Genomic DNA, 55,466 nt, shown 5'->3' on the forward strand with positions numbered 1-55,466 from the left:
TCTAAGCAACCCGACCCTACCGGAAATCACCGATGGCTATGAAATCCAGCTACACCACTCCATGGGACACGATCGCAAGAAGACGCCGCGCTTGGTCGGCATCGCGTGTCTGCCGAGCCAGAAGCCGCAAACTGGTCCCATCAAAATCCGACCGCAATGAAATCGCTGAACCCATCGCAAACCTCCTGTTTACGTCATCGATTCAGATTCGTCGGCCTTTGGGAATCCCAAGAGTCAGGATTAGCGACGATTGGTATTAGATGGGTTTCCGGCATCAGCGGTTTGAACGGCGCGGTTGTTGAGCAGTATCACTTCACGAAGATCGCTGCGAATGGCCATAAATTAGTCGATTTGATTCCGGCTCGCCGGTAAGTCTGAAGCTGGTAGGAAAGAAGCCCCTTCAGAAGCGGACCACGACCGACAAGGCGCCGACCTACGGCACCGTGATCGCGCAGTTAAAAGCCGAAGGCAAGTGCCCGAAGGACCTTGTGTACCGGCAGGTCAAACATCTGAACGACGTGGTCGAAGCGGACAATGCGAAATCGAAGCAGCTGATTAATCCAGTCCGCGGGTTCAAGGCCTTTTAAAACGGCCTATGCGACGATCAAGGGTTTTGAAGTGATGCGGGCTATGCGCAAAGGGCAAGCTGCGAATCTGACTGGCGACGTCTGCGGCGAAGCGCGCATCGTTGACCGTGCCTCTCGGATCGGACCAGCGCACCCACCGAGGCTGCGGAAGTACTTGTAAAGAATCTCGAAGCAAAAGCTGCGTGACCGAGGCGGAGGAAGGCCTATTTGCCGCCATCAGAATTCTTGCAACAGGGCCCTCAAGGCTCTGTCCGTAGGATATAAGGAAAAAATAGTCAAAATAGTGCAATTCCAGGCGGAATTCACTGTTGTTTTACATATAGCCTCTCAAAATTGCGTAAACTAATAAATGATGAATTTTGGAGGTGCCAATGGAAAATAGCTCGATTACGATGCGGCCATCGAAAATCATTCCGATCATCGTTACTGGCTGCTTCATCCTGCTATCAATCATCGTGTTTACGTCAAGCCCTATTTTTGGGTCTATATTGTTGGCGTACGGACTTTTGCACCTCCTATTTATGCTTCCGAACGAAGTCGTTGTCTCTAAATCCGATGATCGCTTGATATTCGAATTACCATGCGGCCGAGAAATAATCTTTGCAGAATCAATAGAGTGGATATTTTGCGATGCTCAATTGATAATTTTACGATTGAAAAATCCGCCTGCGAACAGATTGCCCTATGGTTTTATTACCGTGACCCGTCACGAGGTAGTTATACGACACGGATACGTAAAAAGATCGGGAGAAATATTGGAGTTATTTAATAATCTCCCTATTCAATATAAAAAATTCCTAATGACGCGGTTTCTATATCGGATATCTCCGGTTTGGGGACTATAGAGGCTTGAAGCGTGCCGCACTGAATTTCCTGACTCGCTTCCGAGTCCATATCTTTGTTGAGCTTTTTCTAAAAGCCTCTGATGAAAGCTTGCATATCTCTCCTCAGACTTTCAACGCCTTCGATATATCCGGAAATGATCACCCGGCGTACCCAATCGACGATCTCCTGACGCTTGGCAAAGGGCAGGCTGCTGAAATCATCCGGAAGATGCAACGACATTCTGCGCCGCTCAGCCGGATTGATATCACCGAGGTCATGACCATAAAGCGAGCGCGCCTGATGCGGCAGCTTATCTTTGAAATATCCCTCCGGAAGGCGATAGCGTCGCTCGATGCGTCGCAGGATTTCAAAACTTGCGATAGATCTTGGCACGCGCTCGCCTTGGATCCACGATAGCAGCGTCTTGTTGTCGAAAGTCTCATTCAGTTGCACAACGGCGCGGTAGAGTTGCCAGTAGGTGTCGCCGAACCGACGCATATGATAGGCCAATGCATCCTGAAAACTTGCCGGATCTTCTTTCACTTCGAACAGTGGTTCTGGGAAGGAGCTGATTGGCTTCGGTGCAGGCCCGCGCGGTGGTGACGAAGAGCGGGCAAAGGTGCCATCGGCCGTCGCACGTTTAGGCTGTCTGGTCGAGGGGGAGGAGGCTGCCTTTCTGGTGGGCGCAACCTTGTCCGGGCGAACTGTTGGCTTTGGTGTCCGCCTCTCTTCGGTTGCTGGTGCAGCGCCGAGCCATCGGATGATTGCGTCCAAGCCCGGCCGGAGCTGCTTCTTCAATTCAGTGGTCAGCTCAGCTTCTATTCCACAGGCCTGTCCGATCATTGACCAGTCGATGCGACCGTTCACGAGCGGGGGTGATTTTCGGTAGATGATCAAACTGACCAAATAGGGCCGGATATTCTCCAGTACCCGTTTGGATGTGTTCGGCGCTATACGCAGCTCGCAGAATTCGGATATCTTTCGCTGAAAATGGCGTGATGAAATGTCTTGTTTTTGCATGCTTATTCCGTTTCTCTCGGCACCAGTGCTGAGGGCGAGCGGGAATATGAGGCGAGCTTTAAGAAAGGATGTATCGTGCGTGCACTTTCAAACCTGCCTGATCCTCAGGTTGATGCCGTGAAACAAATCACTCGGCATTAAAGCTCGGGAGTTCGGCGCCCGCGTCGTTAATTAAGCTCGCTTATCTAAGCTTATCGCTTAATTAAATTGAAGGCGCCTTGTTTAAATAGCGACTGACGTTGATAATGGGTTATGTCTGATTCCGTATCCAAAAATCGCATGGGTCGTTTCGTCGAAACGATCGCCGCTAGTGAAACAGTCCGGGCGTTCGTGCCCCCACCATTGCCGCCCGAGCCGGTGATCGATGTGCTTTCATTGCTGGAACGTCTCAGCCTGGCCGAGCGCGCGCTAGGACGTCTGGACGGTATCACAATGCTGCTGCCGCGACAGGAGCTATTTCTTTATATGTATGTGAGAAAGGAAGCCGTTCTTTCATCGCAGATTGAAGGCACGCAGTCGACGCTTTCCGACCTCTTGCGGTTTGAGACAGAAGCTCAAGCGGGCCAACCGGTTGACGATATCCGTGAGGTATCCAACTATGTTGACGCCATGATGTATGGTTTGGAACGACTGGAAACGCTTCCCATGTCGTTGCGTCTGATCCGTGAAATGCATGCCAAGCTCCTACACAGTGGGCGAGGAGGCACTAAGGATGCTGGAGAATTCCGCCGCTCGCAAAATTGGATTGGCGGAACGCGGCCCGGTAACGCACTTTTTGTGCCGCCACCCATAACTGAAATGTCCGGTTGCCTGGATGCGTTCGAACGTTTCATGCATGACGACCAGTCGCGCTTGCCGGCACTGATCAAAGCTGGACTGCTGCATGTGCAGTTTGAAACGATCCATCCGTTTCTCGACGGTAATGGTCGTATCGGCCGTCTGCTTGTAACCCTGTATCTGTGCATGAACGGCGTTTTGCGAAAGCCGCTGCTCTACCTCAGCCTCTACCTGAAGTCCCATCGGAGAGAGTATTATCGTTTGCTGCAGGAAGTCCGCGAAAATGGAAACTGGGAAGCCTGGTTGGACTTTTTCCTGACCGGTGTGGCCGACACTGCCAATCAAGCGTTTGAAGCTGCGACGCAAATCGTCGATCTCTTCAAGGAAGATCGGGAACGGATCACGATGGAGAGTGATAGAGCAGGCTCGGCCCTTCGTATTCACGAGTTATTCCAGCAGAATCCTTTTCACACCGCCAACCAGATTGTCCAGATAACAGGTCTGTCCGCACCTACGGTCAACGCTGCACTTGCCGATCTGGAGCGATTGGGCATCGTTGATGAGGTGACTGGCCGCAAGCGCGGCCGCGTGTTCAGCTATCGACGATATCTTGCAATTCTAAGCGAGGGCACCGATCCCCTGCCTCTCAGTTCATAAGAAATAGGTGGGCCAAAGGTTCGACCTTCATCAAGACCGAGGCTTCAGTATTGCCAAAACTGGGCAGAATGGATCGCAAAGTTTCGCAGGGTGGCAGCGAAAAGCTATTCCGGTACTTCTCTTTCAGAATCTAGCATGTGCACCTGCCGCACGCCGCTTCGCTGTAAGTCCCCTTCGATTGTAGGTGAGGAGAGGTTGGCGTTTTATACTTCTGTCTGCCGCTGTAACGCGGCGCTGGCGGCGTCCCAGCAAAACCAAAGATCAACCAAATGTCTCCTGCACATGCAGGAGGTCAGTGTACTCCCTCACAGCGGCGATTTTTCCGTCTCGGATCTTGAAGAGAAAGAAATACTCGTTCTCATAGATTTTGCCCGACTTTGTGGTCGCTTGCGATCGAGCTTCGGCGGCGACACTGTCACCTTCGCCGACCATGTTGATGATCGTCATACCCAGACCATTTGTGTAGGCTGAAAACATGTTGCGGAACATGGCTTCGGCCTCTGCCCTGGTCTTCGTTCCTGCGGACGAGAACAGGTGAGGCTTGCCGTTAACCCACCATGTCGCGTCCTCGCACATGGCATCAATCAGTCCGTCCGCGTTCGACGTTCTGAAATGGTCGCAGAATTCTCTTACGATTTTCTTGTTGTCTTTTACGCTCATTGTTGTTCTTCCACTGTTGAAGGGCTAAGGGGAAATCGAGTGCGGGCTTTGCGTGCCACCAGAGGCCGGACCGCCGTTGTCCGGCGTCTGCACCACAATGAGATTCCCTACGCTTGCTGTAGCCGATGTGAGGGTTCATAGACCGAACTGTGTCTTGTCGCCGCGCCATCCAGTCGACTTCAGGAACTGCTCCCACGAGAGCGTCTCCGGATCCAAGCGACGGCTCCATTCCAGGTCGTGTTCCTTATCGAAATAGCCGTACTCGACGGCAAACTCCACCATGCCGATCAACTCGTCGACAAGCAGCTCATTGGCGGCGAAACCAGGGAAGAACTTCAGAAGCTCTTCGCGCTTGAAAGCGCTGCGGTACTCGGCTTTGACGCCGGTGACGCGCTGGAATGTATCGACCATCTCGCGCGGAGAAAGGATGTCGCCGACGATCGGGAGTGTCTTGCCCTTGAAGGTCTGAGGGTTGGAGAGCATGGAAAGCACTGCCGGGCCGGTCGCAGTGACCGGATCGACGAAGGGTGCACGGAAATCCTCCGGCAGGTAGATCGGCATGAGAAGCGTGTCGCCGTCCATCTGCGGTACATAGTATTCCAGCAGGTTGGTATAGAAGAAGGCCAGCGAGACGAACGAATGCGTTATCGGCAGCGTGCGAATGTAGTCGGCGACAAGGGCCTTGTCGGTGAAGTGCGGGGTGAACTTTTTGCCGCCGGAAATCTTGGCGACATTTTCGAGGGTCGAGAAGACGATGTGACCGACGCCGGCCTCGACCGCTGCATCTGCCAGCTGTTTGCCGAGCACGAACTCGGCATTATCCTGCGGCAGGAGCTGCGGCGTCATAAGATACGCGCCGTCGGCACCCTTGAAGGCCGTCACGAGGTCCTTCTCGTGGCCGAGGCCAAGCGGCGCGACAACGACTTCGGCGCCGAGATCCGCCAAGCTGCGGGCCTCGGCAGAGTCACGATTGCGGGTGAGCGCCCGGACCCGATACTGTTTGCTTTTGAGCAGCGTGGTGGCGACGCTGCGACCCTGTTTGCTGGTGGCGCCAACAACCGAGATCAGCGGCTTTTGTTCGGTAGACATTGGAATTGGTTCCCTACTTTTGATGTGCGGCTGGAAACGCGGCGCACCAGGTAGCGCGCCTTCTTTCCATGCAACCCAAGTAAGGATACGATGACTGTTGGTGAAGTACGTACAAAGAGAGCATGTAGTATCATGAATGATAGTACCCCTTTAAAACGCAAGCGCGGGGCGGCTCACCGGACCGGCTGCGCTGTGGAAGCGACAATCTCTGTCATCGGCGGAGTGTGGAAACCGGTGATCCTCTTCCATCTGCTCGATGGCAAATTGCGCTTTAATGCCATTTGTCGCCTTACACCTGCGGCAACGCCAAGAATGATCACGCTTCAACTCAGGGAATTGGAGGCCGATGGCATCATCAGCCGCATCATTTACCCCGAGGTGCCGCCAAAGGTGGAATATGAGCTCACCGAGTTGGGGCGATCACTGGCTCCGGTACTTGTCAGTATGTGCAAATGGGGGGAGAAACTGCAGGAACTCAGCGGGCTCCCGGTCGATACGGGTGCATGTGAAAGCATGCTGAGGCAGCAGGCAGCTCTTCACGAAAAGACCGCGTAACTGCCGTCTAAAGCGTCCTGGGCTTTGTCCTATGAACACAGGAAGACTTTCCGGTTGAGCGCCTTGCTTGGGACTCAGCGCGAACGATGATGGCGATGCGGATAAATGTTTCGTCCCTGCAGTCCGACGATGGCCTCGATTATGACCATTCTTTTTTTGTGCGGTTCGCCGATAAATTGGCAGAAACGGAGGCTCAAGATCGCAGAAGCCTCGCAAGTGTCCGTGTCTTTGTATTTGACAGGGCCGGCTTTGCAGTGACTGGCTCGTTCCAGGTCGCTGGCAGAAATTGAAGCATAAACATCTGACAGTATACGGAGAACTGCAAATTTGCCTTTTGCTCTCGCTGTGAACTCGTCATTCGATCTCCTGATCATCCCCTTTTGATGAGGATACTCTCGAGCCCTTTGTCCCAGTAGGGTTGCGGCCCAAATCGATTGACAAGCCAGTCGATGAATACTCTCACTTTCGGCGCCAACTCGCGAGAGCTCGGATATAGCGCCCAAAGCGTTTGCGTTGAGACAAGCGGATATTCGGGAAGGACTGGCACGAGGGCGCCAGATCGCAGCTCGTCCGATGCGCACCACGTGGCCATTAGAGCGATACCAAGCCCGGCGGAAGCCGCGTCGCGCACCGCAGTGCCGTCATTGATACGAAGGCTCGGTGTGACACGTCGCTCGATCACCTGTGAATCTTTCCCTCGAAACGTCCAGAGATCCAGCGTGCCGACGACGAGGCAGGTATGTTCCGGCAAGTCGTCGGGCGTGGCTGGTCGCCCGCGTTGATCGAGATAATCGGGTGATGCGACCAGCACCCGATTGTCCGGAGCAAGTCGCCGCGCGACGAAGGATGAGTCGCTGAGCTCGGTATAACGAACCGCCACATCGAAGGCACCCTCGACCAGATCAACGATGCTGTCCGATATGCGCAAATCAAGCGCCAAGTCAGGGTATTGCCGGCAGAAGTCGGGCAGAACCGGCACAATATGCATGCGCGCGAACGAGGCGGGGGCCGCTACTCGCAATGTGCCGCGAGGCGCAGCTTGCTCTCGCCCAAGCGCCGCTCGGGCTGCTTCCGCAGCGAACACAACATGTTCCGCGTGCGGCAGAAAAGCGAGACCGTCCTCAGTCAACGTCGCTTGCCGCGTCGTGCGATGGAGAAGTCTGGCGCTGAGCTGTCGCTCGAGAGCGGCCAATTTGGCACTGGCTCCCGCCGGTGTGAGGCCCAGATCGCGGGCTGCCGCACTTATGCTGTGCAACTGGGAGATACGCACAAAGAGCCTTAAATCGTCGACGTCCATGAGGTGACTTTCAAAGATTATTTGAAACTGATCCTAAGTCGGGGCCGCTACCGAAAGCAATCGCGATAAATCAAATAGGGGCCATCAAGACGGCGCCATGGTTGGTGAGCCCGTCAATGCTAATGTTGAAGGGGTATCGCCATGACCATCACTCGATCACCGGCCGTAAGTGGCGGTCCCACCCCTTTTGGCGGCGGCTATGCGTCCATGTTCGCGCCGGAGCAGTTGACAGTCGGCATCTATTTCCCGATCGAGTCCTTCGACGGACCCGAGCCTGCCATGCGCGACCAGATCGAGCTTGCCCAGCAAGCCGAGCGTCTCGGCTTTGCCGCGCTCTGGGCGCGCGATGTCCCGCTGAACGACCCGACTTTCGGCGATCTGGGCCAGATTTACGATCCTTTTGTCTGGCTTGCGACGATCGCGGCGAGCACGTCCACCATCGCGCTCGCCACGGGCGCAGTCATCCTGCCGCTTCATCACCCGATCGATGTCGCAAAGGCGGCGGCGTCGCTCGATCGCCTATCCGGCGGACGTTTCGTGTTTGGCGTGGCTTCGGGCGACCGTCCGGTCGAGTACCCGGCATACGGCCGGGATGCCGACCTGCGTGGCGAACTCTTCCGAGACGCGTTCGACTATGTCGAAGCGTTGCTGACGAAGCGTTTTCCCGTTCACGCGTCGGCGCATTATGGCCGGCTTACGGGCGGCGGCGACCTCGTGCCCAAACCGTTGTCGCCCCGGCTGCCCACTCTCGTCACCGGCCAGAGCCAGCAGTCGCTGGAGTGGATCGCGCAACGTAGTGATGGCTGGCTCACTTATCCGCGGGACATGGTCCAGCAAGCGCAAGTCGCCAGACTCTGGCGCGAAGCACTTGATCACACCGGGGCAGAATTCAAACCGATCGCGCAATCGCTCTATGTCGATCTGGCCGCAAATCCGGATACGCCGCCCAGCGCAATCCATCTCGGATACCGGGTAGGCCGGCGGAGGCTGGCCGACCTAATGGACGCCCTGCGCTCAAATGGGATCAACCACGTCGCGCTGAACCTCAAGTTCAGCAAGAGACCTGTCGCCGATGTTCTCGATGAGATCGGAACCGAACTCATTCCGCATTTCAGGATCGGTCCGACATGAGGCGCGAAGCCGCTGCCAAGGAGTACAGGTGCGGTCCTGGCATCCTCATGCGCACAGTATCCCGACATCGCATCAGGCAGGCAGCTGCCTCTGCGCGCCAATTCAACACACAAACCGGGCGGCGACCGCGCGGTATCGCGTCAAGAAAGGAAAGCATTATGACCGTTACAACTCGAAAGGCCATTGCCGCTGCCATTCTACTGGCCGGTCTGGCAGTCCAGACGGCAATAGCTACGAAAGCGCGTGCACTCGAACCTATTCCGGGCAGCATCACGTTTCACGGACAGCCGACAACGAGGCTGCTGAAGTCTCCCATTGGAAGCACATTTTCTCATCGCTTTTATGCCGGCGGAGCACATTACGAGGAGACCTATAGAATTGGGCAGGACCGGTCGCTGGAGCTCGTAAGCCGCCAGAGATTGAGCAATCGATAAGAGGGCTCGAAGGTGATGAGCCGACTTTCAGCTCTTCGGGATTAACGGGAAACACCTGTGAATTTCGCGAACGAGCGTCAACAGCCACGAAATGCCGTTAGAAAAAAGTGAGGATTTGCAATGCAAGCGATGACACTCAACTCCTTTGGTGGTCCGGAATCCTTTGAGCTTTCCGACGTGCCAAAACCGGTTCCTCAGGTGGGACAGGTTCTGGTGAGGGTCCATGCCACCTCGATCAACCCCCTGGACTACCAGGTTCGGCGAGGCAACTATCGCGACCTGGTGCCGCTGCCGGCGATTACTGGTCATGACGTTTCTGGTGTAGTCGAAGCCGTCGGGCCGGGCGTGACGGCGTTCTCTCCCGGAGACGAGGTCTGGTACACGCCACAAATATTCGACGGGCCGGGAAGTTATGCCGAATACCACGTCGCAAACGAGAATATCATTGGAAGAAAGCCCAGTGCGCTCAGCCATCTGGAAGCCGCCAGCCTCAGCCTGGTCGGCGGAACAGCCTGGGAAGCCCTTGTCTCACGTGCCGCCCTCAGGGTGGGAGAAAGCATCCTGATCCATGGCGGCGCGGGAGGGGTAGGGCATGTGGCTATCCAGGTCGCGAAAGCCGTCGGTGCCAAGGTTTTCACAACCGTGCGCGAAGAAAATTTCGAGTTTGCGCGAAGTGTCGGAGCGGACGTCGTCATTGATTACAGGAAAGAAGATTATGTCGACGTCATCATGCGGGAAACCGGAGGCCTCGGAGTAGACGTCGTGTTCGACACCCTCGGCGGAGACACATTGTCCCACAGCCCGAAGGTGCTCGCGCAACTTGGCCGCGTCGTCTCGATCGTGGACATTACACAGCCGCAGAACCTCATCGAGGCATGGGGCAAGAACGCGAGCTACCACTTCGTTTTCACGAGGCAGAACCAAGGCAAGCTTGACGAACTGAGCACACTGGTGGAACGCGGTCAGCTACGGCCGCACGTAGGCGCCGTCTATTCGCTCGCCGACCTTCCGCTTGCCCATGCGCTTCTCGAGAAACCCAACAACGGTTTGCGGGGTAAGATCGCAATCGCCGTTGACCCGTCGGCCGACACAAAGGTGCAACCATGATTTATGAGATCGCCGCGCTGCCTGTCTACAAGGACAAGATCGGAGAGTTCAGGCAGGCATTCGAGGGCGTTGTTCCTCTGCTCACGCGCGCACAGGGGTACCGCGGCCATGTTCTGGCTCAGGGGGTCGAAACGCCGGAGGTCTTCAACCTGATCGTGCAATGGCGCTCGCATACGGATCATACCCCCGGCTTCGAAGCGAGCGAAGACCATGAGCGGTTCATGAGCGGCATACAGGTATACTTCTCGGAGGAACCGACGGTCTATCATCTCGAGGGCGGCGCATTTGCCGCAAGCGTTCATGAAAATGGGGATGCCGCCGGCTAACACGAGCAACCTCCGTCATGCCCGCAACGAAGCATGTTCCAGAGAAGCGCAAGGAAGGGGCCAGTCGGCTCCTTCCAGTGCTCGCGCGAACGCAGGAAAACAAACGTGACGTCGAAGACGCCGAAATGGAGATACGCATGAAAGCCATCGGATACAAAATTCCTTCGCCGATTTCCGACCGGGATTCGCTCATCGACATCGAACTGGCAAAGCCGCAACCCGAAGGCCGGGATATCCTCGTCCAGGTGAAAGCGATTTCGGTCAATCCCGTCGACTACAAGGTTCGACGTAGCGCCTCACCAGATGATGGTGCCGAATGGAAAGTCATTGGCTGGGACGCGACAGGAATCGTCGCGGAAGTCGGCGACGGAGTCACCAGTTTCAAAGTGGGAGATGAGGTCTGGTATGCGGGGTCTATTACCCGCCCGGGGGCAAACGCCGAATTCCATCTGGTTGACGAGCGTATCGTCGGCAAGAAGCCGTCCAAGCTCAATTGGGCCGAAGCCGCCGCGCTGCCGCTGACATCGTTGACGGCATGGGAGGCCTTCTTTGATCGTCTGGATGTGAAGAAGCCGGTTCCCGGCGCTGCTCCCGCCGTCCTGATCATCGGCGGAGCCGGCGGCGTGGGGTCGATCGCCATTTAGATCGCCCGGCAGTTCACCGACCTGACCGTTATTGCCACGGCCTCGCGTCCGGAAACGAAGGACTTCGTCAAGTCGCTCGGTGCGCATCATGTCGTTGATCACTCCAAGCCGCTCGCCAGCCAGATAGCGGCACTGGGCATCGGCGCTCCGGCGTTCGTTTTCTCCACGACGCAGACCGCGCAGTATGTCGATGACATTGTCGAACTGATTGCGCCGCAGGGCCGATTCTGCCTCATCGATGATCCATCGGGCTTCGACATTATGGCATTCAAGCGCAAGGCCGTATCGATTCACCATGAGCTCATGTTCACGCGCGCTATCTATGGCACACCGGACATGGACGAGCAGGCACGCATCTTGAACGAGATATCGGCCGCCGTTGACGATGGAGGGATCAGAACAACCGCTACGAACAATTTTGGTCAGATCAATTCGGCAAACCTGAAGAAGGCTCACGAGCAACTCGAAAGCGGGTCAACGATCGGGAAGGTCGTGCTTGAAGGCTTCGCCTGAACAGACGTCAAATCCTGATCAGATATTCCGGCGGGCAGAATAGCTGTCCGCCGGAATATCGGGTGTCTCAAAGACGAAGGCGAGGCATAATGACATTATCCGGATTTCAGATTTCTATGGGCGCGGCTTTGACTGTCATCATCACAGTCGGCTGGATTGTCCATCACTGAGCAGGAGCGGTCATTATTGCTGTGAGGCCTGACGCTCTGCTACCTAGCTCAGCCAGAGAGATCACCCAGGTACCGTCCGTCACGATACGCCGGATCTAGGGTTCTTGACGACGCCTTTCGATACGCAGTGCATTGCGCCACCGAATGACGAAGACGCTTCCCTGACCCGGTGATGACTTGAGCTCTATAAAGCCGCCATGCTTTTCAATAATCTCGTTGACCATGCCCAAGCCGAGACCAGCCCCGGATCCATGCGGATTAACGCGATAAAATGGCTCGAAAATGCGTGAATGAAATTCCTTCGCTATACCGATGCCTTGATCGGAGATGAGGATGGCCCCATCGGCTTCCAGCTTCACCGCGATCTCGCCGCGCCTACCTCCGTATTGAATGGCATTGCGCAGGAGATTGGAGAAGGCGCGCTGCAGCGCCTCGTCATCACCTTCCATGGATACTTTGGAAACGTCGGTGTCGAAAGATATCTCATAACCTTCGGAAATCGCGAATGGCGCGAGGTCGGCGACAACCCTTGACAAGAGATGGACCAATTCGATGTTTTGCGAGATCGGCGGATTCTGCCGATATCGCTCGATATCCAGAAGCTGGTTCGTGATGGCCGTCAGCCGTTTGATGCTCCTTTGGATGTGGAGCTTCTCGTCGCTTCGCGGCAACGTGTCCGCGCGAACCTGAACAATAGCGATGGGTGTGCGCAGTTCGTGCGCTGCGTTGACGAAAAAGCGCTCCGTTTTTTCGAAACCGGCGTCGAGACGATTGAGAGCGAGATTGATTTCCCTGACAACCCGCAATAGCTCGCTTGGCAATCCTCGTTCATCCACAACGCCGCCGCGGGCCTCGAAGTCGATCCTGTTCAAGCGCTCGGTCAGTTGCCTGAGGGAGCGAAGCGACCATTTCGTGACCCACGGGACACCCACAAGGGTGACCACGAGAAGTATCAAGGCGGGGACGCCGATCGTTATCTGTCCCACTACAAAAACAAGTTGGTATAGGGACATGGATACGCCACCGGCGAACACCGTTGCTTCTCCCGCGACGGTTGTTAGCGTGTCAATCGTGGCTTGGCGGTCCGGAGCATCGACATAGCCGCGCAATTCAACACTGCGAAAATTGGTGAGGAACGCCGCGTTTTCGGCGATATCTTTCGGAATCTCGCCGTGCCGCAATATGGAGCCGTTAGCGAGGCGAATCTCAAACCAGGACGTCGGCCATTCATCCATCACTGTCTTGAGTGCCGGTGTCGGATCGATCGCTGCTTCGCCATTGTGGTCAACCGTCACCGACTTCGAGATCTCCTGTGGGTACCAGGCAGAGGGTACCGCCCCTCCAGGAGCGCTCAGGGTCGCGATGTATAAAACCAGCCCGAATGAGGCGATGATGGTGACAAGCTGAAGCGTGATGAAGCCGAGTGTGAAACGCCAGCGCAGAGAGTGGTGAGACATGTCATTTCTGCTCAAGGAGGAAGTATCCGACGCCGCGAATGTTGCGGATAACGATATCCGCACCAGCATCCGCCAGTTTGCGCCGGAGGCGCGACATGTTGGCTTCCAGCGAATTGGATTGGATCTCGTCGTCGAAGGAGTACACGCTTTCCTCCAACGAAGACCGCAGCACCGTTCGTCCGAGATTCTTGAGAAGCGACTCGATGATAAGAAGTTCTCGTCGAGCAAGTTCCTGCCGTATGCCGTCGACATACAGGTCTCGTGTCACCCGATCATAACGGACATTGCCGGTCGTGATGACGTCTGCCTTGGCCTCAGGCGTTCGGCGTGCCACCGCATTAAGGCGGGCGACCAGTTCATCGACCTCGAACGGTTTGGGCAGATAGTCATCTGCGCCCTCGTTTAGCCCGGCAATCCTGTCTTTTGTGGATCCCATGGCGGAGATGATTATGGAGCGGGGTGGATTGGTTGTTTGCCGGATCTCGGCGAGCAAAGTGCTGCCGTCACCGTCGGGAAGTTGGCGATCGATGAGAACAACATCATATCGTTCGATGGCGATCGCTTCTCGCGCCGTGGTGAGATCCGCCACCGCCGCCAAGACGAAGTCATGCCTTGAAAGCGCTGTCCGAAGCGCTTCGGCCATTTCGGGATCGTCTTCGACCAGCAGGATTTTCATGTCACTAAATGAAGTATCTTACGAGATAGATGATTTCAAAGGCTTCGTAGACCGCGCCCAAGAGAAGCAGCGGGACGACAAGGGCGTAAAGCGATAGAACATGCGCGGCTGCCGTCTTGTATCTTCGGCCGACAGGCCGCTTTTCGCCCGCCAAAGGCAAAAAAGTGATGCGCCCGGTTAAATAGGCGCCGAAGGCCGCGACAATATAGGCCTGGAATTCGATCAGCGCCGTGATGGAGTGAGGGATCATTGCCGCCGCGTAAGGACCAATCGGAGCCAGCGTAACACCATAAGCCGCCGCAAATACCATCGCGAACACGGTGCCGAAAAAAGGCACAACAAACGATGGAATCGTAATGAGCAGCACTGCGATCCCCAGATTGACGGCCAATGTTGCTGATGCTGCATAGAGGACGTTTCCGCTAAGATAGACCTGTGCGGCAAGGTCGGTGCGTACGATGCCCGATATCGCATCCAAAACGGCTGGCTGGATTTCCGGATTCAGCAGCGTCACCGTCATTGTCATTGCAAACAGGCCAAAAAATGCTGCATTGACGACAATGAACTCAGTTCTGTGGCGCCGGATGAGACGTAGCGCATGGCGCAATGGATTGGACATGAGCCGTGAGTCTCCAAATTTGGGGCTGTGATCGGATGCTGACTAAGGGAATGGGCATCATCGGTAGGAGGCTGGCGCATATACGTCTCAAGGCCGGCTCTCATCAGCAGGCCGCTGGTCAATTAAGTCGAACTTGATCAGCTCAACCTCCCACCGAACCTGAACCTAGTCCCGCTGCCTCTCTCTTCTCATTCGCTCGTGCTGCCGGCGTGCATCTTCCGCCATGATCTGACTTAGCCTTGCCGATTCAAGGGTCCGCAATTGTGCGTCGTCACGACGCTGCTGCTGCTGAAGCATACATCCTGTATGAGATGATGATCCGTATCGCGTGCCCATTCCAGAGCAGGTGTCGAGATCGGCGTAGCGTTCCTGTTCAGGGGTCTGGCAACCGGTCAGGATGAGGAGGCCTGCGAACATCGTTCCGGCACACAGGCGTCGCATGAAGACGTAATCTGGTGAGGCTTTGCTCATTTCATGTACCTTCTTTTTAGGTAGGTCATTCGACTGCGAGAGCGAAGCGCTATCCCGCCGGAAGCTTATGGGATTTCATAATTACGCAGAAATTACATGATCGATGCCGTCTGGCGTTTTACCGCATCAGCCAAACCCCCTTGATTTCTACTCCGTTTAACGGAGCGAACTGTCGTGTTTGACCGGGACAACCGATGAATAGAAATCTTGCTGATTAATGCGGTCACGGTTTCAGAGGCGGGAACTGATCAATAATCGCTCACTGAGGGGCAAGCTGATTTTGCACTGAAAACTTATCAAGCAGAAAGTTCTGTTCGTAAAACCGACCATCGCGGATCTTATGAAATACATGCTCGGCAAATTCGACGCTGGAGCCGTTTGGCATAGAGCCAAACCATTCCCTCACTGGGGTCCCCTTGTTGATTAAGTGAGCCGCGACCTGGTCACCTTCGACGGCAATGTTTTCAACGCGCCATACTAAATCGGGGACTGCGGCCACATGCCCTTCGAGTTCAAGGATCATCTGGCTCAAGGTCACTCTATGTCCATTAACGAGAAGCTCGTCATGAATAAATTCGACGAGCTGATCAAACTTGTGAGTGTTCAAAACGGCGATATAGCGGGTGAAAAATTCTCGTAAGTTCATTACAGACATCTTATTCTCCACGAGATCAAAGATACGCACCGCAAGTCGAGATCGCTCCTGTAAAGCTGGCAAAGAGTGATTTCGAAGGGGTAAGCCACAACACTAGATAAGCAGTTCAGTCGTTTGAAGCCTTCGACTTTGATTAACTGTGTCGCGCAAAGAGGAACGAACAAACCTGCCGCCATGTGATTTTTGGACGCTCTGGCCTTATAATGACTTCAATTTCTAGAGTGCTCGCTGTTTTACGCCGAAAAATGACTGAAGAAAGCTTCAAGGGAGGTTATGACTTTCTTATTCATATTCCGGTCATCGACCGCGATAGACGAAGTCCGGGGGCTCGGCGCGGCTGTCGATGTCGGCCTGTTCCACCAACGCCTGCCGCTTGAACGATCGAATGCAGACCGGATCGGTGGCAGCCGGATCGCCAGCCAGCGCCATCGCCTGACAGCGGCAACCGCCCATGTCGATCGCCTTGCGATCACAGCTGCGGCAGAGATCCGACATCCAGCTGTCGCCGCGATAGGCGTTAAACGCGTCGCTATCGTACCAGATGTCGGCAAGCGGCAGGTCGCGCACAGTCTCGAATGCCAGCGACGGAATGCTTTCGGCCGCATGGCAAGGCAGAACCTTGCCGGACGGCGTGACATTGAGGCCCGTGCGGCCCCAGCCGCCCATGCAGGCCTTGGGATAGGTCGAATGATGATCGGCCGGCACGTAGTCGATGACGATGATGCCTTCCAGCCGTTTGCGGGCTTCATCAACCAGGGCGTTCGTGCTGAGCACCTGCTCTTTCGTCGGCATCAATGCCTGGCGGTTCTTTTCCGCCCAGCCATGGAACTGCACGGTGGCGATCTCGATGCGGCGGGCGCCAAGCCTGACGGCAAGATCCAGCATGTCGCCGATCTGGTCCGTGTTCTGCTTGTGGCAGACGGCATTGACGGTGAGCGGAATGCCGGCCGCATGTGTCCATTCCGCAACCGCGATCTTGCGGTCATAACCGCCCTTGTAGCCACCAACCTTGTCGGCCAAATCCGGTGTCGCGCCCTGGATCGAAAGCTGCAGATGATCGAGCCCGGCCTCAGACAGTTCCGCGATCCGCTTTTCCGTCAGCCCGATCCCGGATGTGATCAGGTTGGTGTAAAGCCCTGCCTTGGCCGCAGCAGCGGTCAGTTCCACCAGGTCGCGCCGGGCAGCCGGTTCGCCGCCCGAAAGATGCAGGTGCAGCACACCGAGGGCCGCCGCCTGGCGAAAGACGGAGATCCATTCATTGGTGGAAAGCTCGGCCTTGACGCCGTCCAGCTCCAGCGGGTTGGAGCAATAGGGACAGGCGAGCGGACAGCGATGCGTCAGTTCGGCGAGCATGGCGATCGGCGCGGGGATATGAACACGTTCACCGTTCCATTCGCTTGTCCGCGCAAGGTTGACGTGCTCATTCACGACTTCAGCTCCAGCATCCTGCGTTTTGAAAATTCCTCGATGAAAGCGATCACATCGACCAGGATCTGTTGCTTCGGCGCTTCGAATTTGACCGAAAACTCCTCGGAAATGGCGCCAAGGTTGCGTTCGCCATCCAGCGCGTTGACGATCATCACGGCAATCTCGTCGAGCGCCAGCGCCCGTTCCGGCGCCAGAAGCACGGTCTGGCCGCGCACCGGATCTTCCCGCAGACGCACGCCGCGGGCGAGCTTGGCCACCGTCTGCGCCGTAACCGTTACCGCAGAAGGCTCGCTCATTCGGCCGCTCCCTTGATGTCATGCCCGGCGTCCTGCTTACGCGCCGGCTGGTCGAGATCACCGATCACGCCTTCCTTTCCGTCCCAGCCGCCCAAAGGCAGAAGGGCAGGAGAGACGTAAGCGTGATGCAAAGCGTCGAGCTGCGCCCAAAGCACGTCGGTCTTGAAGGTCAGGGCGGCGGCCGCCGCATCCTGCTTTTCCTTCGTATTGGCATGGTCGAGCACGTAATTGAGGCCGAAGGCGACATCCACCGGCGCCTCGTCGAGGCGCTTGCGAAAATAGGAAAGGGCTTCGTCGTTGGCGAAGGCGTAATGTTCGATCAGCCCGGCAATACGGTTTTTATGAATGGCGGGAGCGAAGAGTTCGGTCAGCGAGGCAGCCACTGCATCGAGCATCGGCATGTCGCGCACGAAACGAACATAGGCATCGCAGGCAAAGCGGGTTCCCGGCAGCACGCCCCGGTTGGAAGAAACATAATCCGGATCGAGACCAACCGCTTCGGCCAGTTTCAGCCAGCGGCGAATGCCTCCACCTTCTTCTTGTCCGCCATCATGATCCTCGATGCGCTTGCGCCACGCACGGCGGATCGAGACATCCTCGCAACGGGACATGAAGGCAGCATCCTTGAGCGGGATGCGGCTCTGGTAATAAAAGCGGTTGATCACCCAGGCGCGAACCTGCGTGATCGTGCACTCGCCGCCATGCAGCATGCCATGAAAGGGATGTTTGTCGTGATAACGCGCATCACCGATGGCACGCAGCCGGGCTTCGAAATCCGCTCTGTTTTGTGCGTTAGGCAAGGTCGATCTCCATTCCGTCGTGACCGACCTCGAAACCGGCGGCGGTAACGGCGTTTCGCTCAGGGCCGTCGCGCCAGATCGGGTTGGTATTGTTGATGTGCACATAGATCATGCGGCCCAAGTCCAGCCGGGACAGCACGTCGAGGCTGCCGGCGCCATCTGCGGTTATCGGCATATGTCCCATGCGCTGCCCGGTCTTGATTCCGGTGCCGACACGGATCATCTCGTCGTCGGTAAACACGGTGCCATCGAAGAAGACGAGGTCGGCCCCGCGGATGCGCTCACACAGCCAGTGCGGCAGCGTTGCGCAGCCGGGAATATAATAGGCGCGCCTGCCGCCGGCTATCAATTCGACACCGATTGTCTGCTCGCCTTCAAGACCGAGTTCCGGCTCCCCATCCTCCAGAAACAGCGCGACCTTGCCCGGTACGGCAAATATCCGCGCCGCAAGCCCGTCGAGCGGGAAAAACTCTTCCTCCAGCCTTATGGCCTTGCGGCTGACGAAAGCCGGGTCGAGAACCCGAAAAACCGGATTGGCGTCGATCACCGCACCGATTGCCGGGGTGGAGAACAGATCGAAGGGCTGTTTTTCGCGTAGCGTCAGCAGCCCACCGATATGATCCACATCCGCATTGGTGATGACGACGCTTTTGATCGGGCTGTGGCGAAGTGTTTTGGGATGAAGCTGCGGCGTCTGCTGGATCTGCTGGCGGATGTCGGGAGAGGCGTTGAAGATTGCCCATGTCTCGCCGTTGAGACTGACGGCAAGCGACGACTGCGTCTGCGGAAGAATTCCGGAAGAAGGATCGCGGGCGGCGGCGCAAGTAGAACAATTGCAGTTCCATTGCGGCAGACCGCCGCCCGCGGCAGAGCCGAGCACGAGAAACCGGAGACCGGTTATAAGCCCCGTGCCCTTCACGATTAGAACAGAACCGGCTCGTCGCCGTCTGCCGGTGCGTAGCGGTTGATTTCCATTCCGCAGCTTACTTCAACAAACTTTGGTGCAGTCCATTTCATATCGGAACTCCTATCGTTTTTGTTTCGCGACCAAGGCCGCAGGGCGAAAGTAGTCGAGCAGGCCACTTTGTGAACCGGCCCTCACGAACACGTTAAACGCTTTGCAGCAAACGTGGTGTTGCAGCGCATCTGCACGGCTTGCTGGAGGCATGTCGTTCAGCGCTGCGCTTGGCGCATCTAGCGCCAAGATCGTATCAGTCCCCAGCCACGGGAACTGCGTAAGCCTTGAATGGCGCCGGATCGAGCTTGGATTGACCGCGCATCGAAAGCTTGGATTCCAGAGCCCAGATAGTGCCGCCGACGATGGTGACGCCAGCCGGGCCGATCAAGCCCGATCGCAGCGTTTCCACCTCGACCGTGTCGCCCTTTACGGTAAGAAGATCGATGGTGCCTCCGCCTTCCGCCATGACAAACTGCGTGTCGTTTAGTCGACGCAGCCCATCCGGCTGCATCAGTGGGCGTGATGTAGTAAGCGTGACCGGTGCACCAGCGGAGCCGTCTTCCTTCAATTCGATGCGGAAGAGCTTTCCCGTGGTGAAGCTGTTCACGAACAGCTGCCGCTCCTGAAAGTCGAGGCCGTCAGCGCCATCGAGTTCCGCGGATCTGGACCATTCCGCCAAAGTCTCGCCGCCGTTCGGAAGGCGCAGGATGCGTCCCCCGGTGGTGTCGGCGACATAGGCCGCCTTATCGGGGCCAATAGCGATGTCGTTGCAAAGGCCCTTGTCGCCCGGAAGCGGATGTTTGCTACGGAAGGCGCCGGTATCGAGATTGTATTGGTAAAGTGCTGGGACTGAAGGCGGCGCGCCAGCGGCGGGCGGGTCCATGCGCGAAGAGCAGACCCATAAAGTGTTTGATGTGTCGTCGGCGAGGACTCCGAAGGTGTCGAGTAGGCCGTTGTCGCCAGGGGCAATCCACTGGGTGGCGATGGCCGCGCCTGGTGACGCCCTGAAGATGCCGCCCGAGCCTACTGAACCGGTGATAAGGGTTCCGTCTTGCGTCGATGTAATATTTTCAGGGAAGGTGTCCGGCCCTTCGATGATAATTTCGGTGGGGGATGCAGCTGCGTTACCCGCGCAAGCTATGGCAACTGCGGTCAGGATGGCCCGTGACAGGGTGATCGCAGGTTTCCGATGCGGTGAGATCGACATGCCTCTTACAATGCGAAGGTGGCCCATAGTCATTTCCTCCAAAGCAATAAAAGGTGCTAGGCGCTGATCCCGCCGTCTACGTTGAGCACCGTTCCGGTGATGAATTTCGCCGCGGGACTGACGAGAAACGCTACCGCCGACGCGATATCACCGGGCTCGCCGTAATGTCCGAGCGCGGTGAGGGCCCGTAGTCCATCCGCGTGATCCCCGTTTGCCGGGTTCAGATCAGTGTCGGTCGGCCCCGGCTGAACAAGGTTCACCGTTATGGCCCGTGAACCGAGGTCACGCGCGAGGCCCCTGCTGAAGGCCGAGAGTGCGGATTTGGTGGTCGAGTAAAGCGTTACTCCGGGAAACGGCACGCGCTCCGCAAGAAAGGATCCGATCATGACGATGCGCCCGCCTTCACCGAGATGCTGCATGGCGGCGCCCGAGGCCACCACGGCCGAACGGACATTCACATTGAACATGGCATCAAGGTCTGCAAGGCTTCCGTCGTCGCCGACGCTGGCGTATCGAGCAATGCCGGCATTGTTGACAAGAATGTCGAGCCCGCCGAGGCCGGCGACCGTTTCCTCAACTGCGCGCTTGACCGCTTCGGGATCAGCGCTGTCGGCTCGAATGGCTAGGGATTTTCGCCCTTTTCGCTCGATCTCGCTCACCACGTGGCCGGCTTTGTCGGCGGAGCTTTCGTAGGTAATGGCAACGTCAGCGCCCTTCTTGGCCAGCATGACCGCGATCGCTGCGCCGATGCCTCGCGACGCGCCTGTCACCAGCGCGCGTTTTCCAGCAAGTTCACTCATGAATCACCTGTTCGGTTGGCTCGTGGAAAGGAGCGGTCTCGGCAAAATAGGGGCGTACCAAGCTGCGAGACCGCCGGTTCGTCGAACGTTTCGCGTTACGGGAGGCCGTAGACGACGATGCTGCTGCGCGTCACGTCGATCGGCCAGACCCCGCCGCCATTGCCGACAGCCGCCGCAACGAACTGCTTTTCGCCTGCCTTGTAGGTTATAAGCCCGCCGCCGAGAGGCTGGCCCAGATTGTCGTTCCACAACCGCTTACCGCTTGCCGCGTCGAGTGCGAACAGGTTGCCGGCGAGGTCCGCTGCGAAGACCAGTCCGGTTGCCGTTGGGGTAATACCGGCGAGGACGGGTTTTGGAGTCTCCAGCTTCCAGCGTATATCGCCCGTGTCGGCATCGAAAGCGGTGAGCCAGCCACGTGCTGTCGACCAGTCTGCGAGAACCTTGTTGAGAGGCTCGAGAACCCCGAGCCAAATATCGCCTGTAGGCGGAACAGGAGCGTCACGGGACTGGAGCGTCACTGTTGAGCACCAATCGACAGCACCGACGAATAGGGTGTTTTCAGCGGGGTGGTAGGCAGCGCCGTTCCACTCAGTCCCGCCGAATAACCCTGGACAAAATTTGGTGGGGCGCTCGCGCGAAAGCGGCACATCGCCGTTTTCGCGCGTAGTCGTGGGCTGGGCATACACGAAAGGAAGACCGGCGCTGAGATTCGTTCTGTCAAGAACCGTGAGCAGTCCATCCTTGTTAGCAGAAGCCGCGATTTTGCGCCCGCGGGCAGTCGTAACAAGCGCTGGAGCAGCACTAACGCCCCAATCGTGGAAGTCGCGTTTTACGACCTGGTTGTGGGTGATCCGCTTGCCTGTTTCACCATCGATGGCGATGATCGAGTTGACATAAAGGTTGTCGCCTTCGCGAAGTTCGGCATCGAAATCTGGCGCGGGATTGCCGGTGGGTGCATAAACGACGCCCGTCTCCTCATCGTAACTGAGAGAGACCCACACACCACCGCCCGAAAGCGGGTTGCCCTCAGGCATTTTCCAAGTAGCCCGGATCTCGGGCGTGTCAGGGATCACCTCGAAGCGCCAAAGCAGCTTGCCTGTCTGCGCGTCATACGCATAGACGTGCCCCCTGACATTGGCGCGGTCACCGCCGGCATTGCCGACGAAAACCTTGCCGTCGGCAGCGATCGGCGCCATAGGTATGGTGACGCCCGGGCCAGCGTCCGGGATCCGGGAATCCCACACCGTCCGGCCATCCTCTGCAGAGAGTGCAAGCACATGCCCCTCCATGGTGCCCCGATACAGCTTGCCATCGAGATAGGCAAACCCACGGTTTGCCGAGATGACGCCCTCGCCCTTTGGTACGGAATGGGTGACGCGCCAGCGCTCCTCGCAGGTCGCCGCGTCGACCGCGAAAGACCCACTGGGTGAAGTAAAGTAAAGGACACCCTCGATCACCAGAGGACCGGTCTGGAACGATGTTGGTTCCGGAAGGGCATATTCACATTTGCGCGTCAGGTTAGCAACATTGTCCTGACTGATCTCCTCAAGCGGCGAATATCGGTCGCCTGCCAGCGATCTGTTGTAAGATGGCCAATTGTTTTCGTTCACCGGTTTCGGGTCAGCATGAGCAACCGATCCCGAAAACACCACGAGCGCTGACAGGGACAAGAGGAGTTGTCTGCTCCCTACCGGTCTCTTCTCAGCTGCTTGTTCCTCTGACTTTAAAGCGGTCGTAGATGTCTCGCAAAATACGCCTGCCGACCGCAAATTGATAAGATCAATGTCAGTGTCTGCGACGGAAGCCTCGCGATGGGCTTCGGCTTTGGTGGTTGAATTGTTGACCACATCATTCCTCCTTGGTGATGACTAACCGTAGCGTTGACGAAGGTTCGCTAACAGTCGCACTCTGCGAGGAAGTCTGTCGCACAAACAGGAACAGGCAGTCGGGCATTGCCCCCTGTCCTTACCAGCGAGGTAGCTTTTCAAGTATCAAGGAGCCGATGGGCGAGCGTCTGGCATCGCAGCGTTCCCCAAATCGCGACAGAGTGTCGCGCGAAGCCTGACTAGCTGGCACGGAACCAGGATGACACGTTCTCTTCGGCAACGTGATCGTTGCTAACCGGGCAACTTCAAAATTAAAGGATTATCATGAGCTTGCGCAATGGACTCAACTCGCTACTTCGCCCTGAGGAATCGGTGCTTGTCCTGATCGATCATCAGCCCTTTCAGCTTGCGAATGTAAACAGCCACTCTCCAAGAGATGTGGTAGCAAGCACAGCCGGTTTGACCAAGTCGGCCAAGGCGTTTGGTGTGCCGACGATTATCACGAGCGTCGTAGCCGACCGTGGTGGACTGATATTCCCTCAAATCACAGAGATATTTCCCGACCAGGAAGTCATTGATCGCACCACCCTCAACACGTGGGAAGATAAGAAGGTTGTTGATCTTGTGAAGGCAACCGGTCGCAAACAGCTTATTATTGCGGGACTCTACACCGAGATTTGCGTCGCCATGCCAGTTATTCATGCTCTCGGCGAAGGTTGGGACGTGACCGTGATCACTGATGCTTGCGGTGGCGTATCCGTTGAATCGCACGAGCGAGCGGTCCAGCGAATGATCGCTGCGGGAGCCAATGTTATGACATGGTTGGCGCTTGCATCCGAATGGTACCGAGACCATGCTCGGACCGAGAACACTGACGCGTTCGTGGAAGTGCTCAAGGACTTTGAACCCGGCATCGGCATCGCGTTCCTTTGGGAGCAGCAACTGCTTAAAACCCCAGTCGAGTCACTGGAAAGCTCCGGTTTCTAAGCTGATACGGGCGAGGATCGGTGGATGGATCAAACTTCACTGAGCCCTCGCCACCTTCAAGCCGGTCTACCAACATCGCACTCACCTCACTTAGGCTAGAGACGCAATTCCCATGGACATTGGTATCCACAGCTTCGCTGGCTTCTTTCCAAATTCTGCAACCGGAAAAATGGCGGCGGGTGCCGATCGGATGGCTAGCCTCCTTGAGGAAGTCGAGGTCGCTGACAGCGTCGATCTCGACTTCTTCGGCATTGGCGAGCATCATCGAAGTGAATTCCTCGACTCCGCACCTGCGGTTATTCTGGGTGCTGCGGCTGCTCGCACTCGGCGGATTAAACTAACAAGTGCTGTCACCGTATTGAGCGCCGCCGATCCAGTGCGGGTCTTTCAGGAGTTTGCCACACTTGATCTCATTTCCCGCGGGCGCGCCGAAGTGGTCGTCGGGAGAGGATCGTCTGTGGAGGCTTTTCCGTTGTTCGGTCTACCATTGCATTATTACGACGCTGTGTTTTCAGAAAAACTCGAGTTATTGCTCAAACTAAGAGAGACGACGAATCCAACTTGGCAGGGACGATTTCGTCCTTCGTTGAATGGGCAAGGCGTATTCCCGCGGTCGCATCAGCCACAGCTACCTATATGGGTAGGCGTGGGCGGCACACCGGAATCCTTTGAACGAGCGGGAGACCTCGGCTTGCCGCTGATGATCGCAATCATCGGAGGGACGTTTGAACAATTCCGGCCTCTCGTAGATCTCTATCGCGAGGCAGGGCGGCGTGCCGGGCATGACGCGGTCAAGTTAAAGGTGGGAGTGCACGCAATGGGTTTCTTGGCAGATAGCGACAGTGAAGCGCAGAATATATTCTTCCCTGGATGGGCCAGAATGGTAGGCCAATATGCGCGTGAGCGCGGCTTACAGGAACCAACGCGTACACAATTTGATGAGCTGACGAGCTCGCGTGGGGCATTTTTAGTTGGTAATCCGGGTACGGTGGCGGCGAAGATAAGACACGCTAGTGACGTACTTGGAGGGATTTCCCGCGTCGCTTTCCAGATGACGTCGGCAGCGTCCGAATACGCGGCGATGGTAAGATCGATTCGACTTCTAGGAGTTGAAGTAGCACCCGCGATAAGAGCGCTGAAGTTGGCTCGATAGCTGCGGCAGCCGTCGAGAGATCCAGCAGTGTACCATTTGATATCGAAACCAACCGGGTCCCATCCTACCAGCCTCGTGTCAGGAGCGGACGGAGCAAGCTCCAAGTCCGGGTCAGGCGGCGTGTCTCACAATGAGCTTCTTTAAGAGGAAATGCGTGGTGGATACTGATGATCTGAGGACATTTCTTGCGGTTGCTGATTCTGGAGGTTTAACTTCAGCGGCGCAGCGACTTGGGCTTTCGAAGTCGATGGTAAGTCGTGGCGTCGGCCGGCTTGAGACTTCCCTAGGTGTCCAGCTTTTAGTAAGATCAGCGCGTGGGATATCTTTGACTGATGCAGGTGCGACGTTTTACGATTATGCCCTAAGAGTTTGCGCCGAGCTCGATGTAGCAAAGGAAACGATATTACCAGCTGGTGAGCTTCGAGGGCTCCTCCACGTAGCTGCCCCACTTTCGTTCGGGCCAACCCATTTCGCACCCGTTTTGGCAGAGATGGGGAAACGGCACCCTCAACTCCAAATCCATACCTCTTACACTGATCGCTTCGTTGATCTGGTAAGTGAGGGTTTCGATTGTGGCATTCGGGTCGGTTTCCTTGACGATTCGAACCTTATTGCCCGCCGCATCGGGCCACTCCATGGAAAACTCGTAGCTAGCCCGGAATATATACGGAAAAACGGTAGTCCTGAGACCCTGGAAGATTTGTTCTCACATCAAGCGCTTCTTGGGGCGGATACCTGGAAGCTCATGGATGGTGACAAACTTATTGTCATTAAGCCGAAAGGTCGCTTCAAAGCAGACAGCGGGACTGCTCTTGCCGCGGCCGCCGCCGCTGGTCTTGGTATAGCTGCGTTGGCCAACCAATTCATTCACGATCATCTGGCTGCTGGGACTCTAGTTCCGGTCCTAGCGCGCTATCCTCTGCCGCGAGCAGGCATATTTGTGGTTCGGCCACCTGGACTACAGCCTAACACGAAGGTGAGAGTACTGACGGAAATGCTTATCGATACCCTCGAACCGGAATTGACCCGTTACGCTGATGGGCCTTGATTCATTTAACAATCGCTCGGGTCGACCCTGCTACCGCGAGCGACTGTTCGAAAGGCGCCCCCGAGACCGAACTGTGGTCAAAACTCTCTGAGAGCATTTCTGTAAGCACCTGTATTTTTCGTACTGTATACTTCGAATGTAAACAAACAACATCTATGCCAGCGTCAGGAACAGGAAAATCTGTCATCACCGGCACTAACGTGCCCGAAGCCAAGTGACGGCTGATAAGACCAGTAGGAAGAATAGCGACTCCCAGCCCTTCAAGCGCTGCGGCGACTAGAGCGATCCCGTTATCCGCTCTGAACCGGCTAATTGGCTTAACCGAGACGACCTTGTCGCCGTCTATAAGCTGCCACGCCTCATCTCCTTGCGTCAGGGCGACGTGATTTGAAACAAGCTCCTCCAAAGTTTCCGGAGATCCGTGCTCTTCAACGTAGGCCGGACTGGCGACGACTTTCCCGAAAATAAGCCCGACACGATGAGAATCTAGACCAGGATGTTCAGAGCGACCGAGGCGAATTGCGCAATCGAACCCATCCGTGGCGAGATCAACAGCATGATCACTAAAACTGATGTGAATTCGGAGGTTGGGATGACGTTTCGCCATTTCGATGAACACGGGTGCAAAGTGTGTCGGTCCAAAAGAAAGCGGGGCTGCGATCCTTAGAAGGCCACAAAGATCCCCCATCGGAACGATCATCTCTCTTGCTGCGTCTATTTCTGCACACACCCTCGCCGCGTGATCGCGAAATGTTGCGCCGGCTTCAGTCAACGCGGCACCGCGGGTCGTGCGCGCCAGAAGCTGGACACCGAGCTGGGCTTCCAGTCGATGCAGTTGTCGGCTAACCATCGATTTTGTAACACCGAGCCGTCTTGCTGCCGCGGAAACTCCACCAGTGTCGGCGACTTCCACAAAGGTTCGCATATCTTCAACGTTCAATTTGTATTCCTCGTATGCGACGACGTTTACCAGAGTGATGGACTATCGCATCGCTAGGACAGATGACAACGTCTTGCCGTGTAGCCGGATCGAACCGGTTCGCCATGCTCAATGAAAACGGCGACCAAGCGGGTTTCTTATTCTTGCCCGCACCTAGTGTGAAGGCTTCTTGTCCGCTCCCACAACGTCTTTGAACCCATCGGCAATCCATATCTTGTAGCTCAAGCATATATGGCTTGAAGCTCTTTTCTGGGTCAAATCCGCTGATATGGCTACGACCGACGCCTGTTTGTAAGCTACGATCCGCTCGGTACTCGAACGGCTGCCGAATGACTCAAAAAAAATTTTGCAGCTTTCGCCCTGTCGGTACGTTTGATCCGGTCATCCGGAAGGTTCTGCCGCTTAAAGCAGCGCGTATCTGAAATTCTGCTTACGCCGCGCAAATCAACGAGAAGGAAGAGATCGGGCACGCTGTCAGCGATGATGGTGAAGCATGATTGTGTCTGACTTCGGCCTATCTCCGGGAAGGAACGCTTAAATCAGCGCAAACCTAAGTTCCATTATCAACGTTTGCATGAGCTCTGCTGCGGGTAATTCGCGGGCGTAGGGGACTCCTTCCCCGGCCCAATGACTGGAAAATTCATGGTTACCCCGCTTGGCAGCTGCCGAGTGAAGCTGTTTTGCCAAGTCGTAGGCTAGGGGGTAGCTAGCCGGGAACGGGCTATTTGGGCCTTCTCCATGCGTGATTAAGTCGTTGATAAACCCGCGAGCAGGTCGCCCAGAAATCACTGTAGTCATGGTCGTAGGGGATGACCTCGAGGCTCTTAGCTTTTCTTTGTATGCGAGATCAGCTGAACTTTGCGGGCACAGAATGAAGGCTGTCCCAAGTTGAGCCGCAACAGCGCCATGCCTGAGCGCGACACTTATTCCGGCGCCATCCATAATGCCACCGGCCGCTATCACCGGAAGACCGACATCTCGAACTAGCCGCTGCACCAACGCAATGGTGCTTAGCTGATCGTCCTCACCTTGCGGATCGAATACGCCTCGATGGCCGCCTGCCTCATAGCCCTGTGCAATGATCCCGTCTATCCCGGCCGCTTCAACCTTTGTCGCCTCCTCGCGGCTGGTTACGCTCGCTAGTGTCGTGATGCCAGCTCTCTTTAAGGCGGCTATCCGGTCGAATGAAGGAATGCCGAAATGAAAGCTCACGATTGGCGGGCGCAATTCCAGCAGCATCAGAAAAGCTTGCTCATCTACGAGGAAGCTCTGATAAATTTCATTCAACGCTCTCGGCGCGTTTACTCCGAATTTCTCAAACAAACCGGAAAAGTGACGGATCCAAGCCCTCTCTACGAGTTCATCCCGTTCCGGCGGCCTGTGGCAAAATACGTTCACGTTAAAGGGTTTATCGGTAAGTGAGCGGGTCTGAACTATTGCGGCTCGCGATTGGGTGACGGTACTTGCTCCTAAGCCCAGAGATCCCAAACCGCCTGCGTTGGAAACGGCAGCTGCTAGCGCGGGGGTGGATATTCCAGCCATCGGCGCCTGCACCACGAGGTGCTCGATCTGAAGGAGTTCAATCATGCCGTCCTCATATCTCTTGCAGTATTTACCAACGTCGGTCCTCGAACTCTTCCAAGTGTCAAACGTTTAATGACATCGGCTTCATTCGCCCCTTCCGAAGTCCGAGCGCCTCCTCACCCAATTAAGGAATGCACCATAGGGAGGTCCAAGTATCAGCATCATAACTGTAGCACCAAAGGTGCGTGCCATCCGTACTGATCGAACAATGGATAATCTAACAGCACGGCAGGACGAAAGCTGGCAGCCATGGTACACAGCATCACCCATGTCGCGATCGTCGGTCGCAATTGACATGTCATGTCCCGGCGTTCCCAATGCTTGCTAGTTGGCAGACTTTCAGCCTGGTGGCCAGGGTTTTGGCGTTCCAAATATTGCGACAGACTTTTGCTGATTGCGCGACTATCCAGCCGCTCCCTGCAACGCTACCAACAGAAATCGGTAACGGATGGGCAGCAGAACGGCAGAACGCGAGTATCAGGGCTCTTGCAAGCATCTGATGCTGAGAGGGGAGCGCATGGCAGACACGAGCTTGGGGCAGACAATCGGGCCTGCGATCGTTCTGATGGGGGCGGCAGTCGCCGCCGTGCCCTTGTTCCGGCGGCTTGGCCTCGGATCGGTGCTGGGATATTTCACCGCCGGCGTGCTTGTGGGTCCCTCCGTGCTCGGCCTGTTTACCGACGCCCTTTCCATCCTGCATTTTTCGGAACTCGGGGTGGTGATGTTCCTGTTCGTCATCGGACTGGAATTGCGCCCTCAAAAGCTATGGGCCATGCGCGGCCAGATTTTCGGACTGGGGCTGGTGCAGGTGGCGGCGACGACCGCAGCCCTTGCCCTGACCGGCATATTGGTTTTCGGCCTATCGAGACCGGTGGCCTTCGTTGCCGGCGCCGGTTTCGTCCTGTCCTCGACCGCGGTCATCATGTCGGTGCTGCAGGATCGCGGAGAGATATCGAGTGCCGAGGGCCAGAAGTCCGTCTCGATCCTGCTCTTCGAAGACCTGATGATTGTGCCGCTTCTGGCGGTGGTCGCGTTCCTCTCGCCGCTGTCACAGGGCCAGTCGGGCTGGCTGGATATCCTGCTCGCCTTGGGGGCGCTGCTTGCCTTGCTGGGCGTTTCCAAATGGGGCCTCAATCCGTTTTTCGCCCTTCTGGCACGGGCCCGGACGCGCGAGGTGATGACCGCAGGGGCGCTGCTCGTGGTTCTCGGTGCGGCGCTGCTGATGGATGCGGCCGGCCTTTCGATGGCGATGGGCGCATTCCTCGCCGGCGTGATGCTGTCGAGCTCAAGCTATCGCCACCAGATCGAGAGCGACATCGAGCCGTTTCGCGGGCTGCTGATGGGCCTTTTCTTTCTCGCGGTCGGCATGTCGCTCGACCTTTCGGTGGTCGCCGCGGAATGGTGGCTGCTGCTGTCCATGCTCGTCGCTTTCACCATCGCCAAGGGCGTGGTGGTCTATGCCGTGGCGCGGCTGTTCGGCGGCTCCAATCACAAGGCGCTGCACCGCACCTCGATGTTCCTTCAGGGCGGGGAATTCGCCTTCGTACTCTATTCCGCAGCAGCGGCCGGCGGCGTGATCGATGCGCGCGACAACGCCCTGTTCACCACGGTGGTGATCTTCTCCATGGCCCTGACGCCGCTCCTGATGATCGCGGCGGACCGACTTTTGCGCAACGAGGCCTCGATGGAGGGCGTCGAACTGGCCCGCGACCTGAACGGCAGGGTGCTGATGATCGGCTTCGGGCGGTTCGGCCAGATCGCCTCGCAACTGCTGCTCGCCAGGGGCGTCAGCCTTTCGGTTATCGATACCAACCCCGATCGCATCCGCGATGCCGGGCGCTTCGGCTTCAAGGTCTTTTTCGGTGACGGCACGCGTCTCGATACCCTGCGCCACTCCGGGGCAGGCTCTGCCGATGCGCTGATGATCTGCGTCAACGATCCGAAGGCCGCGCTGCACATGGTGGAACTGGCGCAGCATGAGTTTCCGCAGGCGAGGATCCTGGTACGAAGCTATGATCGCGGGCATGCGGTGGAACTGATCCGGGCAGGCGTGGATTACCAGATCCGAGAGACGGTCGAATCCGCCTATCTCATGGGTGCCGAGGGCCTGCGAGCCCTGGGATATGCCGAACTGGATATCGAGGAGACCGCCGAGGACGTGCGTCAACGAGATGAAGGCCGCCTTTCGGAACAGGTACAGGGGGACGAAATGTCCGGCCGCGACCGGCTGTTGCTGCAGCCGGTTCCGGAGCCGCTGAGCAAGGCGGCGAGCAAGGACCGATCCGCGACCTGACGCTAGGCGCAAAACGGCCCTTGGCACAGGCCGGCAGGCTACAACGGCGGGCAGTCCCTGCCATCATGCGATGGCATAACCTTGAGCACGGTAAAGGAACGCATATGAAAGCCGCAGTCTATGCCAACCCCGGCCCGCCCTCGGTCCTGACCTATGTCGACATGCCCGATCCCGTCTGCGGACCTGACGATGTTCTGATCGAGGTCGAGGCGATTTCGATCGAGGGTGGCGACCTGATCAATCGAAGGTCGACGCCACAGGCCTCCCCCTGGGTCGTCGGTTACGCTGCCGCCGGGACGATCGTTGCGATCGGCGACACTGTTTCGGGCCGGGCTGTCGGCCAGCGGGTGACGGCCTTCGACATGCATGGCTCTCATGCGGAACTCTGGTCCGTGCCTGCTTCGCGCACATGGCGCGTGCCCGATGGGCTGGGCATGGCGGAGGCTGCGGCGCTGCCGATCTCGTTCGCGACGGCCCATCACTGCCTGATCACCAAAGGCGGCCTGCGGCAGGCCGAGACGGTTGTGGTGCAGGCCGCCGCCGGTGGCGTCGGCCTGGCAGCCGTCCAGATTGCCCATGCAGAGGGCGCACGGGTCATCGCCATTGCCGGCGGCCGCGAACGCCAGGCGCGCCTCATGGAGCTCGGCGCATCCCATGTCATCGATCGGCTGCAGGAGGACGTGGTGGAGGAGGTTCTCCGGCTGACCGGCGGGAAGGGCGCGGATCTCGTCATCGACCCTGTCGGATCGACCCTGCAGGCCTCGCTATCCGCGCTTGCCCCGGAAGGTCGCCTCGTCTTCGTCGGCAATGCCGGAGGCGGCGGCCTGACTGTCGATCTCTGGCAAGCGATGCAGAACAACCAGACCCTTCACGGGGTGTTCATGGGGACGCTCTTCGAGAGGCCGGACGTATCCGGAACTGTGGACGCACTGCTGGCGGCGGCGCGCGACAAACGCCTGACGGTCGTGATCGACCGGACATTTTCCCTCTGTGACGCGGCAGAGGCGCATGACCATGCGGAGACGGCCAAGCCTCTGGGGCGTGTTGTGATGATCCCCTGATAAGGGGACTTGCGGCTATTTCGAGTCCACCCGGCCGCGAGCCGGTGCGGTTTCTGCGACGCAGTTTTGCGGAGGTCGCCTCTATCGCGCTGCTTGCCCCGGTGCCATCGAGAATACATGATTGATAGTCATCTTTATGGTGGTGACGGTCAGAGGAGGTCGGCCATTGTCCGGCGCGGGGCCTAAAACTCCAGCCGGAAGGGCTCAAGCAAGCGCACGCCCTCATTTTTTCAAACAGGGAATTTGATGATGCAGAATCCAGAGATTTCAGAACGCGCAGCGACCGATCAGCCGACATGGATACCGAAGCAGCAGCCGGCCGGCGTGCAACCCCATATGACGGACGAATTTGCCCGCGTGTATCAGCGGACGGCGAACCGAAATACCGGGCAGGTGGCGGCGGCGGCGCTCGATCGCGTCGGCACCATTCAATGGGGCACGCGTGTCCTCGATATCGCTGCCGGGGCCGGAGCGCTGAGCGTGCCTGCTGCCCTTCGCGGGGCCTCGGTGCTGGCGGTGGATAACGCACCGGGCATGGTCAACCTTCTGGCCGACCAGCTTGCGCCCTTTCCATCGAGCGAGGCGAGGCTGATGGACGGCCAGCAGCTCGAACTGGAGGATGGTCGCTTCGACGCGACATTCTCGCTGTTCGGCGCAAGCCTCTTTCCCGACTGGCGGCGCGGGCTTTCAGAACAGGCGCGCGTGACGCGCAGCAGCGGCAAGGCCTGTATCGCCACCTGGCGCCGGCCGCCCGGCGGCGGCCCCTTTCTGGTGATGGCGCAGGCGCTGCGCGCGGTTTTTCCCGAGATGCAGCCGCCAGCGCCGCCGGAGGGTTTTTTGGCCTTGGCCGAACCAGATCGCTTGATTGAGGAAATGTCACTGGCAGGACTGGCGGAGATCAGCGTAGAAGAGATTGAGACGATCTGGGAGGGCCAGTCCGGTCAGTCCTACTTGGATGACCTACGCGGACTGCATAGTTATATGGGGGCATTCCAGCAGCTGGACAAAGACGGGCAAAGCCGAGTTGAAAAGGCGATCGCGGAGGTAATTGAAGGATTAACCGTGGACGGCAGGGTACTGATCCGGTCCTCCGCCATTTTAGCCATAGGAAAAAAAGCTTAGGATCGTTTCCATGACGGCGGTCCGATCATGCGCACTCAAAAATTACGTCAGCAATGGGTTTAGCCTGATCACAAGTCCTGTTTACCAGCGCTTGTTGTGTTGCCATTGGTGGAATGGTTTCCGAAGCATTCAATCAGCATTTCGGTGAGGACCCTTACTTTTCGAGTCGGGTGGAGGCCGGGAGGCCGAACAACAAATATTCCGGCTGGTGGGATTGGATGAGCAGGCATGACCTCCACCAGATTGCCCGATAGGATTTGATCTGCCACGAGTGGCTCCGGCAAATAGGCGATCCCGAGGCCATCCAATGCAGCCGCTATAAGTGAAATCGCGTTATCGGCCACAAAACGTCCCTGAGGACGCACCCGGACGATCTTGTCGCCATCCATGAACTGCCAGGTCTCGGCGTCTCGAATGACCAATTGATGATCCAGGATTTCATCGGGCTTTCTGGGAGCACCATGAGCCGCGATGTAGGCAGGACTTGCGACCAGCCTGCCGAAAATCGGGCCGACTCGTCTGGCGACGAGATTCGAGTCGGGAAGATACCCGACACGAATTGCGCAATCGAACCCTTCACCGACGAGATCCACGAACCGATCAGTGTAGGATGACTGTATGTGCAGTTGTGGGTGTTGCCGTGCCATCTGCGACAGAACAGGAGAAAAATGCGTTGGTCCGAACGACAACGGAGCGGCGACACGCATGCGGCCTCGAAGCTCACCGACAGGGAGTATGGTTTCTCGCGCAGCGTCCAGTTCAGCCGAAATTCTGGACGCGTAATCCCGGAATGTTGAGCCTGCTTCGGTGAGCGCTATGCCTCGGGTCGTCCTAGCAAGCAACTGGGCACCGAACTCAGCTTCAAGTCGTGTAATCCTGCGGCTGGCCATCGACTTTGAGATGCCCAGTCGCATCGCTGCAGACGAAACGCTACCGGCATCCGCGACTTCGACGAATGTTCTCAAATCTTCCAGGTCCAATGCGCGTTCCTCGTTTCGCAACACAGCTTAGCACGATCCGGGACTACCGTACCAAAAAAGACAATGACAAGTTGCGGCGGAATGTTTCTCCGGCGAGAGCATTCTCTGATCTAGCCTCAACGAACCGCCAAAACAGGATATTATCCATGACCTTTCGTAACGGCCTCAATTCCCTACTCCGCCCCGAAGATTCTGTCCTCGTCCTTATTGATCACCAACCCTACCAGCTTACCAACGTCAATAGCCATGACCCCCAGGCTGTCGTTAACAACGTGACCGCCCTTTCAAAGCTGGCGAAGGCTTTCGACGTTCCGACGATCCTGACAAGCGTTATCGCGGACCGCGGTGGCAAGCTCTTCAAGCAGATCACAGACGTCTTCCCGGGACAGGAAGTCATCGACCGAACCTGGGTGAACACCTGGGAGGACGAAAAGGTGGTGGAACTCGTAAAAGCGACTGGCCGCAAGCAGCTGATCATCGCAGGCCTGTGGACAGAAGTCTGCGTCGCGATGCCTGCAATCCAGGCTGCCGGCGAAGGTTGGGACGTGACGGTTATTACCGATGCATCGGGCGGAAGCTCCACCGAGTCTCATCAAGTGGCCATCCAGCGAATGATCGCAGCTGGCGTCAACATGATGACTTGGATGGCTTTGGCTGGTGAATGGCAGCGGGACTGGGCGAGAACTGAGCACGTTGAGGAACTAACAGAAGTTCTCATTTCACACATGAGCGGCAGCGGCATAGCGTATCTGTGGGAACAGCAATTGCTCAACACACCGATCCCAACGACCAAGGGCGGGCACTAAAACCAAGCCGGGACGACGTGGATATCGAAGGCAAAGTCGCGTGAATTGCGATGTTCCAAAATCCTCGTCGTCCCTTCTACGTATTACAGGTCGAGCCATCTGAAACATTGTTGATCGCCATGAGATGACGTGTCTCCGGCCATCCCCAAACTTCTGCGTAGGCCTGCCACCAACGCGTTTGGGCCGATCATAGCTCCGACCGCAGCAGTGAATAGCGGATTGCAAGGATCGCACATGGAAATCGGTATCGATAGTTTTGCCGCAATACTTCCTGATCCGGCGACAGGTCGATTTCCATCGCCCACAGTTCGCATGGCTGAACTGATTGAGGAGGTCGAGCTTGCTGATCGTGTCGGGCTGGACGTGTTTGGCATTGGTGAGCATCACCGTGGAGAATTCCTCGATTCCGCACCGGCTGTCATACTGGCCGCAGCTGCAGCGCGCACCAGCCGGATCAGGTTGACAAGCGCGGTAACAGTTCTGAGCGCCGCCGATCCGGTGCGTGTCTTTCAGGAATTTGCAACACTCGACCTGATTTCCAAAGGGCGCGCGGAAATCGTTGTCGGTCGCGGTTCGTTTGTCGAGGCTTACCCGCTGTTTGGCCTGGAAACACGCGACTACGACGACCTTTTCGCAGAAAAACTCGACCTGTTGCTCGCGCTTGGCGAAACGACGAATATCACTTGGGAGGGGCGTTTCCGCGCGTCGCTCAAGGAACAAGGTGTCTTTCCGCGCCCTCATCAATTACGGCTTCCGGTTTGGGTAGGCGTCGGCGGCACGCCCCAGTCCTTCGCACGGGCAGGTGCACTCGGCCTCCCGCTGATGGTGGCCATCATTGGCGGCAATTTTGAACGGTTCCGTCCACTTGTCGATCTCTACAAAGAGGCGGGGGAGCGTGCTGGACATAGCCCTGATGCTCTGAGGGTTGGCATCCACGCAATCGGTTTTATCGGCGAGACAAATGCGGCCGCCGGTGATGCCTTTTTTCCTGGCTGGGCCCATCTCACCTCAAAGATTGGTCGGGAGCGCGGATGGTCGCCGCCGACACGCCAGCAGTTCGACGCGATGGCCGGCCCGGAGGGCGCATTCCTTGTTGGTGATCCGCAGACTGTGGCAGCCAAAATGCAGAAGGCCAGCAAAATACTCGGCGGCATTTCCCGCATCACCTTCCAGATGAGTACGGCCTCGCTTGATACTACGGCAATGAAGCGATCCATCGAACTTCTGGGCACGGAGGTCGCGCCGATCGTGAGGGCAGCACGAAGAATTTAGTCGAGCCTGATCGAAAAAGGGAGGAGCGAGTGAATATCGAAGATCTGCGGACATTTGTCGAAGTTGCCGATACCGGAGGCGTCTCGCCGGCGGCGCGGCGTTTGGGAATTTCCAAATCGATGGTCAGCCGCCGGCTCGCACGGATAGAGTTGGAACTCGGTGTCCAGCTTCTTGCGCGCACCACACGAGGCGCTGGCCTGACGGAGGCGGGCGTGACATTCCGCGAGTTTGCAGCAAAAACCTGTAGCGAGATCGAGATTGCACGCGAGACGATATTGCCAGATGGTGATCTTCGTGGACGGTTGAGAGTTGCCGTACCGCTGACATCGGGGCCGATGTATTTTGCACCCGTGCTTGCCGAAATGGCCAGCCATCACCCACAGCTTCAGATCCATGCCGAATATAGCGACCGGTTCGTCGATCTCGTCGCGGACGGGTTCGACTGCGCAATTCGGGTCGGCCTACTGCCTGACTCCAATCTCATATCGAGGCGCGTGGGAGAGATTTATGGAAAGCTTGTCGCCAGCCCGGCTTACATAAGGCGGTATGGTCTGCCTGAAACACCGGGCGATATCGCAGCGCATCAGGGCTTGATAGGAGCTGAGGCGTGGCGGTTTACAGAAAACGACAGGATCGTCACTGTGCAGCCACAAGGGCGCTTCAGTTCTGACAATGGCGCCGCCCTTGCAAGCGCGGCGGCGGCAGGACTCGGCCTTGCATGGCTTCCCGACTGCGTGACTCATGAATATCTGGCGTCCGGAGCGCTCGTCCCGGTGATGCCCCGCTTTCCGTTGCCAGTCGGCACCATTTATGTCGTGAGGCCTTCCAGCCCGCATCCCGCCCGCAAAGTCCGTATCCTCTGCGAGTTCTTGATCGCTTCCTTCGAAAAACGCCGGCATCCGAATGAGTCGGTGAACGGGGTACCCGTAGCCAATGTTCTCGACGCATAGATAAACAGACGAAAAGAAAGGTTGCGCAAATGAGTTGGAACCCTGCAATCGAACCGGGCTGTCCTGATGAGGTCGGTATCGAGGCGATCGAAGCGCTTATCGTGCCTCGGGCTCGCGATATCGGCGGCTTCGAGGTGCGGCGTGCCCTGCCGGCGCCGAAGCGGCAGATGGTAGGCCCGTTCATCTTCTTCGACCAGGCAGGGCCGGCTGAGCTGTTGACTGGACAGGGTATTGACGTCCGTCCCCATCCGCACATTGGTCTTGGCACCGTCACTTATCTCTTCCGCGGCGATTTCCACCACCGTGACAGCACTGGAGCGGACCAGGTTATCCGGCCCGGCGCACTGAACTGGATGGTGGCGGGACGTGGCGTGACCCATTCGGAGCGGACAACTGCTACCGCTCGAACCGGGCCAAACAGCCTGTTCGGTATCCAGACTTGGCTTGCTCTCCCGGAAGCCCATGAGGATATGGATCCGACGTTCGAGCACCACGGCCAGGAAACCCTGCCGGTGATCGAAGATAGGGGAGTTTCACTGCGCCTCATTCTCGGAAACGCCTATGGCGAGAACGCCCCGGCCACCATGCTTTCCGAGACGTTTTATGCGGATGTCGTGCTGGAGGCGGGTGCACGTCTGCCTATGCCGGACAATCACGAGGACCGGGGCATCTATATCGTCGAAGGCTCGATTTCAGTTGCCGGACAGAATTTCGAGGCACCGCAGATGATGGTTTTTCGCCCCGGCGATAAAATTACGGTCGTGGCTGGCGAAATGGGATCCAGGCTGATGATTCTTGGGGGCGCAACGCTCTCTGGACCACGTTACATCTGGTGGAATTTTGTCGCCTCCTCGCAAGAGCGCATTGAAGCAGCAAAGGCGGAATGGCGCGCCCAAAACTGGGGCAAGGGACGTTTCGACCTTCCGATTGACGACCGCGACGAACACATTCCGCTCCCGGATTAAGTCCGTGGCCGGTGGAAAGAGTTGCAGAGCGGCTTGAAGACCATGCCAAAAAAGACACGGAGGAATGCCAAATGAACAACGAGTGGCCTAGTCTCGACTATCTCAGCTGGCGCGAGACATGCTCAGCCCTGCATCTCTACCTGCAGATCGTGGGCAAGTACCGGCTGGCCCATACACCATGGCTCAACCACTCCTGGAACGCCACTTTATACGTCACTCCCCGCGGTCTCACGACGTCATCCATTCCCGATGGAGCCGGGGTCGAAATCCTGTTCGATTTCCATGATCATAGAGTGGTGGGTTTTAGCGGCGATGGTCGCACTGCGTCCTTCGACCTTGGGCCGTCCACGGTTGCAGAGTTCCATGCCCGATTTATTCGGTTGGTCTCGGATCTCGGCGGTTCGCCAAGCTTCAACGGACAACCGAACGAAGTGCCGGATCCCGTGCCATTCCGGGAGGACGATCGCGACCGCGTTTATGATCGAGATGCCGTACAGCGATTCCATCAGGCTTTGATGGCGATCGACCGTGTCTTCAAGGCATTCCGGACATCGTTTCTCGGAAAGTCCAGTCCCGTTCATCTGTTCTGGGGTAGTTTCGATCTTGCCGTCACCCGTTTTTCGGGGCGTCCGGCGCCGCTCCATGCAGGCGGAATCCCAGCCTTGCCGGATGACGTTGCGCAGGAGGCCTATGACCGTGAGGTCTCCTCAGTCGGTTTTTGGCCGGGCGGTGGCGGCCTGGACTATCCGGCTTTTTATGCTTACGCTTATCCGGCGCCACATGGTTTCCGTAATGCGGAGATCAGGCCCGATGCAGGCTTCTGGCACGAAGGTCTCTCCGAGTTCATCCTGCCTTATGATGCGGTGCGGTCGGCAGCTGATCCGGACGCGGCGCTGATGGCGTTTCTCATGTCCAGCTACGAAGCTGCCGCCGATCTGGGGAATTGGGATCGCGAAATGCTGGACTGTGCGCATGGCCGGCCAGGCGTGGTGCGCCCACAAAATGCAGGACAGCTGAACGCAGGTCCTGCGCCAGCAGCAGATGATGAAAAGGTCGAACGGGAAGATGGTCCGTCGAAGGGTCGCTACCGGCTCGTCATCGACGGTGTCGAAGCCGAGATGACCTATAGCCGAGCCGGCGAGGGGCTGATCATCATCGACCATACGGACGTACCCTCGGCCTTGCGTGGGCGAAAAATCGGGGAACGGATGGTGCGACAGGCCATTGAAGATGCAAGGCGTGACGGCGTCGCCATCATTCCTCTTTGCCCTTTCGCCAAGGCGCAAATCGACCGTCATCCTGAATGGCAGGATGTTCTTAAGAAGTGAAATCACGCGCCGAGCAACATGGCTGTGCCGGTGCCGGAGGATGGAATGCAGGAAAAAACCTTCAGATTTCAGGAGGCCGACAGGGCGCTATTGGCTGCCGTCGATGAAGCGATCGAACGTGCCGCTGAAACCGCCGGGCCTGAGCTTCGATCTCTTGGTATCGGCAGAACGCCGCGTGATTACTTCGCCGATGCAGCACTTCGTCACCTGTTTCTGCGGTTATGCGGCGCCGACCCGCAAACGAATACGGGCGGCGATCCCGAAGCCGCATGGGAAATCCTCTATATGGGCCGCAGTGTCGCTCGCTACTGGGAAAAGGAGCGCGGGGTTCCCGCCGTGATACGGCGGAAAAAGGATCGGCCGGAAGACATTGAAAAAGATGCGAGCGAACGCCGGTTGCTGACACTCGCCGCACGGGACTTCGCGGTGAAAACCGCTATCCGTGTTTTGATCGATCATGCGCGCGCGTCCGATCCGCAAATCGATGAGCGCCTCGAGGCGCCAATCGACGCCCGCCATGACCGGCTGGAGAATGTTTCGGAGACGGACCGAGAATTCACCGAAAATGCCCGCAGATACATGCGTCTCCTGACCGGGCTGCCGGAATAGGCGCTGACAACCCTTCCTGAAGATGCGCACTCTCACAAGAGGTGAAATCATGGCGGAAAACTGCCCCATACTCACGCCGGCCGAAAAGCAGGTCGTAGACATCATCAAACGCGCCGATGATACGCTGGCTGCTGCTGTCTCCCAGGCATTGCAGGAGGTGACCAGACAGGCTGCCGAAGAGATGCAAGCGGCGGGACAGGAACAATCCGCGCCGGCCCTGCAGTATTTCGCGAGCGTCGTTCATCAGCGAATGTATTGCCTGATGTGTGGTGCGGATTCGAACACGTTTGAAGGGGGCGATCCGGATATCGCCTACCACGTCATCCGCAATAGCCAGAATATTGCAAAACATTATTGGGCAGCGGATATCGAACCCTATCCACCGAAGTAGAGCCGCCTTTTATGCTCAACTGGGCGAACCGGTTCAGGTTATGTCGGTCCTGGCGTGAGCGGCGGCGAAACCTTGTTTTCGCCGCCGCTTCTGCGTTGTCTCCGATAACAGACCTCAGGCAATATCCAGCGTCAGCACGCCGCCGCCGCCGGCTTCCAGCCGATGCAGAAATGTCCCCGGTTCGATCAACTGATATGGAAAATAGAGGCCGGGCGTAGCCGGCGCCCGACCGTCAAGCCCGGTCAGGCGTTCAAGGATCATCGTCACGCCCATCGCCGTCAAAGGTGCAGCCCCTCCGGGGTGAAAGACCGCATGTCGTGTCTCAAGCGTCCGACCATCATGATCCTCGCCGGACAGTTCGATGATGATCTCGGTCGATTTCGGTTCGCCGCGGCGACGCGTCGAGCTGACGCCCGTTGCGAGATCGAACTGGACGCTCCTGGCACCGGTAGCCGTTGCCAAGCCTACGACATCGATCGATGAAAAGCCCGAGGCTTTGATCTCGGTACCGTCAATCGCCCGGAACAGCGCCTTGTTGTCATCGCCATCGCGCCAGATATAGGCGCCATCACGCCGCGTGAGTGCGGCCGACATCATTTTGGACAGGCGTTCAAAATCTTCCGCCACAGCGGGTCCGCCACCATCCTCTTCGTCCACCAGCGCGCCGATCTTGATCGAGTCGATGCGGGTGAACGCTTTGACGAGTTCAAGCGTGGGCACCGTCGTGGCGCCTACGAGCCATTCATAGCCAAGAACAACCGCGCCTGCGTTCGGCTTGTGCATGAAGGTTGCAATTTCGGGCGCGATCTCGAACACACCGGACGAGATGCTGAGATGGGGCAGGCCGCGTGCATTGGCAAAGCGCAACCCAGCCAGGCTTTCGTCCGAGTGGAATACGGCAACGGCACCGACTTTACGGCTGCCCAATCCGAGATCATCGGCATCGTTGTTCAGTTGCACGGCTTCGGCGTTGCCAAGGTCCGCGGCAACCGCCTGCGCCTTTTCCATGTTCCGGCCAGCAATCAGAAATGGCACGTTGGTATGCAGGTTGCGTAACGTTTGAGCGCTCAAGCGGCCGATTGCGCCGGAGCCGCCCATCATCAGGATAGGATCAAAGTGCATGAATTTCTCCTTCTGGTCTTCGCATCAGGCAATCCCTTGGGTTGCCGAATGACTTGAAAAACGGGCGGTTTACACCCGATCGATGTATGGATGATCGCCAATCGGAAAATGATGGAGACACCGTCTATGCAGTATCTTTGCGTGGAAAAAGAACCGAATTTGCCTGCGTTTTTCGGCCGCTGACATCAATCGGTTGGCGGTAGTGCGTTGTTATGGGAATGCCGAGCTTGCCATGTAGTTCCGCAGCGGCTCGTGGAATGAACGGCAGCAGGCAGCGCGCCATGATGGCAAGGCCATATATCTGCTCCGCCAAGGTCGCGGCCAGGCGCTGTGTGGTCACCGTCCGCTCGTGCGCCGCGATCTCGCCAGCCAGCGCCTTGGCATCTGCCCAGGGTGTCTGCCTCGTAAACAGCCTGTTCGCCTCGGCCAGATAGGCGAAGATCTCGCTTAGGCCGATATGCAGTTCGTAATTTTCGAAGGATTGATGGACCTTTTCGCAAAGCTGTTGCGCCTGCCGCACCAGCGCACTCTCGGGTATTTCCGGCGTCACTCCGTCAAATGTGGTGGCCAGAAGTGCGAGAACCCGGTTTGCGAGGTTCCCCAGTTGTCCGCCGAGTTCTCCCGACCAGGCCGCATCCAGCCTGCCCTCGGAAAAGTCACCGTCATCTGCGGAGCGGATGTGCCGCAAAAGGTAATATCGAAGCGCATCCGGCGTGCCGTAAGCCTCGATCAATCGATCAGGCGCAATTCCGTTGCCGGCAGATTTTCCGATCTTTCGGCCATCGACCGTCAGGTATCCGTGCACGCAGATGGATGTGGTCAGCGGCAGACCGGCGGATAGCAATATGGCCGGCCAGTAAATGGCATGGAATTTCGAGATGCCCTTGCCGACGAAATGAAGCCGTGCGCCGCTCCTGGTCCAGTAATGGCGACGAAGCGCATCATCCGTGCCGTGACCGAGCCCGGTCAGGTAATTTGCCAGAGCATCGAACCAGACATAGACGACCTCGTCACCGCCCGGAACGGGCACGCCCCATCCCCGCGCTCGTTCCGCGCTGCGCGAAACACTGATATCGGTCAGCCCACGCCGGAGCAGGGCGGTGATTTCGTTGCGTCGATGCGCCGGCGTAACCTGAAGTTCGCCTGCCTCGATCAACGTGAGGATCTGGTCGCCGTATCGGGACAGACGGAAAAACCAGTTTTCTTCCCGAACGATTTCCAATGCCACGGCGTGTTCGGGGCATTTTCCGTCATCAAGTTCCGATGGATCGTAAAACTGCTCGCAGCCCACGCAATAAAAACCTTCATAGGCCTTGCGATAGAGATCGCCGCGCGCCGCGCAGGCATTCCACAGGGAATGAACGCAGGCAACATGCCGGGGATCGCGGGAGGTGCGAACAAAATCGTCGTTGGAGATGTCAAGCTTTTCACCCAGCCGCTCGAAACTGTCGCCATTGGCGCCGACGAAGTCGGCAACCGCCTGGCCTGCAGCTTCTGCCGCGCGTACATTTTTCAGGCTGTTATCATCGGTTCCGCACTGAAAGCGCACGTCCCGACCGAGCAGTCGAAAGTGACGCGCATAGGCATCCGCCTGCACAAGTTCGAGCGCGAACCCGACATGCGGCGATGAGTTGACGTAGGGTATCGACGTGGTGATGTAGGTGGTTGGTTGAGCCATGGGAATATCCTCTCGAAGGGTGTAAAACCCCTGAGGCGGATCGCAAAAAAACCGCCTCAACGGCGGTCTCTGGTGCACTGAAGACGCACGAAACCCGCCACGCTATGAGCGCGGCATCATCATCGTTGCGTTGATCAGGTTGCTGTTCATGACCCGACCACTATCACGTGTCGAAACCCTCAACAAGCTTATCGGCGTTGCTTATCCTGCGACACTGTTTTGCAGAACATGCGATCATCCTAATTGGTATCGACACACTTATCGCGGATCGACAGCGTCTAAAGCGCACTGGTGTTGATCGTGGTGATTGGAAAAAGCTTTATCGGATCGTTCCAGCTGATAAGTTGCAAAATGACAAATAGGGATGGGCTTTGAATTTCTTATTCTTGAACAAAGGGCTAGCCGCACAGACCAAGCCTAGCGCTACTTTGATCGAACCCAGCGTACCTTTTCAACTTAATCGCTAATTTCGGCCGGTGGCGGACCATGTAAGGCTAGTGGAATTGACCAATCCCGATCTGCTCAAGTCAGGTGAGAAGGTTCGACGACCCTAATTTGAGATCTGAGTGTTTTCAAAGGGTCGTCAAAAATAACTACGTGGTCGCAAGTTCATATACCATCAAGGCGAAAGAAGGCCCTCTGCCTTACCCGGACGCATCAAAAACAGCACGTCCGTTTCGGCTTCCGCGCATCAGGTGGAGCGAACAGGTCTCAGGTTGATAGACTTGTTGTGACAACACGGTAGAAGATTACTCTTATGCCGATTTTCCAGCTCTTCCCGGAATGTCGATTGGGAGTTCCTGCCACCCGAGTCAAGAGTTCCGTCCATTGCCCTCACATTTCTTATCCTCATCGCCATTGCGGCGCTTTCCTCATATGCCCGACCGGGACCTGAGAACCTGATGGTCGTCGCTCCTGTTCACCAAGCGACGCGTGTTGCAATCCTCGTCGCGACCGACCGTGTTCCCGATGACAGCAAGAGCGGGGCTTTCACCGCTGGCAGAGGTGATCGATTAAGATACTCCGAAGTCACCCTCTCGATCCCACCGACACATCGGCCGTCCAAAATTGAATGGCCAGTCTCCAAGCCCGATCCGCGGACGTCCTTCGCGGTGATCGGCCGACGTGACCTGACAGCTGGGGAGTTTGCGACGCTTGCGCGGGGTACGGCCGGGTCACCCGTCTATGGGCGCGCCGGAATCTTTGTTCATGGCTACAACTACAGCCATCAGGAGGCGCTCTTCAGGCTGGCCCAGATGACTGCAGACTCGAAGGTCCAGGAGCGGGCCATTCTCTTCGACTGGCCGTCGCAGGCAGAGGTGACAGGATATGTCGCCGACAAGGATTCGGCAGCCTTCGCGCGGGACGATTTTGCTCAGGTCCTCTCCGATCTTTCGGCCGTCGGCGTGCGTCCCACGATCATGGCGCATAGCATGGGTGCATGGCTGGCGGTCGAGTCGATGCGGCAGCTGTCGCTGATGGGGAAGAGGCACGTCGTCCGGTCAATCGATCAGCTCGTTCTCGCAGCGCCCGACATCGACATTGATCTTCTGCGCAAGCAGTTATCAGTGACAGACAGGCTTTCCAAGCCGATCGTCGTGCTGGCGTCGAAGGACGACGTCGCGCTTGCGCTTTCCAAACGGCTTGCCGGATCCGCGGCAACTGCGGGCTCCCTGGATATTGATGATCCAAGAACGCGAGAACTCGCCATCGAGGAAAACCTCGATATAGTCGACATCTCGAAAATCCCGTCGCTGAACGGCACCAACCATGATCGGTTTGCATCGCTGGCAGCGGTCTATCCACAACTGCGGCAAGGGTTCTCCAACCCGGTGGCGGGAACAGGCGCGATCGTGCTGAACGGGGTGGGCGGCGCGATCTCGGCGCCATTCAGGCTCGGGGGTGCAATCCTTGCTCAGTGACGCATCCTTGGGGATTCGGCCGGACCGGTTGAAGTTTACACCGACGGCTCGTTCGACAATGGATTTGGTGGAGAGGATGGACGTTCGTCGTCATCGACAACAAAGCTCAAATCGACGAAGGATGCGGACAGTTAGCGAGGGCTCGTGAAGAAAGCCGAGAAGAGCGATATGGCGCGATAGAATAAGGCCTCAATATGTAACCTGAACCAAAGGTTGACTTTCGGACCGCTCGCCTCTATTTGTAGTTTATCGATATTTTGCTTGCTGAGCTTTGGTTACCGCGCGATTAGCACCGTGCTTTGAACGAACCTTCCTTTCAAAAACATCGCTATCTCCATCCGCGTTGTACCTGTTGCGCGGTCGATCAATCATGCTTTGAAAGGGTTCATCATCATGACCACCGGCACAGTAAAATGGTTTAACTCCACCAAGGGTTTTGGCTTCATTGAACCTGACAATGGCGGCGCTGATGCGTTCGTCCACATCTCGGCGGTCGAACGTGCTGGTATGCGCGAAATTGTCGAAGGCCAGAAGCTTGGCTACGAACTCGAGCGCGACGTGAAGTCGGGCAAGATGTCGGCTTGCAATTTGCAGGCTGCCTAAGCCAACCGGGTATCTGCTTTCCGTTGACCACGGATGTACTGGCACTGTCGAGAGCATGATACCCACCAAGGTCAGGCAGTTTGCCTGGCCTTTTTTGTTGCCGCCGTATTCGGACGGCCTGAACCGGAACCCCATGTCACAGACACACAGCAAATCTCGCCAGCAGGCCGAGATCGCCTTCGGCGATGCTCAAACACAGTTCTTCGCGCGCAACAGCGCTGTCGAAGAGCTCGACTCACTAGTTCGTGCCCGCGAGGAAAAGACCCTGCGGCTTCGCGAAGCACGGATGGCAAAAGAAGAGCACGACCGCACGGCAGCAACTGCTTCACTGCTCGCCAAGCGTGCGAAAATCCGCTGAATTTCTTTCGCAATCCACCCAAGGACAAACATTTGAAGAACGCTAGAAACAATGAACTCTCCGATCGCCGCGCCGCAGCAGCAGGGGCAAAGGCTGCTCTCCTGAATGCCTATCGCAGTGCAAAGACCACAGCCGAGCCAACCACTATGGCAAAGCGGGCGGAACGGATGGCCATCGCGGCGGCCAGGGAAGAGCGTCGCCTTGAGCGCGAACGGGTAAAAATTGCGGAGTCGGAGCGCCTGGTGACCGAGGAAGCCGAGAAGCTGGAAGCCGCAGCCGCCGAGGCTGAAGCACGCGATATGCGCGAAAAAAGCCTTATCGCACGGGTGATAGAGGATGAAGCGGCACGAAAGGCTGAGCGCGATCGGCGCTATGCCAGTCGCAAAGCACGACAGGCCTAGGTTCCCGGATCGGCCACACGCGTGTTTGCTGCCGGTTTGCATCGGTCATCGCGTTCTGCTGCCGAGGAGATATCGTTCCACGTCGCCGCCACAAACCTTCTTGATCTCGGCGACGGTGAAACCTTTGGCTCCGGCGCTCTCTACCAAAACTTTCGCTTGGTCGCGGAAATCGGCCTTGTCGCGGTAAAGCTCTTGTCTTTGGAGGAAAGATGGTAGCGGAACTCTATACGGCCAATGATCCCGAATCCCGCCTGGCGCTTTTCGACTTTGCCTTCGAGAACGCGCCGATCGGGATCGCCCTGGTCGATCTTGAGGGCCGCATCATTCGCCGTCTGTCACTGTCGATCACCAGACCATATCTCCCTTGATGAAGGCGTCTAGAGGAAGACCGCGAGACCTTCCGTATTGACGACATAGATGAACTCTTCCCATGCTTCGTGCGCAGATGCGAAGGATTCATTCCATTCGGTGACCTGGTCTTCTAAGCTTGTGACCTCCATCCGCCAATCATCACCGGCTGGGGGACGGAAGATTTCCACAATGACGGTGATGTCGTTTTCAGTGTAGCGGCCGGAGAGTTCTGAGCGTTCAGAGGAGGGAAGATCTGTCTGGGTCATGGGTCTGGCACTGTTGATCGGCAGGCTCAAGATTACCGGAGGACGTCGAGTTTTTGCAAGCCGGCTAAGAGGCAATTGGCGCCGTTTTGATTCCAGCAAAAGTTGATGTAGACATCTGCCGCCATCCAACACAGCGTTCCATGCGCATCCCCAGGTCTTCAACAGCCATATGAAAAAGCCTCAGCGTAGTTTCGTCGTAGAATACAAATCCGGTCGTCGAAAACTCGACAGCAAGGCACCGAGCTCCATCTGGGGCAATCTGGACCTGAAGTCCGTGGCCCGCGATGTCGAGGTTGTTCTAGTCCAGAGCAAACCTTCCAAGCCGGGGGAAACGTCAGCACCAGCTCATGTCCCTGAACAATCCGCCCCGACCTCAGCAAGCATCGACATGGTCGACATTGCTGGTTTGGAGGTTTCAATCGATGATGTCAGCGCAGCGCCGGATAGGGCTGATGAGCAAGACATTGGCGCTGCCGTGCCGGCGATACGGGGGCGCAAGTCGGGAACTGCTGCCAGCGGGCGCCGATCGCCTGCAGGACGGCGACTTCCACAAGACCGCAGACAGATACCGGTCGAGCAAAATGAACCGGATGATCTCGAGCAGCTCGAGGTAGAGAACCGTCTTCTAAGGACGATGCTCGCGGCAAAACTCCGCAAGGAAAATTCGTGGCTTCGAGAGCGCCTCCAGCATCGATAACGGGAAGCGGTCGCAGACAGGCCATTTGATCCTGTAAGTTGATTGGCCGATCCTTCGACGGAATCTCTCAAATCGACGGGGTTCTTGCCGATGAGACGGCCTGCATGCTCAACTCATTTCTTCGAGACCGCTTTCGGCTTTGGTTGATACAGGCGTCGCCTGGCATTCGACCGAAGAGCATTCCGGAGATCTTTGTCCGTCATCGCAAGATCGAACCATTCCGGATCGAAATGACCACCGCACCAGCGAATGGTCTCTTCGAACTCCGGATCATCCGGGTCGGCGATGATCTCGAGAAGACGCTCGTAGCCTGACACGCCGCCAACATCTTCAGGAGGGCGCGCTCTTTCGCCGGCAATACAGCTGCCTTGTTTCGGCGTAGTCGCGAGCGTCAAGAACTCCTCGATCGCGATGGTGTGCCGCCAGCCGTCTCCGAAATCATAGTGGTAGCTGAATTCGGCGCCTTGTTCAAAATCCAGAAGGCGAACCTCGGTCTGATCGAACACTCGGGGATCCTCGTCAGTCGCGTCTTCAGTCAGGATCTCGACGTCGCCATAACGTAGACCACCGATGCGAAACTCATAGAGATGATAATTCCACCAACTGAAAGCGGCCTGGATTCCAAGGTGCAACTGTCCCAGGTTCCAATGAACCGGCAGGATCAAGCGGCGCCAGATGTCCGGATTGATCTCGTCGATAGAAACTCTGATCTGCGCGGCGTTCGGAGCTTTGAACATAGCATGAGTGAACAAGCACGGCGGTGGCCCGTCAAGAGGTTTACTTCGTGGCCACTTGCCCACGCAGCTTGATTCTTGCTTAGGCGGTGCCGGAGCTTGCCACGTTCAGAGTTTGTTTCGCCCCGGTCACGAGCGCGACAACAGCCTGACGAGGCAAAGGCCGGGATAAAAGGAAACCCTGGAGATCGTCGCAGCCGAGACTTTCAAGAGCCGCTCGTTGCTCTACGGTCTCTACACCTTCTGCGGTGATCTTGAGGCCCTTCGCTCGTGCCATGTCGATCATCGCAACAACCAGCGCTCTGCTATCGCTGCGATGCATCTCGTCAACAAAGGACTTGTCGATTTTAATCCGGTCGATCTCGATCTTTTGCACGCGTGAAAACGAGGAGTAGCCGGTTCCGAAGTCATCAATAGCGAAGCGAATGCCTGCTGCTCGCAGCATCGAGATTGTCCGTTCGAGCTCGCCCCGGTCGTCTGCGGTCGCCGTTTCAGTCATCTCGATTTCCAGCCTGGCCGGGCTTACCTGCCACTTGGCCAGAGCTGTCAAAACGCGCAGCGCGTAGCCGGGCGATCCAAGTTCAAGCGTAGAAGCATTGACTGCCACCGAGATGTCAGGAAGCTCGGCCAGCGTCCTGCATGCGTCGTCCAACACAAATGCACCGATGTCGCCGATAAGGCCCATCTCTTCTGCCAGAGGAATGAACTGATCGGGACTGATATAGCCAAGTGTCGAATGGTTCCAGCGGGCAAGAGCCTCCAGCGAACATAGCGCCCCGCTATTTGCAGCAAACACCGGCTGGTAGAAGGTTTCCAACTGGGTCCGGGTCTCGACCGCTGATCTTAGATCGTTTTCCAACGCTCTACGCTTGCGCAACAGCTCGTCCATATGCTCCCCGAACAGCGCGTAAGTGTTCCTGCCGGCGGCCTTGGCGTGATAAAGCGCTATATCGGCTTGGCGGGTCAGTTCAACCGGATCGCAAGAGCCGGCTGCAAAGGCAACGCCTATGCTTGCACCAATAACGATATGCGTCGCCTCGATCTCGAAGGGCATTCTCAGACCATGAACGAGCTCTCTGACCAGTTCCTCGGCGTTCCGCGCGTCGTCGCCCTGCAGCAGGATCGTAAATTCGTCGCCTCCTATGCGGGCTATGAGAGCGTTAGGGAGAAGGTCGCGCATACGGGTTGCGGCCGAACTGATCAGCTTATCGCCAACCGGGTGGCCGAACGTGTCGTTGACAGCCTTGAAGCGATCAAGATCTACAAACAACACGCAGTGCAGCTCGTCGGCCTGTGCGTTTGGGAGCCTTTGATCGAGCTGCTCGCCAAAGTGACCGCGATTTGCAAGACCTGTCAGTGCATCGTGAGAGGCTTGATGCCTAAGCTCGGCGCGACTCGCAGCCAAGCGCTCCGAGCGACGCCAAATTGCGCCTCCAGCCAAACTGGTCCCCGCAAACAATGCGATGAACGCGAGCACGAGGGCAGGGGTAGTGGCCTCAAGTACGTGCTGCCCAGGTCGAAATGGTTTCCAACGGAAATAGCCGAATACCTGCCCATCTCGGGCAATCAGCGGTACGAAGGCGATGTTGCGTCCTGACGGCTGTTTTGCTGCAAATTCTAGGTCAGCGAACTCGTATTCCCGGCCGATCACCGCGGGCAGATCACCGTCGAGATAGCGGACTGCCACGTGTAGCATCTCTTGGCCAGGAATTTGCTCAAGATTACCAGTGTCCGACACGATCGGCTTCACACTAATGATCGCGGGTCGAAAGCCCACATAGGCGAGATCCGCTTCTCCTATTGATAGGATCCTGTCATTGGTGCCTTCGGTATCTCCGACAGACAGTCGCGCCTGGAGCGTCTTGGCAAGCGGCAGGTAGGCCTTCTGAAAATCGCCGGGCGTTGGAGCTTGGTCTGGATTTGATGAGAACTCGTATAAGGATGAAAGGTCGGGCCCCAGGATCAGCGCGGCGTCGTGGCCGAAATAGCTGTGCATCCAGGAGCCCAGGTTCGCCTCGATCCATTCGAGGTTCCCGCTGGTTGCATTTCTGACGGCATCGTCCCAGACCGTTGCGCTTTCCTGATCATGCGCAACGCCAACCTTTAGCTTCGCGACCGTGAGCGTGACGAGATCGCGCTGCCGAAGTGCCGCGACTTCATCGGTTCTTGCTGCCGCCCAAGTCAAACTGATGAGAAGCAAACCACAAAGCGCCAAGGAGGCACAAAACGGCAAAACCCATCGTAGAAACCACCGTGATTGAAGCTGCATAGTCATTCGCGGACCGTCATCCTGTATTTGACAAGACGATAAAACAGCGGCTGTTAAAACGACGCCAAGCAGGTTGGTTAAAAGCTGGTTAAAGGCCCTGTGTACGCTAACGTACCAGTGCGATCGGCCGCTTGAAGTGAGAACTCTTTATGGGCTGAGGTAAGCTTCGAGCAAGCCTTGATTCGCAGAAGGCCTCGGCAGCTCTAAAGCCTGCGAGAGCCCAGCGACGATCATGAGGATCGAATGACTTTCGATGTTGAAATAATCCTTGACTGGCAACAACGGGGAATAAACGCCCGGGTTCTGGGTCTCTCTGCAAGCGAAAATCCAGTAATGCCGTATCTTGAAAGAACAGAGTGTCCCCAAGAGAGGGATGGCTGGCTGCAGAGAGCAGAGGCGTGGGTGTTCGGCTGGAATATCGAGAATGCGGCACGTGCCTTTCAGCAACCGAATTGCTTGTTTCGCGGCAGCTGATCGTGCTCATCCTGAACGGCGACGTGGTCCAGCAGAGGAGTATCGAACTGCTGGTATCACCACGAGGGTGGCCGAAGGAATTTCTCGCTGCTCCGCCACGGGCCTCAGCAACCGACCGACGGAATAGTGACGATCAAATCATCGGTCTGCGCTCAGAGATGGCCCAAGTCGTTACGATTATAGCGCGCTTAATGCTCGGAAACACAGGTTCGCTTCCGATCGAGAACTTGAACAGCTCGGCTCCCTACCGAGCTAGGATAATGTTTTAAGGATCTCGTTGTAAGATGATGGCGTCTCCCTTGTCACGGCACACCTTATCGATTTCTTTGTAGCCCAAGCGTTCAGCGAGACGAAGTGATAGAACGTTTCCCACAGCAATAAGACATGCTGTTGGCTGCCTGTGATCGCGCTCGAACCAATGCTGCACTGCTTGCGCTGCCTCGGTCGCATATCCGCGCCCATGGAACCCGCTTTGAAGAGTCCAGGACATTTCAATATTTGTGTCCGCTCGGCCCAGCGGGCGTTCGAACACCGCAAACCCTACTTTGCCTGCGTAAGTGTTTTGCGCGCGTTCAATTATCGAAAATTGCCCGAAACCCATCAACTGCCAGTGCCCGACGTCGCGTAAGAGCCGGGTCCAGATTTCGCTGCGGTTGAGCTTGCCGATCTGTCGTAACACAGGCTCTTCCGAGAACATCTCGATCATAGGCTTGAAATCGGAATAAATCGGCGGACGAAGAATAAGACGAGGTGTTTCAATCATGCTCTGTCAGTTCTATTTTACGAGAGTTGTGGCCGGGTATGATCATTCTAACGGGGAGAGCTAAAGTCCTCACCTGTATCTGGCATCCCGCTGGGATTGCTCGCGCCGAACCTATTGGCAAAAGAGGCGGTTCGTGAGGGCGAAGCTATGATCCGGCTGCAGAACCGGATGGGGAAAATTTAGCAAGATGGATGACATTCGATTCTGTGTCGGTTGCCTCGAAAACTGTATAGCCGTTCCGGCCGCGCCGCTTGGTCTCGTAGAGCGCGCGGTCCGCGCTGTCCAAAAGGATCTCAGGGTTTAACCCGGACGGACCTCGTGAAACGATCCCGATGCTGACCGAGAGAGGCACCTGCAGGGGGCCCCACTGCAGCGGCGTGCTCCCGACTTCGCCAACGATCCGCTTGGCGATAGCCTCAGCGTCGTTCACATCTGCGCCAATCATCAACAGACTGAACTCGTCTCCTCCAAGACGAGCAAAGACATCGCCCTGTCCCAACTGTCTCGTGATCAAATCTGCCACATGCTTCAAGGCAGCGTCACCTGCCGCATGGCCATATTTGTCGTTGATCGTTTTAAAGCTGTCGAGATCAAACAGGAGCAAGCTGAAACCCTGCCCACCGTGCGCCGTTTCGCAAACACTGCTCAGGTGCTTCATAAAAAGTCTGCGATTGGCGATCCCTGTCAGCTCATCCTCATTTGCCAGGCGCTCGACTTCAGTGCGCAGCCGTTCGACTGCCGAAATGAGAAATCCAAAGTTCCAGACGACCGATGCGAACAGGAAGATCAGTAGGTCAATCGACGCAGCCCGATATAGTTGGAGACCAGGCGCTGCGCCAATCACGATCAGAACGTTGCCGCCGGCGATCACGATGTGGGACAATACGCCTGCCAACATGGCTATGCCGGCGACGACCGCTCCGAGATCCCTTCCGTGTATTCGCAAAAGATAGGTGGCGGTTAGCATCAGCGGTATCGACTGTGCCAGCGTGTAAACAGGATTGCGGCCATACCACATGTGGAAAGTCGCGAGCATGGCCAATATGCTGCCAGCGACTAGGATGGAGGTTCTCGCTCCTTGAACTTTGTCACCGTGAAACTGACGCGTGCCACACAGGTTCAGATAGAATCCCAGAATGATAAAGCCATTGCCGGCAACTGTGTTGGCGATGAGGCCACTCTCCCCTTGCACAGAGAGAGCGAGCCCACCAATTACACCTGCCGCGCTACCGGCAAGCCAATAGCGCGGAGCTAGCAGATCCTTGTACCGATAGGCAATCATTCCCCACAGCATGCTGTGTGAAAGATTGAGCAGCAGGACGACAACGAACAGCGTGAAGAAATCCGGCATACGGCATCCTGTTTAGAGACCGGATGACGGCTACATGCGAGGGTTAAACACCGGATGAAAGATTTAAGACGTATTTGACTGAACGACCGCTCAACCGCCGGCTGGCCGCTGTCTTGACGCGCTGCCGCCGAGAAAGATCCCGTTCCACCCCCCCCACGAAACAAGTCATCTCGTGCAGCCTTCAGATATCCGGATAGCAATGGCACGCCGGCCGTCCTGCCCAAAAAGGGTCTGGTTTACCATTGACACAATGAGCTTGTGCCAGGAGCGTGCCATCAACCTTTCGCGGAGGGAGTTAAGGAAATGGTTCAGTCGATCGTGGAATTGCGCAATATGGCGGCTACGGAGGCAGCAGTTGGTTGGGCTGGTGGACACACCATTGTCGTTGATAGGCCGGAAGGCAAGGCCGGCGGGTTGGGCCTAGGCTTCAATGGCGGGCAGCTCCTCGGTCTGGCAGTCGGAGGTTGCTACTGCAACGACCTTCGCTATATTGCCCATGACCTCGGTGTCGAAATCGGAGACATAGCCGTGACGGTTCAGCTGGAACTTGATGGTGCGCCTCTTGTTGCCACCAACGCCGTCCTATCCGTGAGATGCACGACACTGGATGGGTCTGACCCGCAGACCTTGATCGATCGTGCTTGGTCGATCTGCACGGTAGCAAATTCCCTTAATCGTGGCGTACCGACGACGCTAACGGTATTCTGATTGCTTGATATCTTACCGGAGATAGAAAATGTTCACCCATATCATGATCGGCAGCAACGATCTGGAGCGAGCCAGAAATTTCTACGACGCCACGTTGGTTGCGCTGGGTGGCAAGCTCGGCGAAATGGATGCGAGAGGCAGGCTGATCTACGTCCACGAGGGTGGTCGGTTGATGATCACGAAACCAATCAATGGAGGGCCGGCGACCGTAGCTAACGGTGGAACGATTGGTCTTGGGGCCGCGAGCGCCGCTCACGTTCTAGCGTGGCACGAAGCCGGCATTACGCACGGTGGCGAAGCGATCGAGAGCCCTCCCGCGGAGCGTCCGAACGGGTCATTCGTCGCGTATATTCGCGATCCGGACGGACATAAACTCACGGCACGGACGCAACCGACGGGATAAGATCGGCGACCCCGACGCCTGCAGAGCGCTTCATCTGCGTCCCTTAGGTGTGAAATCGGACGAAGGAACCGTCCTCCTCGTTTTGAAGGGTGCAGCCATAAGGTCCAAGCTTCGCGAAACTTACCAATCATTGCAACGCTCTCGCGGCTGTGTCGACCCGACGCCTTTGCGCTCGCGCCGGACTAAAGCGCGCTGAAAGCGTTGATGTCAGCGCTGGCTTGCTCCCGGACTAGAAATACGTGTTTCCTTTCTCTTAACTTGGCTGGTTTGGCGAATCGATGGTTCCGTGGTTTGTTGAGAGCCTAGGTTCTCACTGCTGCGAGGTTGAGTTAGCCGACATAGGGACAGCCTGCATGGCTGCCGCCAGGAGCTCCTCGCGATCGCGCATGCCTCTATTGAACAGTCTGGCGACGGATGCCGTCAAGCTCCCGATCGCGACCGGATCTTTGACAATATCTCTCGCTCGAGCGATCTCCTTGACAACGCTGGCGCACAAACGTGCATCTTCTCTCGAAATGGGCTCGGGCACTCTTTAGTCTCCCAAAATGGCCCACCCCGGCGGATGGGGCGGGCCTGTGAGTCATTAGAAATCCATGCCGGCGCCAGCGGGCAGCGCCGGAGCGGCGTCTTTCTTCGGCTTCTCTGCGATCATCGCTTCTGTCGTGACCAGCAGGCCAGCGACCGAGGCTGCATCCTGCAGTGCAGTGCGCACCACCTTGGCCGGGTCAATGACGCCCTGAGCGTAGAGATCACCATACTCGCCGGTCTGGGCGTTCCAGCCGAAGGAAAGGTCAGTCTTTTCGCGCAGCTTGCCGACGATAATCGAGCCTTCGGCGCCGGCATTCTCAGCGATCTGACGCACAGGTGCCTCGATCGCCCGGCGGACGATGTC

Annotated in this window: 53 protein-coding genes and 3 pseudogenes; 29 read left to right on the forward strand and 27 right to left on the reverse strand. The window is 57.1% G+C overall.

Features of this window, described 5'->3' with window-relative positions; all coding sequences use genetic code 11:
* Positions 1-380: 380 nt before the first annotated feature.
* Positions 381-747, forward strand: a pseudogene (locus JZX87_RS26855) (DDE-type integrase/transposase/recombinase); the annotation flags it as partial.
* An 803-nt stretch (positions 748-1,550) separates the two neighbouring features.
* Here JZX87_RS26855 and JZX87_RS26860 read toward each other — a convergent pair.
* Positions 1,551-2,432, reverse strand: a pseudogene (locus JZX87_RS26860) (hypothetical protein); the annotation flags it as partial.
* A gap of 252 nt (positions 2,433-2,684) precedes the next feature.
* Here JZX87_RS26860 and JZX87_RS26865 point away from each other — a divergent pair.
* Positions 2,685-3,866: a Fic family protein gene (locus tag JZX87_RS26865; RefSeq protein ID WP_206828925.1), complete on the forward strand. Its 1,182-nt coding sequence runs from the start codon at positions 2,685-2,687 to the stop codon at positions 3,864-3,866.
* A gap of 261 nt (positions 3,867-4,127) precedes the next feature.
* Here the strand turns inward: JZX87_RS26865 and JZX87_RS26870 are convergent, their stop codons facing one another.
* Entirely contained in the window at positions 4,128-4,526 is a 399-nt protein-coding gene (locus JZX87_RS26870) for a nuclear transport factor 2 family protein (RefSeq protein WP_206828926.1), read from the reverse strand.
* A gap of 135 nt (positions 4,527-4,661) precedes the next feature.
* Complete coding sequence (locus JZX87_RS26875) at positions 4,662-5,615, reverse strand: NmrA/HSCARG family protein (protein ID WP_206828927.1); 954 nt, start codon at positions 5,613-5,615, stop codon at positions 4,662-4,664.
* A gap of 132 nt (positions 5,616-5,747) precedes the next feature.
* Here JZX87_RS26875 and JZX87_RS26880 point away from each other — a divergent pair, with 132 nt between their 5' ends.
* Complete coding sequence (locus tag JZX87_RS26880) at positions 5,748-6,170, forward strand: winged helix-turn-helix transcriptional regulator (RefSeq protein WP_206828928.1); 423 nt, start codon at positions 5,748-5,750, stop codon at positions 6,168-6,170.
* A gap of 370 nt (positions 6,171-6,540) precedes the next feature.
* Here the strand turns inward: JZX87_RS26880 and JZX87_RS26885 are convergent, their stop codons facing one another.
* Entirely contained in the window at positions 6,541-7,467 is a 927-nt protein-coding gene (locus JZX87_RS26885; protein ID WP_206828929.1) for a LysR family transcriptional regulator, read from the reverse strand.
* Positions 7,468-7,608: 141 nt separating this feature from the next.
* Here JZX87_RS26885 and JZX87_RS26890 point away from each other — a divergent pair, with 141 nt between their 5' ends.
* The 4 genes and pseudogenes from JZX87_RS26890 (at position 7,609) to JZX87_RS26905 (ending at position 11,622) form a co-directional block, all read left to right on the forward strand.
* Positions 7,609-8,598, forward strand: coding sequence for an LLM class oxidoreductase (locus JZX87_RS26890; RefSeq protein ID WP_206828930.1), 990 nt, complete (start codon positions 7,609-7,611; stop codon positions 8,596-8,598).
* A 554-nt stretch (positions 8,599-9,152) separates the two neighbouring features.
* Entirely contained in the window at positions 9,153-10,139 is a 987-nt protein-coding gene (locus JZX87_RS26895) for a zinc-dependent alcohol dehydrogenase family protein (protein ID WP_206828931.1), read from the forward strand.
* Positions 10,136-10,465 (forward strand): antibiotic biosynthesis monooxygenase family protein, encoded by a 330-nt coding sequence (locus tag JZX87_RS26900; RefSeq protein WP_206828932.1) that lies wholly within the window; start codon positions 10,136-10,138, stop codon positions 10,463-10,465. Before JZX87_RS26895 ends, JZX87_RS26900 begins: the two co-directional genes overlap by 4 nt.
* Positions 10,466-10,602: 137 nt before the next feature.
* Positions 10,603-11,622: pseudogene (locus tag JZX87_RS26905) on the forward strand (zinc-binding alcohol dehydrogenase family protein).
* A 265-nt stretch (positions 11,623-11,887) separates the two neighbouring features.
* Here the strand turns inward: JZX87_RS26905 and JZX87_RS26910 are convergent.
* The 12 genes from JZX87_RS26910 to JZX87_RS26965 all read right to left on the reverse strand — a co-directional run bounded on the left by JZX87_RS26910 (position 11,888) and on the right by JZX87_RS26965 (position 22,829).
* Positions 11,888-13,249 carry a sensor histidine kinase gene (locus JZX87_RS26910; RefSeq protein ID WP_206828933.1) on the reverse strand — a complete coding sequence of 454 codons (1,362 nt, stop codon included), beginning with the start codon at positions 13,247-13,249 and terminating at the stop codon, positions 11,888-11,890.
* A 1-nt stretch (position 13,250) separates the two neighbouring features.
* Entirely contained in the window at positions 13,251-13,925 is a 675-nt protein-coding gene (locus JZX87_RS26915; protein ID WP_206828934.1) for a response regulator transcription factor, read from the reverse strand.
* Positions 13,926-13,929: 4 nt separating this feature from the next.
* Complete coding sequence (locus JZX87_RS26920; RefSeq protein ID WP_206828935.1) at positions 13,930-14,544, reverse strand: hypothetical protein; 615 nt, start codon at positions 14,542-14,544, stop codon at positions 13,930-13,932.
* A gap of 730 nt (positions 14,545-15,274) precedes the next feature.
* Complete coding sequence (locus tag JZX87_RS26925; RefSeq protein ID WP_206828936.1) at positions 15,275-15,670, reverse strand: ester cyclase; 396 nt, start codon at positions 15,668-15,670, stop codon at positions 15,275-15,277.
* 297 nt (positions 15,671-15,967) lie between these two features.
* Complete coding sequence (pqqE, locus tag JZX87_RS26930; RefSeq protein ID WP_206828937.1) at positions 15,968-17,098, reverse strand: pyrroloquinoline quinone biosynthesis protein PqqE; 1,131 nt, start codon at positions 17,096-17,098, stop codon at positions 15,968-15,970.
* Complete coding sequence (pqqD, locus tag JZX87_RS26935) at positions 17,095-17,394, reverse strand: pyrroloquinoline quinone biosynthesis peptide chaperone PqqD (protein ID WP_206828938.1); 300 nt, start codon at positions 17,392-17,394, stop codon at positions 17,095-17,097. The genes pqqE and pqqD overlap by 4 nt, the downstream gene beginning before the upstream one ends.
* The gene (gene pqqC, locus JZX87_RS26940; RefSeq protein ID WP_286195093.1) at positions 17,391-18,194 is read right to left on the reverse strand and encodes a pyrroloquinoline-quinone synthase PqqC; all 804 of its coding nucleotides are present in this window, start codon (positions 18,192-18,194) and stop codon (positions 17,391-17,393) included. Before pqqC ends, pqqD begins: the two co-directional genes overlap by 4 nt.
* Positions 18,187-19,113, reverse strand: coding sequence for a pyrroloquinoline quinone biosynthesis protein PqqB (gene pqqB, locus JZX87_RS26945; RefSeq protein WP_210349122.1), 927 nt, complete (start codon positions 19,111-19,113; stop codon positions 18,187-18,189). Before pqqB ends, pqqC begins: the two co-directional genes overlap by 8 nt.
* A 2-nt stretch (positions 19,114-19,115) precedes the next feature.
* Positions 19,116-19,211: a pyrroloquinoline quinone precursor peptide PqqA gene (gene pqqA / locus JZX87_RS26950; protein ID WP_206828940.1), complete on the reverse strand. Its 96-nt coding sequence runs from the start codon at positions 19,209-19,211 to the stop codon at positions 19,116-19,118.
* 194 nt (positions 19,212-19,405) lie between these two features.
* Complete coding sequence (locus tag JZX87_RS26955; protein WP_206828941.1) at positions 19,406-20,386, reverse strand: SMP-30/gluconolactonase/LRE family protein; 981 nt, start codon at positions 20,384-20,386, stop codon at positions 19,406-19,408.
* Between the two features lie 29 nt (positions 20,387-20,415).
* Positions 20,416-21,159 carry a 3-oxoacyl-ACP reductase family protein gene (locus JZX87_RS26960; RefSeq protein WP_206828942.1) on the reverse strand — a complete coding sequence of 248 codons (744 nt, stop codon included), beginning with the start codon at positions 21,157-21,159 and terminating at the stop codon, positions 20,416-20,418.
* Positions 21,160-21,254: 95 nt separating this feature from the next.
* On the reverse strand, positions 21,255-22,829 hold the full coding sequence (locus tag JZX87_RS26965) for a pyrroloquinoline quinone-dependent dehydrogenase (RefSeq protein WP_206828943.1): 1,575 nt from the start codon (positions 22,827-22,829) through the stop codon (positions 21,255-21,257).
* Positions 22,830-23,309: 480 nt separating this feature from the next.
* Between JZX87_RS26965 and JZX87_RS26970 the strand changes: the two genes are divergently transcribed.
* The 3 genes from JZX87_RS26970 (at position 23,310) to JZX87_RS26980 (ending at position 26,173) form a co-directional block, all read left to right on the forward strand.
* Complete coding sequence (locus JZX87_RS26970; protein ID WP_206828944.1) at positions 23,310-23,972, forward strand: hydrolase; 663 nt, start codon at positions 23,310-23,312, stop codon at positions 23,970-23,972.
* Between the two features lie 112 nt (positions 23,973-24,084).
* On the forward strand, positions 24,085-25,125 hold the full coding sequence (locus tag JZX87_RS26975; RefSeq protein ID WP_206828945.1) for an LLM class flavin-dependent oxidoreductase: 1,041 nt from the start codon (positions 24,085-24,087) through the stop codon (positions 25,123-25,125).
* 157 nt (positions 25,126-25,282) lie between these two features.
* On the forward strand, positions 25,283-26,173 hold the full coding sequence (locus tag JZX87_RS26980; protein WP_206828946.1) for a LysR family transcriptional regulator: 891 nt from the start codon (positions 25,283-25,285) through the stop codon (positions 26,171-26,173).
* A 1-nt stretch (position 26,174) separates the two neighbouring features.
* Here JZX87_RS26980 and JZX87_RS26985 read toward each other — a convergent pair whose 3' ends face one another.
* Together JZX87_RS26985 and JZX87_RS26990 are read right to left on the reverse strand one after the other, a co-directional pair.
* Entirely contained in the window at positions 26,175-27,113 is a 939-nt protein-coding gene (locus JZX87_RS26985) for a LysR family transcriptional regulator (RefSeq protein WP_206828947.1), read from the reverse strand.
* 534 nt (positions 27,114-27,647) lie between these two features.
* Positions 27,648-28,700 (reverse strand): NAD(P)H-dependent flavin oxidoreductase, encoded by a 1,053-nt coding sequence (locus JZX87_RS26990; RefSeq protein WP_206828948.1) that lies wholly within the window; start codon positions 28,698-28,700, stop codon positions 27,648-27,650.
* A 514-nt stretch (positions 28,701-29,214) separates the two neighbouring features.
* Between JZX87_RS26990 and JZX87_RS26995 the strand changes: the two genes are divergently transcribed.
* From JZX87_RS26995 to JZX87_RS27005, 3 genes are all read left to right on the forward strand, one after another.
* Entirely contained in the window at positions 29,215-30,990 is a 1,776-nt protein-coding gene (locus tag JZX87_RS26995) for a monovalent cation:proton antiporter-2 (CPA2) family protein (RefSeq protein ID WP_206828949.1), read from the forward strand.
* A gap of 104 nt (positions 30,991-31,094) precedes the next feature.
* Positions 31,095-32,051, forward strand: coding sequence for a quinone oxidoreductase family protein (locus tag JZX87_RS27000; protein ID WP_206828950.1), 957 nt, complete (start codon positions 31,095-31,097; stop codon positions 32,049-32,051).
* A 249-nt stretch (positions 32,052-32,300) separates the two neighbouring features.
* A complete protein-coding gene (locus JZX87_RS27005) occupies positions 32,301-33,173 on the forward strand; it encodes a class I SAM-dependent methyltransferase (protein WP_286195094.1) in 873 nt (290 codons plus the stop codon).
* Between the two features lie 68 nt (positions 33,174-33,241).
* Here the strand turns inward: JZX87_RS27005 and JZX87_RS27010 are convergent, their stop codons facing one another.
* The gene (locus JZX87_RS27010; protein WP_206828951.1) at positions 33,242-34,153 is read right to left on the reverse strand and encodes a LysR family transcriptional regulator; all 912 of its coding nucleotides are present in this window, start codon (positions 34,151-34,153) and stop codon (positions 33,242-33,244) included.
* Positions 34,154-34,299: 146 nt separating this feature from the next.
* Here JZX87_RS27010 and JZX87_RS27015 point away from each other — a divergent pair, with 146 nt between their 5' ends.
* The 7 genes from JZX87_RS27015 (at position 34,300) to JZX87_RS27045 (ending at position 40,474) form a co-directional block, all read left to right on the forward strand.
* Positions 34,300-34,959: a hydrolase gene (locus tag JZX87_RS27015; RefSeq protein ID WP_183687809.1), complete on the forward strand. Its 660-nt coding sequence runs from the start codon at positions 34,300-34,302 to the stop codon at positions 34,957-34,959.
* Between the two features lie 234 nt (positions 34,960-35,193).
* Positions 35,194-36,231 (forward strand): LLM class flavin-dependent oxidoreductase, encoded by a 1,038-nt coding sequence (locus JZX87_RS27020; protein WP_206828952.1) that lies wholly within the window; start codon positions 35,194-35,196, stop codon positions 36,229-36,231.
* Positions 36,232-36,260: 29 nt separating this feature from the next.
* Positions 36,261-37,181: a LysR family transcriptional regulator gene (locus JZX87_RS27025; protein WP_206828953.1), complete on the forward strand. Its 921-nt coding sequence runs from the start codon at positions 36,261-36,263 to the stop codon at positions 37,179-37,181.
* A 29-nt stretch (positions 37,182-37,210) separates the two neighbouring features.
* The gene (locus JZX87_RS27030) at positions 37,211-38,146 is read left to right on the forward strand and encodes a pirin family protein (RefSeq protein ID WP_206828954.1); all 936 of its coding nucleotides are present in this window, start codon (positions 37,211-37,213) and stop codon (positions 38,144-38,146) included.
* Positions 38,147-38,217: 71 nt separating this feature from the next.
* Complete coding sequence (locus JZX87_RS27035; protein WP_206828955.1) at positions 38,218-39,474, forward strand: DUF5996 family protein; 1,257 nt, start codon at positions 38,218-38,220, stop codon at positions 39,472-39,474.
* Positions 39,475-39,519: 45 nt separating this feature from the next.
* The gene (locus tag JZX87_RS27040; RefSeq protein ID WP_206828956.1) at positions 39,520-40,083 is read left to right on the forward strand and encodes a hypothetical protein; all 564 of its coding nucleotides are present in this window, start codon (positions 39,520-39,522) and stop codon (positions 40,081-40,083) included.
* 49 nt (positions 40,084-40,132) lie between these two features.
* Positions 40,133-40,474: a hypothetical protein gene (locus JZX87_RS27045; RefSeq protein WP_206828957.1), complete on the forward strand. Its 342-nt coding sequence runs from the start codon at positions 40,133-40,135 to the stop codon at positions 40,472-40,474.
* Positions 40,475-40,588: 114 nt separating this feature from the next.
* Here JZX87_RS27045 and JZX87_RS27050 read toward each other — a convergent pair whose 3' ends face one another.
* Together JZX87_RS27050 and JZX87_RS27055 are read right to left on the reverse strand one after the other, a co-directional pair.
* Complete coding sequence (locus JZX87_RS27050; RefSeq protein WP_206828958.1) at positions 40,589-41,596, reverse strand: NAD(P)-dependent oxidoreductase; 1,008 nt, start codon at positions 41,594-41,596, stop codon at positions 40,589-40,591.
* A 124-nt stretch (positions 41,597-41,720) separates the two neighbouring features.
* A complete protein-coding gene (locus tag JZX87_RS27055; RefSeq protein WP_206828959.1) occupies positions 41,721-43,274 on the reverse strand; it encodes a methionine--tRNA ligase in 1,554 nt (517 codons plus the stop codon).
* Between the two features lie 902 nt (positions 43,275-44,176).
* Here JZX87_RS27055 and JZX87_RS27060 point away from each other — a divergent pair.
* From JZX87_RS27060 to JZX87_RS27080, 5 genes are all read left to right on the forward strand, one after another.
* Complete coding sequence (locus JZX87_RS27060) at positions 44,177-45,196, forward strand: alpha/beta hydrolase (protein WP_206828960.1); 1,020 nt, start codon at positions 44,177-44,179, stop codon at positions 45,194-45,196.
* Between the two features lie 393 nt (positions 45,197-45,589).
* Entirely contained in the window at positions 45,590-45,799 is a 210-nt protein-coding gene (locus JZX87_RS27065) for a cold-shock protein (protein ID WP_112506291.1), read from the forward strand.
* A 133-nt stretch (positions 45,800-45,932) separates the two neighbouring features.
* Positions 45,933-46,157 carry a hypothetical protein gene (locus JZX87_RS27070; RefSeq protein ID WP_153353392.1) on the forward strand — a complete coding sequence of 75 codons (225 nt, stop codon included), beginning with the start codon at positions 45,933-45,935 and terminating at the stop codon, positions 46,155-46,157.
* Between the two features lie 32 nt (positions 46,158-46,189).
* Positions 46,190-46,558, forward strand: a complete 369-nt coding sequence (locus JZX87_RS27075) for a DUF6481 family protein (RefSeq protein ID WP_153353323.1) — start codon at positions 46,190-46,192, stop codon at positions 46,556-46,558.
* A gap of 209 nt (positions 46,559-46,767) precedes the next feature.
* Entirely contained in the window at positions 46,768-46,926 is a 159-nt protein-coding gene (locus tag JZX87_RS27080) for a hypothetical protein (protein WP_153353324.1), read from the forward strand.
* A 9-nt stretch (positions 46,927-46,935) separates the two neighbouring features.
* On the opposite strand, the gene JZX87_RS27085 is transcribed toward JZX87_RS27080, so the two are convergent.
* On the reverse strand, positions 46,936-47,175 hold the full coding sequence (locus tag JZX87_RS27085) for a hypothetical protein (RefSeq protein WP_206828961.1): 240 nt from the start codon (positions 47,173-47,175) through the stop codon (positions 46,936-46,938).
* Between the two features lie 169 nt (positions 47,176-47,344).
* Here JZX87_RS27085 and JZX87_RS27090 point away from each other — a divergent pair, with 169 nt between their 5' ends.
* Positions 47,345-47,872 carry a hypothetical protein gene (locus tag JZX87_RS27090; RefSeq protein WP_206828962.1) on the forward strand — a complete coding sequence of 176 codons (528 nt, stop codon included), beginning with the start codon at positions 47,345-47,347 and terminating at the stop codon, positions 47,870-47,872.
* Between the two features lie 113 nt (positions 47,873-47,985).
* Here JZX87_RS27090 and JZX87_RS27095 read toward each other — a convergent pair whose 3' ends face one another.
* Positions 47,986-48,609, reverse strand: a complete 624-nt coding sequence (locus JZX87_RS27095) for a plasmid pRiA4b ORF-3 family protein (protein WP_206828967.1) — start codon at positions 48,607-48,609, stop codon at positions 47,986-47,988.
* A gap of 79 nt (positions 48,610-48,688) precedes the next feature.
* Entirely contained in the window at positions 48,689-50,881 is a 2,193-nt protein-coding gene (locus JZX87_RS27100) for a bifunctional diguanylate cyclase/phosphodiesterase (protein ID WP_206828963.1), read from the reverse strand.
* A gap of 237 nt (positions 50,882-51,118) precedes the next feature.
* Here JZX87_RS27100 and JZX87_RS27105 point away from each other — a divergent pair, with 237 nt between their 5' ends.
* The gene (locus JZX87_RS27105) at positions 51,119-51,349 is read left to right on the forward strand and encodes a CrpP-related protein (protein ID WP_153353328.1); all 231 of its coding nucleotides are present in this window, start codon (positions 51,119-51,121) and stop codon (positions 51,347-51,349) included.
* Positions 51,350-51,614: 265 nt separating this feature from the next.
* On the opposite strand, the gene JZX87_RS27110 is transcribed toward JZX87_RS27105, so the two are convergent.
* A complete protein-coding gene (locus JZX87_RS27110) occupies positions 51,615-52,112 on the reverse strand; it encodes a GNAT family N-acetyltransferase (RefSeq protein WP_153353329.1) in 498 nt (165 codons plus the stop codon).
* A 145-nt stretch (positions 52,113-52,257) separates the two neighbouring features.
* Entirely contained in the window at positions 52,258-53,463 is a 1,206-nt protein-coding gene (locus JZX87_RS27115; protein ID WP_206828964.1) for a GGDEF domain-containing protein, read from the reverse strand.
* 303 nt (positions 53,464-53,766) lie between these two features.
* On the opposite strand from JZX87_RS27115, the gene JZX87_RS27120 reads away from it, so the two are divergent.
* Positions 53,767-54,171, forward strand: coding sequence for an OsmC family protein (locus JZX87_RS27120; protein ID WP_153353331.1), 405 nt, complete (start codon positions 53,767-53,769; stop codon positions 54,169-54,171).
* A 28-nt stretch (positions 54,172-54,199) separates the two neighbouring features.
* Positions 54,200-54,574 carry a VOC family protein gene (locus JZX87_RS27125; protein WP_153353332.1) on the forward strand — a complete coding sequence of 125 codons (375 nt, stop codon included), beginning with the start codon at positions 54,200-54,202 and terminating at the stop codon, positions 54,572-54,574.
* Between the two features lie 583 nt (positions 54,575-55,157).
* Here JZX87_RS27125 and JZX87_RS27130 read toward each other — a convergent pair.
* Positions 55,158-55,466, reverse strand: a 309-nt coding sequence (locus tag JZX87_RS27130; RefSeq protein WP_286195095.1) for a TCP-1/cpn60 chaperonin family protein, incomplete at its 5' end; no start/stop codon positions are given.

The sequence above is a fragment of the Agrobacterium sp. Ap1 genome, assembly GCF_017313375.1.
Taxonomy (GTDB): Bacteria; Pseudomonadota; Alphaproteobacteria; order Rhizobiales; family Rhizobiaceae; genus Neorhizobium; species Neorhizobium cellulosilyticum.

Bases quoted from the DNA above. Each gene is read 5' to 3' on its own strand.
- JZX87_RS26865 (WP_206828925.1), top strand. From the start codon at position 2,685: ATGTCTGATTCCGTATCCAAAAATCGCATGGGTCGTTTCGTCGAAACG.
- JZX87_RS26870 (WP_206828926.1), bottom strand. From the start codon at position 4,526: ATGAGCGTAAAAGACAACAAGAAAATCGTAAGAGAATTCTGCGACCAT.
- JZX87_RS26875 (WP_206828927.1), bottom strand. From the start codon at position 5,615: ATGTCTACCGAACAAAAGCCGCTGATCTCGGTTGTTGGCGCCACCAGC.
- JZX87_RS26880 (WP_206828928.1), top strand. From the start codon at position 5,748: ATGAATGATAGTACCCCTTTAAAACGCAAGCGCGGGGCGGCTCACCGG.
- JZX87_RS26885 (WP_206828929.1), bottom strand. From the start codon at position 7,467: ATGGACGTCGACGATTTAAGGCTCTTTGTGCGTATCTCCCAGTTGCAC.
- JZX87_RS26890 (WP_206828930.1), top strand. From the start codon at position 7,609: ATGACCATCACTCGATCACCGGCCGTAAGTGGCGGTCCCACCCCTTTT.
- JZX87_RS26895 (WP_206828931.1), top strand. From the start codon at position 9,153: ATGCAAGCGATGACACTCAACTCCTTTGGTGGTCCGGAATCCTTTGAG.
- JZX87_RS26900 (WP_206828932.1), top strand. From the start codon at position 10,136: ATGATTTATGAGATCGCCGCGCTGCCTGTCTACAAGGACAAGATCGGA.
- JZX87_RS26910 (WP_206828933.1), bottom strand. From the start codon at position 13,249: ATGTCTCACCACTCTCTGCGCTGGCGTTTCACACTCGGCTTCATCACG.
- JZX87_RS26915 (WP_206828934.1), bottom strand. From the start codon at position 13,925: ATGAAAATCCTGCTGGTCGAAGACGATCCCGAAATGGCCGAAGCGCTT.
- JZX87_RS26920 (WP_206828935.1), bottom strand. From the start codon at position 14,544: ATGTCCAATCCATTGCGCCATGCGCTACGTCTCATCCGGCGCCACAGA.
- JZX87_RS26925 (WP_206828936.1), bottom strand. From the start codon at position 15,670: ATGTCTGTAATGAACTTACGAGAATTTTTCACCCGCTATATCGCCGTT.
- pqqD (WP_206828938.1), bottom strand. From the start codon at position 17,394: ATGAGCGAGCCTTCTGCGGTAACGGTTACGGCGCAGACGGTGGCCAAG.
- pqqA (WP_206828940.1), bottom strand. From the start codon at position 19,211: ATGAAATGGACTGCACCAAAGTTTGTTGAAGTAAGCTGCGGAATGGAA.
- JZX87_RS26955 (WP_206828941.1), bottom strand. From the start codon at position 20,386: ATGGGCCACCTTCGCATTGTAAGAGGCATGTCGATCTCACCGCATCGG.
- JZX87_RS26960 (WP_206828942.1), bottom strand. From the start codon at position 21,159: ATGAGTGAACTTGCTGGAAAACGCGCGCTGGTGACAGGCGCGTCGCGA.
- JZX87_RS26970 (WP_206828944.1), top strand. From the start codon at position 23,310: ATGAGCTTGCGCAATGGACTCAACTCGCTACTTCGCCCTGAGGAATCG.
- JZX87_RS26975 (WP_206828945.1), top strand. From the start codon at position 24,085: ATGGACATTGGTATCCACAGCTTCGCTGGCTTCTTTCCAAATTCTGCA.
- JZX87_RS26990 (WP_206828948.1), bottom strand. From the start codon at position 28,700: ATGATTGAACTCCTTCAGATCGAGCACCTCGTGGTGCAGGCGCCGATG.
- JZX87_RS26995 (WP_206828949.1), top strand. From the start codon at position 29,215: ATGGCAGACACGAGCTTGGGGCAGACAATCGGGCCTGCGATCGTTCTG.
- JZX87_RS27000 (WP_206828950.1), top strand. From the start codon at position 31,095: ATGAAAGCCGCAGTCTATGCCAACCCCGGCCCGCCCTCGGTCCTGACC.
- JZX87_RS27005 (WP_286195094.1), top strand. From the start codon at position 32,301: ATGCAGAATCCAGAGATTTCAGAACGCGCAGCGACCGATCAGCCGACA.
- JZX87_RS27015 (WP_183687809.1), top strand. From the start codon at position 34,300: ATGACCTTTCGTAACGGCCTCAATTCCCTACTCCGCCCCGAAGATTCT.
- JZX87_RS27020 (WP_206828952.1), top strand. From the start codon at position 35,194: ATGGAAATCGGTATCGATAGTTTTGCCGCAATACTTCCTGATCCGGCG.
- JZX87_RS27030 (WP_206828954.1), top strand. From the start codon at position 37,211: ATGAGTTGGAACCCTGCAATCGAACCGGGCTGTCCTGATGAGGTCGGT.
- JZX87_RS27035 (WP_206828955.1), top strand. From the start codon at position 38,218: ATGAACAACGAGTGGCCTAGTCTCGACTATCTCAGCTGGCGCGAGACA.
- JZX87_RS27040 (WP_206828956.1), top strand. From the start codon at position 39,520: ATGCAGGAAAAAACCTTCAGATTTCAGGAGGCCGACAGGGCGCTATTG.
- JZX87_RS27045 (WP_206828957.1), top strand. From the start codon at position 40,133: ATGGCGGAAAACTGCCCCATACTCACGCCGGCCGAAAAGCAGGTCGTA.
- JZX87_RS27050 (WP_206828958.1), bottom strand. From the start codon at position 41,596: ATGCACTTTGATCCTATCCTGATGATGGGCGGCTCCGGCGCAATCGGC.
- JZX87_RS27055 (WP_206828959.1), bottom strand. From the start codon at position 43,274: ATGGCTCAACCAACCACCTACATCACCACGTCGATACCCTACGTCAAC.
- JZX87_RS27060 (WP_206828960.1), top strand. From the start codon at position 44,177: ATGGTCGTCGCTCCTGTTCACCAAGCGACGCGTGTTGCAATCCTCGTC.
- JZX87_RS27065 (WP_112506291.1), top strand. From the start codon at position 45,590: ATGACCACCGGCACAGTAAAATGGTTTAACTCCACCAAGGGTTTTGGC.
- JZX87_RS27070 (WP_153353392.1), top strand. From the start codon at position 45,933: ATGTCACAGACACACAGCAAATCTCGCCAGCAGGCCGAGATCGCCTTC.
- JZX87_RS27080 (WP_153353324.1), top strand. From the start codon at position 46,768: ATGGTAGCGGAACTCTATACGGCCAATGATCCCGAATCCCGCCTGGCG.
- JZX87_RS27085 (WP_206828961.1), bottom strand. From the start codon at position 47,175: ATGACCCAGACAGATCTTCCCTCCTCTGAACGCTCAGAACTCTCCGGC.
- JZX87_RS27090 (WP_206828962.1), top strand. From the start codon at position 47,345: ATGAAAAAGCCTCAGCGTAGTTTCGTCGTAGAATACAAATCCGGTCGT.
- JZX87_RS27095 (WP_206828967.1), bottom strand. From the start codon at position 48,609: ATGTTCAAAGCTCCGAACGCCGCGCAGATCAGAGTTTCTATCGACGAG.
- JZX87_RS27100 (WP_206828963.1), bottom strand. From the start codon at position 50,881: ATGACTATGCAGCTTCAATCACGGTGGTTTCTACGATGGGTTTTGCCG.
- JZX87_RS27105 (WP_153353328.1), top strand. From the start codon at position 51,119: ATGACTTTCGATGTTGAAATAATCCTTGACTGGCAACAACGGGGAATA.
- JZX87_RS27110 (WP_153353329.1), bottom strand. From the start codon at position 52,112: ATGATTGAAACACCTCGTCTTATTCTTCGTCCGCCGATTTATTCCGAT.
- JZX87_RS27115 (WP_206828964.1), bottom strand. From the start codon at position 53,463: ATGCCGGATTTCTTCACGCTGTTCGTTGTCGTCCTGCTGCTCAATCTT.
- JZX87_RS27120 (WP_153353331.1), top strand. From the start codon at position 53,767: ATGGTTCAGTCGATCGTGGAATTGCGCAATATGGCGGCTACGGAGGCA.
- JZX87_RS27125 (WP_153353332.1), top strand. From the start codon at position 54,200: ATGTTCACCCATATCATGATCGGCAGCAACGATCTGGAGCGAGCCAGA.